Annotated in this window: 45 protein-coding genes and 1 pseudogene (1 of these 46 cut by a window edge); 31 read left to right on the top strand and 15 right to left on the bottom strand. The window is 72.6% G+C overall.

The genetic code is table 11. The features are described from left to right. Both FHS22_RS07635 and FHS22_RS07630 read left to right on the top strand, forming a co-directional pair. Positions 1-186 (top strand): annotated as a pseudogene (locus FHS22_RS07635) (succinate--CoA ligase subunit alpha); the annotation flags it as partial. A 247-nt stretch (positions 187-433) separates the two neighbouring features. Then, the gene (locus FHS22_RS07630; protein ID WP_184939608.1) at positions 434-2095 is read left to right on the top strand and encodes a cell division protein PerM; all 1662 of its coding nucleotides are present in this window, start codon (positions 434-436) and stop codon (positions 2093-2095) included. A 64-nt stretch (positions 2096-2159) separates the two neighbouring features. Here FHS22_RS07630 and pip read toward each other — a convergent pair whose 3' ends face one another. After that, positions 2160-3119 carry a prolyl aminopeptidase gene (gene pip, locus FHS22_RS07625; RefSeq protein WP_184939607.1) on the bottom strand — a complete coding sequence of 320 codons (960 nt, stop codon included), beginning with the start codon at positions 3117-3119 and terminating at the stop codon, positions 2160-2162. 62 nt (positions 3120-3181) lie between these two features. Here pip and FHS22_RS07620 point away from each other — a divergent pair, with 62 nt between their 5' ends. Then, entirely contained in the window at positions 3182-3721 is a 540-nt protein-coding gene (locus FHS22_RS07620) for a MarR family winged helix-turn-helix transcriptional regulator (protein WP_221473318.1), read from the top strand. On the opposite strand, the gene FHS22_RS07615 is transcribed toward FHS22_RS07620, so the two are convergent. Further along, positions 3694-4110: a hypothetical protein gene (locus FHS22_RS07615; protein ID WP_221473317.1), complete on the bottom strand. Its 417-nt coding sequence runs from the start codon at positions 4108-4110 to the stop codon at positions 3694-3696. The two genes, FHS22_RS07620 and FHS22_RS07615, sit on opposite strands and share 28 nt — an antisense overlap. A 79-nt stretch (positions 4111-4189) precedes the next feature. Between FHS22_RS07615 and purN the strand changes: the two genes are divergently transcribed. The 4 genes from purN (at position 4190) to FHS22_RS07595 (ending at position 7950) form a co-directional block, all read left to right on the top strand. Beyond that, positions 4190-4837 carry a phosphoribosylglycinamide formyltransferase gene (gene purN / locus FHS22_RS07610; RefSeq protein WP_184939603.1) on the top strand — a complete coding sequence of 216 codons (648 nt, stop codon included), beginning with the start codon at positions 4190-4192 and terminating at the stop codon, positions 4835-4837. A gap of 68 nt (positions 4838-4905) precedes the next feature. Beyond that, a complete protein-coding gene (gene purH / locus FHS22_RS07605) occupies positions 4906-6450 on the top strand; it encodes a bifunctional phosphoribosylaminoimidazolecarboxamide formyltransferase/IMP cyclohydrolase (RefSeq protein ID WP_184939602.1) in 1545 nt (514 codons plus the stop codon). 375 nt (positions 6451-6825) lie between these two features. Continuing rightward, positions 6826-6999, top strand: coding sequence for a hypothetical protein (locus FHS22_RS07600; RefSeq protein ID WP_184939600.1), 174 nt, complete (start codon positions 6826-6828; stop codon positions 6997-6999). Between the two features lie 105 nt (positions 7000-7104). Further along, positions 7105-7950, top strand: a complete 846-nt coding sequence (locus FHS22_RS07595; RefSeq protein WP_184939599.1) for a bifunctional methylenetetrahydrofolate dehydrogenase/methenyltetrahydrofolate cyclohydrolase — start codon at positions 7105-7107, stop codon at positions 7948-7950. A gap of 106 nt (positions 7951-8056) precedes the next feature. On the opposite strand, the gene FHS22_RS07590 is transcribed toward FHS22_RS07595, so the two are convergent. After that, positions 8057-8707: an FHA domain-containing protein gene (locus FHS22_RS07590; RefSeq protein WP_184939597.1), complete on the bottom strand. Its 651-nt coding sequence runs from the start codon at positions 8705-8707 to the stop codon at positions 8057-8059. Between the two features lie 181 nt (positions 8708-8888). Here FHS22_RS07590 and FHS22_RS07585 point away from each other — a divergent pair, with 181 nt between their 5' ends. From FHS22_RS07585 to FHS22_RS07575, 3 genes are all read left to right on the top strand, one after another. Next, on the top strand, positions 8889-10010 hold the full coding sequence (locus tag FHS22_RS07585) for a citrate/2-methylcitrate synthase (RefSeq protein WP_184939596.1): 1122 nt from the start codon (positions 8889-8891) through the stop codon (positions 10008-10010). A 2-nt stretch (positions 10011-10012) separates the two neighbouring features. Further along, a complete protein-coding gene (locus tag FHS22_RS07580) occupies positions 10013-10282 on the top strand; it encodes a DUF3017 domain-containing protein (RefSeq protein WP_184939594.1) in 270 nt (89 codons plus the stop codon). Positions 10283-10396: 114 nt separating this feature from the next. Beyond that, entirely contained in the window at positions 10397-11611 is a 1215-nt protein-coding gene (locus FHS22_RS07575) for an NADP-dependent isocitrate dehydrogenase (RefSeq protein WP_184939593.1), read from the top strand. Between the two features lie 78 nt (positions 11612-11689). Here FHS22_RS07575 and FHS22_RS07570 read toward each other — a convergent pair whose 3' ends face one another. Then, on the bottom strand, positions 11690-13213 hold the full coding sequence (locus FHS22_RS07570) for a sigma factor-like helix-turn-helix DNA-binding protein (protein ID WP_184939592.1): 1524 nt from the start codon (positions 13211-13213) through the stop codon (positions 11690-11692). Between the two features lie 231 nt (positions 13214-13444). Between FHS22_RS07570 and FHS22_RS07565 the strand changes: the two genes are divergently transcribed. After that, positions 13445-15598 carry a protein kinase domain-containing protein gene (locus FHS22_RS07565; RefSeq protein ID WP_184939590.1) on the top strand — a complete coding sequence of 718 codons (2154 nt, stop codon included), beginning with the start codon at positions 13445-13447 and terminating at the stop codon, positions 15596-15598. On the opposite strand, the gene FHS22_RS07560 is transcribed toward FHS22_RS07565, so the two are convergent. Next, positions 15585-16100, bottom strand: a complete 516-nt coding sequence (locus FHS22_RS07560; RefSeq protein ID WP_184939589.1) for a PadR family transcriptional regulator — start codon at positions 16098-16100, stop codon at positions 15585-15587. The two genes, FHS22_RS07565 and FHS22_RS07560, sit on opposite strands and share 14 nt — an antisense overlap. A gap of 67 nt (positions 16101-16167) precedes the next feature. On the opposite strand from FHS22_RS07560, the gene FHS22_RS07555 reads away from it, so the two are divergent. The 3 genes from FHS22_RS07555 (at position 16168) to FHS22_RS07545 (ending at position 19675) form a co-directional block, all read left to right on the top strand. Further along, positions 16168-17616 (top strand): MDR family MFS transporter, encoded by a 1449-nt coding sequence (locus tag FHS22_RS07555; protein WP_184939587.1) that lies wholly within the window; start codon positions 16168-16170, stop codon positions 17614-17616. A 41-nt stretch (positions 17617-17657) separates the two neighbouring features. Continuing rightward, positions 17658-18635, top strand: a complete 978-nt coding sequence (locus FHS22_RS07550) for a malate dehydrogenase (RefSeq protein WP_184939586.1) — start codon at positions 17658-17660, stop codon at positions 18633-18635. A gap of 221 nt (positions 18636-18856) precedes the next feature. Beyond that, entirely contained in the window at positions 18857-19675 is an 819-nt protein-coding gene (locus FHS22_RS07545; RefSeq protein ID WP_184939585.1) for a DUF11 domain-containing protein, read from the top strand. A gap of 105 nt (positions 19676-19780) precedes the next feature. Here FHS22_RS07545 and galE read toward each other — a convergent pair whose 3' ends face one another. Then, positions 19781-20740 carry a UDP-glucose 4-epimerase GalE gene (gene galE / locus FHS22_RS07540; protein ID WP_184939583.1) on the bottom strand — a complete coding sequence of 320 codons (960 nt, stop codon included), beginning with the start codon at positions 20738-20740 and terminating at the stop codon, positions 19781-19783. Between the two features lie 122 nt (positions 20741-20862). Between galE and FHS22_RS07535 the strand changes: the two genes are divergently transcribed. The 3 genes from FHS22_RS07535 to FHS22_RS07525 all read left to right on the top strand — a co-directional run bounded on the left by FHS22_RS07535 (position 20863) and on the right by FHS22_RS07525 (position 24548). Beyond that, positions 20863-22248, top strand: a complete 1386-nt coding sequence (locus FHS22_RS07535; protein ID WP_338047645.1) for a hemolysin family protein — start codon at positions 20863-20865, stop codon at positions 22246-22248. Between the two features lie 12 nt (positions 22249-22260). After that, positions 22261-23265 (top strand): tryptophan--tRNA ligase, encoded by a 1005-nt coding sequence (gene trpS, locus FHS22_RS07530; RefSeq protein WP_184939580.1) that lies wholly within the window; start codon positions 22261-22263, stop codon positions 23263-23265. 317 nt (positions 23266-23582) lie between these two features. Continuing rightward, positions 23583-24548 (top strand): YihY/virulence factor BrkB family protein, encoded by a 966-nt coding sequence (locus FHS22_RS07525; protein ID WP_184939578.1) that lies wholly within the window; start codon positions 23583-23585, stop codon positions 24546-24548. Between the two features lie 190 nt (positions 24549-24738). On the opposite strand, the gene FHS22_RS07520 is transcribed toward FHS22_RS07525, so the two are convergent. Further along, positions 24739-25917: a D-alanyl-D-alanine carboxypeptidase family protein gene (locus FHS22_RS07520; protein WP_184939577.1), complete on the bottom strand. Its 1179-nt coding sequence runs from the start codon at positions 25915-25917 to the stop codon at positions 24739-24741. An 87-nt stretch (positions 25918-26004) separates the two neighbouring features. Here FHS22_RS07520 and FHS22_RS07515 point away from each other — a divergent pair, with 87 nt between their 5' ends. Beyond that, on the top strand, positions 26005-26250 hold the full coding sequence (locus FHS22_RS07515; protein ID WP_184939575.1) for an SCO4848 family membrane protein: 246 nt from the start codon (positions 26005-26007) through the stop codon (positions 26248-26250). On the opposite strand, the gene FHS22_RS07510 is transcribed toward FHS22_RS07515, so the two are convergent. Beyond that, the gene (locus tag FHS22_RS07510; protein ID WP_260407731.1) at positions 26209-27582 is read right to left on the bottom strand and encodes a peptide ligase PGM1-related protein; all 1374 of its coding nucleotides are present in this window, start codon (positions 27580-27582) and stop codon (positions 26209-26211) included. The genes FHS22_RS07515 and FHS22_RS07510 overlap by 42 nt on opposite strands. A 523-nt stretch (positions 27583-28105) precedes the next feature. Between FHS22_RS07510 and FHS22_RS07505 the strand changes: the two genes are divergently transcribed. The 7 genes from FHS22_RS07505 (at position 28106) to FHS22_RS07475 (ending at position 36629) form a co-directional block, all read left to right on the top strand. Continuing rightward, positions 28106-29347: an amidohydrolase gene (locus FHS22_RS07505; RefSeq protein ID WP_184939573.1), complete on the top strand. Its 1242-nt coding sequence runs from the start codon at positions 28106-28108 to the stop codon at positions 29345-29347. A gap of 333 nt (positions 29348-29680) precedes the next feature. Then, positions 29681-30760 carry a BMP family lipoprotein gene (locus FHS22_RS07500; RefSeq protein WP_221473315.1) on the top strand — a complete coding sequence of 360 codons (1080 nt, stop codon included), beginning with the start codon at positions 29681-29683 and terminating at the stop codon, positions 30758-30760. A gap of 75 nt (positions 30761-30835) precedes the next feature. Then, a complete protein-coding gene (locus FHS22_RS07495) occupies positions 30836-32386 on the top strand; it encodes an ABC transporter ATP-binding protein (RefSeq protein WP_338047644.1) in 1551 nt (516 codons plus the stop codon). A gap of 79 nt (positions 32387-32465) precedes the next feature. After that, positions 32466-33617 (top strand): ABC transporter permease, encoded by a 1152-nt coding sequence (locus FHS22_RS07490; protein WP_184939572.1) that lies wholly within the window; start codon positions 32466-32468, stop codon positions 33615-33617. Next, a complete protein-coding gene (locus tag FHS22_RS07485) occupies positions 33614-34888 on the top strand; it encodes an ABC transporter permease (protein ID WP_184939570.1) in 1275 nt (424 codons plus the stop codon). Before FHS22_RS07490 ends, FHS22_RS07485 begins: the two co-directional genes overlap by 4 nt. 32 nt (positions 34889-34920) lie before the next feature. Then, a complete protein-coding gene (locus tag FHS22_RS07480; RefSeq protein ID WP_184939676.1) occupies positions 34921-35346 on the top strand; it encodes a cytidine deaminase in 426 nt (141 codons plus the stop codon). Positions 35347-35348: 2 nt separating this feature from the next. Continuing rightward, positions 35349-36629: a thymidine phosphorylase gene (locus tag FHS22_RS07475; RefSeq protein WP_184939568.1), complete on the top strand. Its 1281-nt coding sequence runs from the start codon at positions 35349-35351 to the stop codon at positions 36627-36629. Positions 36630-36764: 135 nt separating this feature from the next. Here FHS22_RS07475 and FHS22_RS07470 read toward each other — a convergent pair whose 3' ends face one another. Continuing rightward, positions 36765-37220, bottom strand: a complete 456-nt coding sequence (locus tag FHS22_RS07470; protein WP_184939567.1) for a MarR family winged helix-turn-helix transcriptional regulator — start codon at positions 37218-37220, stop codon at positions 36765-36767. An 87-nt stretch (positions 37221-37307) separates the two neighbouring features. Here FHS22_RS07470 and FHS22_RS07465 point away from each other — a divergent pair, with 87 nt between their 5' ends. From FHS22_RS07465 to FHS22_RS07445, 5 genes are all read left to right on the top strand, one after another. After that, positions 37308-38732, top strand: coding sequence for an MFS transporter (locus FHS22_RS07465; protein WP_260407730.1), 1425 nt, complete (start codon positions 37308-37310; stop codon positions 38730-38732). A 183-nt stretch (positions 38733-38915) separates the two neighbouring features. After that, positions 38916-39557 (top strand): AMIN-like domain-containing (lipo)protein, encoded by a 642-nt coding sequence (locus FHS22_RS07460; protein ID WP_184939564.1) that lies wholly within the window; start codon positions 38916-38918, stop codon positions 39555-39557. Positions 39558-39592: 35 nt separating this feature from the next. Continuing rightward, on the top strand, positions 39593-39946 hold the full coding sequence (locus FHS22_RS07455; protein WP_184939562.1) for a cupin domain-containing protein: 354 nt from the start codon (positions 39593-39595) through the stop codon (positions 39944-39946). A gap of 64 nt (positions 39947-40010) precedes the next feature. Further along, the gene (locus FHS22_RS07450; RefSeq protein WP_184939560.1) at positions 40011-41090 is read left to right on the top strand and encodes an adenosine deaminase; all 1080 of its coding nucleotides are present in this window, start codon (positions 40011-40013) and stop codon (positions 41088-41090) included. Positions 41091-41148: 58 nt separating this feature from the next. Further along, on the top strand, positions 41149-41820 hold the full coding sequence (locus tag FHS22_RS07445; protein WP_184939558.1) for a PH domain-containing protein: 672 nt from the start codon (positions 41149-41151) through the stop codon (positions 41818-41820). 51 nt (positions 41821-41871) lie between these two features. On the opposite strand, the gene FHS22_RS07440 is transcribed toward FHS22_RS07445, so the two are convergent. The 4 genes from FHS22_RS07440 to FHS22_RS07425 all read right to left on the bottom strand — a co-directional run bounded on the left by FHS22_RS07440 (position 41872) and on the right by FHS22_RS07425 (position 46557). Further along, positions 41872-43332 (bottom strand): ATP-binding protein, encoded by a 1461-nt coding sequence (locus FHS22_RS07440; protein WP_184939556.1) that lies wholly within the window; start codon positions 43330-43332, stop codon positions 41872-41874. Between the two features lie 134 nt (positions 43333-43466). After that, complete coding sequence (locus tag FHS22_RS07435) at positions 43467-45134, bottom strand: phospho-sugar mutase (RefSeq protein WP_184939555.1); 1668 nt, start codon at positions 45132-45134, stop codon at positions 43467-43469. A 106-nt stretch (positions 45135-45240) separates the two neighbouring features. Further along, complete coding sequence (locus FHS22_RS07430) at positions 45241-46056, bottom strand: purine-nucleoside phosphorylase (protein WP_184939553.1); 816 nt, start codon at positions 46054-46056, stop codon at positions 45241-45243. A 48-nt stretch (positions 46057-46104) separates the two neighbouring features. Beyond that, the gene (locus tag FHS22_RS07425; protein ID WP_184939552.1) at positions 46105-46557 is read right to left on the bottom strand and encodes a gamma-glutamylcyclotransferase; all 453 of its coding nucleotides are present in this window, start codon (positions 46555-46557) and stop codon (positions 46105-46107) included. 161 nt (positions 46558-46718) lie between these two features. Between FHS22_RS07425 and FHS22_RS07420 the strand changes: the two genes are divergently transcribed. Next, complete coding sequence (locus tag FHS22_RS07420; RefSeq protein ID WP_184939551.1) at positions 46719-48113, top strand: NAD(P)H-quinone dehydrogenase; 1395 nt, start codon at positions 46719-46721, stop codon at positions 48111-48113. 25 nt (positions 48114-48138) lie between these two features. Here FHS22_RS07420 and FHS22_RS07415 read toward each other — a convergent pair whose 3' ends face one another. Together FHS22_RS07415 and FHS22_RS07410 are read right to left on the bottom strand one after the other, a co-directional pair. Next, positions 48139-49812: a CocE/NonD family hydrolase gene (locus FHS22_RS07415; protein WP_184939549.1), complete on the bottom strand. Its 1674-nt coding sequence runs from the start codon at positions 49810-49812 to the stop codon at positions 48139-48141. Between the two features lie 159 nt (positions 49813-49971). Further along, on the bottom strand, positions 49972-50513 hold the 3' end of the coding sequence (locus FHS22_RS07410; RefSeq protein WP_184939548.1) for a pentapeptide repeat-containing protein. 706 nt of this gene lie beyond the right edge of the window; the window shows 542 of its 1248 coding nt (coding positions 707-1248); its start codon lies beyond the right edge, outside the window — the gene reads right to left on this strand; the stop codon is at positions 49972-49974.

Here is a 50513-nt window from a genome sequence, read left to right as displayed (position 1 = left end):
GTGGCCTATGTGGCGGGGTTCACCGCGCCGGAGGGCAAGACCATGGGGCACGCGGGCGCGATCGTGTCGGGATCGGCCGGGACCGCGCAGGCCAAGAAGGAGGCGCTGGAGAAGGTCGGGGTGCGGGTCGGCAAGACCCCCAGCGAGACCGCCCGCCTCATGCGCGAGGTCATGAAGTCCCGCTAGGACGCCGGCGCTCCTGCTCGTCCGAGGCTCCGCCCGTCTCTCCGGAGGCGGGCGGAGCCTTCTCCCGTGGATCGCACCCGGGACGGAGAGGCGGTGCCGGCGCTCTCCTGACGCGGTGGTCCCGGCGCTCTCGACCGCCGGCGCACCCACCGGGAGCGCGGGCCGGCCCGCGCCCGCGGCCGTACGGCGCGACACGCGGGCGGATGAAGGCCCGTCCACACCCAAGATCCTGAGACCATCAGGTAGTGTGACGGCCCTTCTCGACCAGTTCCGGACGGCTCCGCGCAGCGTCCTGCGCCGCATCCCCCTGCCCGGCGTCACGGGTGACGACGACGACGCCCGCCGCCCGCTCCCGGTCTCCGGGATGCTCGCCGCGGTCTGGACGCTCGGCGCGGGCCTGGCGGTGCTCACCACGCTCACCCTGATCGGCTGGATCGCCGCGCCCCGGGACGCGCTCGGCCCCGGTCTGCCCGGGGTCTTCCGCACCGCGGCGCAGCTCTGGCTGGCGGCGCACCACGCGGGGTTCGCGATCCCCGGCGGCTCCGTCGGCCTGATCCCGCTGGGGCTCATGGTCCTGCCCGCCTTCCTGCTCTACCGTGCCGGGATCTGGATGGCCCGCGACGCGGACCTGCGGCTCCGGCTGCCCGCCCGGCTGCCCAAGAACAGCCCCAAGGACGAGGCCAACGCCCGCCGCCGCGCCCAGCTGTTCCTGATCGGGCAGGCGGGCGTCTCGCTGGCGGCGCCGTACGCGCTGCTGGCCGGGGGGATCGCGCTCGTCGCCCGCAACGAGATCACCCAGCCGTTCATCGGTGACGTGCTGGTCAGCCACCTGGCGCTGGCCTTCGTCGCCGGAGCGCTGGCCACCGTCCGGGCGATCGGGCCGTGGCGGGCGATGCTGCGCCTGCTGCCCGAGCGGGTGCGGTCGGTCGTGGTCGGTACGGCCGCCGCGACGGGGATCATGCTGGCGGCCGGGGCCGTCCTGGTGCTCGGCGCGCTCGTGGCGGGCTTCGGGCAGATCCGGGAGCTGACCGACGTCCTGTCGCCGGGCTTCGTCGGGGGCCTGCTGCTCCTGCTGGGGCAGGGGCTCTACCTGTTCAACGCGTTCATCTGGGGGATGTCCTACATCGCGGGTCCGGGATTCGCCGTCGGGACCGGCACGCTGATCGCCCCGACGGGCGTGCAACTGGGCGCCGTGCCCACCCTGCCGATCCTGGGCGCGCTGCCGGAGGCGGGGCCGACCCCGTCCTGGATCATGGCGGTGATCGCGGTGCCGTTCGTGGCCGGGGCGGTGGGGGGCGCGCTGCTGGTGAAGGTCGCCCCCTCTCCCTCCTACGAGGGCGCGCCGCTGTGGGGGTTCGTCTGCGGCGCCGCGACCGGCTGCGCGGCCGGACTGCTCGCGGCGCTGTCCGGAGGCGCGCTCGGCGGGGCCAGGCTCTCGGTGATGGGCCCGGCGGCGTGGGAGGTCATGCTCTCGGTGACGCTGGAGGTGGGCGTCGCGGCGGGGATCTCGGCGGGGCTGACCAACTGGTGGCTGATCTTCCGGGGTCAGAACACCGCCGTCACCCGGGCCGCCGCGAAGGTCGGCACGGCCACGGCTCCCGTCCGCAAGGCCGGCGCCAAGCTGGTCAGGGCCGCCGGATCGGTGGCGGGGAAGGCGGGACTCGCCGAGCAGGACCAGCCCCGCGCGCTGCCCGGCCACTGGCTGGACGCCGCCGAGTGCGACACCCAGCCGATCCCGGTCATCCGGGACGACTGGGAGGACGAGCACGCCGCGGCCCCGGCGGAGGGCCCGGCGAAGCTCCGGCGCCGCGAGCCGCCCCGCCCGCCCCGGCGCGACATCGTCGACGAGACCGACGACCGGGGCGGCCACGTGATCTACGTGGACCCCTACGCCTGGGACCGCGACTGACCCGCGCGCCGTACGGCGGGCACACCCCGCGCCGCCGTACGGCGGGCACGCCGGGAGCGGCGGCTCAGTTCCGGGCGAACCGGTCGAGCGCGCCGAGGATCTCCACGCGCATGGCGTCGCTGCCCGTGTGCCCGGAGTCCTCGACGATGACCAGTTCCGCGTCGGGCCAGGCGCGGGCCAGCTCCCAGGCGGTGCCGGCCGGCCCGCTCAGGTCGAGGCGGCCGTGGATCAGGACGGCCGGGATCCCGGCCAGCCGCCCCGCGTCGCGGAGCAGCGCGCCCTCCTCCAGCCAGACGCCGTGCGAGAAGTAGTGCGCGCAGATCCGGACGAGCGCCAGGAGGTCGTCCGGCGGGTTGTCGCTGTAGATGTTCTTCTTGCCGTTCGGCTCCATGGAGATCACCGCGTCCTCCCAGGCCGTCCAGTCGGCCGCGGCCCTGGCCCGCACCTCGGGATCGGGGTCCTCCATGAGCCGGGCGTAGGCCGCGAGCAGGTCGCCGTCGCGGTCGGTCTCGGGCACGCCGTCCCGGAACCGCTCCCACTCCTCCGGGAAGAACCGGCCGACGCCCCGGTAGAGCCAGTCGATCTCCGAGCGCCGGCTCATGGTGACGCTGGGGATGACGATCTCCGAGACCCGCTCGGGATGGCGCTCGGCGTAGGCGAGGATCAGCGTGGAGCCCCACGAGCCGCCGAACAGCAGCCAGCGGTCGATGCCGAGGTGCTCGCGCAGGCGCTCCATGTCGGCGATCAGGTGACCGGTGGTGTTGAGGCCCATGTCCGCCGCGGGGTCGCTCGCGTGCGGCGTGCTCCGCCCGCAGTTGCGCTGGTCGAACAGGACGACCCGGTAGCGCCCGGGGTCGAAGTAGCGCCGGTGGCCGGGGGAGCAGCTCCCTCCCGGCCCGCCGTGGACGACGAGGGCGGGCTTGCCGTCCGGGTCGCCGCAGACCTCCCAGTAGACGAGGTTGCCGTCGTCGGTGTCGAGCATGCCGTGGTCGTAGGGCTCGATCGGGGGATAGAGGTCGGGCACGGGACGGCTCCTTCCGGAAAAATGTAACAGGGCTATTATATTAGCCCTGTTACATTGTGGGCATGGATCACCTCATGTCCGGCCCCGGAATCCTCGGAACACGCCTGCGCCACCTGCTCGACCTGCTGGACGCGGATATCGCGGCCGTCTACGCCGACCTCGGCCTGGAGGGGTTCCGCCCCCGGTTCACCGTCGTCGTCCGGGCGCTGGCCGCCTGCGGGCCGAGCTCCATCCGGGACCTGGCGCGGGCGATCGGGGTGACCCACTCCGCGGCCAGCCAGACGGTGGCGCAGATGGGCAGGGCGGGCCTGGTCGCCGTCGCGCCGGGCGAGGACGCGCGCCGCAGGATCGTCCGCCTCACCCCGGAGGCCGAGGCGCTCGTGCCGGTGCTGGAGGCGGAGTGGGCGGCCACCGCCGCCGCGGCGGCCGAACTGGAGGCGGAGCTGTCGTTCCCCCTGAGCCGGCTGGTCGACGAGGTGCTCGACGCCCTGGCCAGGCGTCCGATGCGGGAGCGGATCACCGCGGCGGCGCCGGACCTCGGCGCCGGGACCCGGCCGCCGGGGCGGGGAGGGCGTCAGGGCGGGAAGGGGAACTGCAGCTGACCGGGCTCGACGGCGGGGAACCGCTTCTCCACGGCCCGCTCCAGCCGGTCCACGCACTCGTCCTGCGCGGCGACGGTGCCGGCGCCGATCTTGCATTCGGCGTAGGCGGCGAGCTCCTCGCTGAGGTAGAGCTGGAGCGCGAGCACCGCGATCGAGATCAGGAGCGCCACCGAGGAGATGACGATGCCCGCGACGGCCGTGCCCACGGGTCTGGACACGGACCGGAGCGCGGGGATCGCGCGGACCGAGACGACGAGTGCGAAGACCGCCACGAACAGTCCCGCCAGCGGGAGCATGAACGTCAGCACGATCGCCGCGAACGCCAGCCAGAGCGCCCGTCGTCCCGCCTTCTCGGTGGGCTTCAGCTGGACGGGTGTCGTCACCTGCATGACCTCCTTGCGTCACGTGAACCGGTAGGCCGATACCCTTGCAGCGGCGTTGAAGTCCTCGTCGGAATGGAGTGCGTCGGTGTCATCCCAGGCCGCTCGGCTTGTGGTTCTCGTTTCCGGCTCTGGAACAAACCTACAGGCCCTGCTCGACGCGGTGGCAGACGAGGGCTACGGCGCCCGGATCGTGGCGGTGGGCGCGGACCGCGACGGCATCGAAGGGCTGGACCGCGCGGAGCGCGCCGGAGTGCCGACCTTCGTCGAGCGGATCCCCGACCACCCGACGCGCGAGGCGTGGGACCTGGCGCTCGCGGCCAGGATCGCCGAGTACAAGCCGGACCTGGTCGTCTGCGCGGGGTTCATGAAGATCCTCGGCGCGCCGACGCTGTCCGCCTTCCCCGTGCTCAACACCCACCCCGCGCTGCTGCCCTCCTTCCCCGGGGCGCACGGGGTCCGCGACGCCCTCGCGTACGGCGTGCGCGTCACCGGCTGCACCGTGATGCTCGCCGACGCCGGGGTCGACACCGGGCCGATCGTCGCCCAGGAGACCGTCCGCGTCTACGACGGCGACGACGAGCACGCCCTGCACGAGCGCATCAAGAGCGTCGAGCGCGGGCTGCTCGTGGAGACCGTCGGCCGGATGGCCCGCGAGGGCTGGGCGGTGACCGGCCGGACCGTCCGCGTCGGGCGCTCCTCCGGGCCGGGCGCCCCGCGATCCCGAACGATCTGAACCGCTGGAACGACCCGGCAGACGAGCCGGGCGGCCCGGACAACCGGAAGCAACAGGAGGACCTGGAAGTGACCCGCATCGCCATCCGGCGCGCGTTGATCGCGGTGTACGACAAGAGCGGGCTGGAGGAGCTGGCACGCGGGCTCGACGCCGCGGGCGTGGAGATCGTCTCCACCGGCGGCACGGCTGCGAGGATCGCCTCCTTCGGCGTCCCGGTGACCCCGGTCGAGGCGCTGACGGGCTTCCCCGAGTGCCTCGACGGCCGGGTGAAGACCCTGCACCCGCGCGTGCACGCCGGTCTGCTGGCCGACAGCGGCAACCCCGCCCACGTGGCGCAGCTCGAGGAGCTGGAGATCGACCCGTTCCAGCTGGTCGTGGTCAACCTCTACCCGTTCCAGGAGACGGTCGCCTCCGGCGCGTCCGACGCCGAGTGCGTGGAGCAGATCGACATCGGCGGCCCGGCGATGATCCGCGCCGCGGCCAAGAACCACGGCACCGCCGCGGTCGTGGTGAACCCCGAGGCCTACGGGGACGTGCTGGCCGCGGTCGCCGCGGGCGGCTTCACCTTCACCGAGCGCCGCCGCCTGGCCGCCGCCGCCTACGCCCACACCGCCGCCTACGACACCGCCGTGGCCTCCTGGTTCGCGAACGTGTACGCGGCCGAGGGCGACGCCTGGCCGTCGTTCATGGGCGCCTCCTGGGAGCTGGCCTCGCCGCTGCGCTACGGCGAGAACCCGCACCAGCGCGCCGCCCTCTACAGCGCGGGCGCCGGCGGGCTGGCCGGGGCCGAGCAGCTGCACGGCAAGGAGATGTCCTACAACAACTACCTCGACGCCGACGCCGCCTGGCGGGCCGCGTGGGACTTCGCCGAGCCCGCCGTCGCGATCATCAAGCACCAGAACCCGTGCGGCATCGCGGTCGGCGCCGACGTCGCCGAGGCCCACCGCAAGGCCCACGCGTGCGACCCGGTCTCCGCCTACGGCGGGGTCATCGCGGTCAACGGCGAGGTCACCGGGGAGCTGGCCCGGCAGATCGCCGAGGTGTTCACCGAGGTCGTGGTGGCCACCGGTTTCAGCGACGAGGCGCTGGCCGTACTGACCGGGAAGAAGAACATCCGGCTGCTGTCCTGCCCGCAGGGCCCGGCCAACCCGGCCGAGTTCCGCCGGATCGACGGCGGCCTGCTGGTGCAGACGGCCGACCGGGTGGACGCCCCCGGCGACGCCCCCGCGACCTGGGAGCTCAAGGCGGGCCCCGCGGCGTCGGAGGAGGTCCTCGCGGACCTGGCCTTCGCCTGGAAGGCGTGCCGCTCGGTGAAGTCCAACGCGATCCTGCTGGCCTCCGGCGGGGCGAGCGTCGGCGTCGGCATGGGGCAGGTCAACCGGGTCGACTCGGCCCAGCTCGCGGTCTCCCGGGCGGGTGAGCGCGCGGCCGGGTCGGTGGCGGCCTCCGACGCGTTCTTCCCGTTCGCCGACGGCCTCAAGATCCTCGTCGACGCGGGTGTGAAGGCGGTCGTGGAGCCCGGCGGCTCGATCAGGGACGACGAGGTGATCGCCGCGGCCGAGGCGGCCGGGATCACCCTGTACTTCACCGGCACCCGGCACTTCTTCCACTGAGGCGCGTCCCGCGGATCCTCCGCCGGTGACCGCCCGGCCCGCAGCCCCGGTCCGGAGACCGGGGCTGCGGGCTTTCCCGCCGCGGTGCCCCTGAGGGGTGGTGCTGCGGCCGGGGGAGGTGGCGCCGCGGGGGATGCGCGGTCCGGCGCTCGGCGGCGCCGCATGCGGCGGCTTGATTTCCTCCGGGTGTTTTCCCGGAAGCCCTACGGTGGGCGGCCGGGCCGCCGATACTGCTGGTGTCGCTCCCGCAGTCACCGGCGGTCGCCGAGGCGGGTGACAAGAGAGTGGCTAAATGAGCAGGTTGTTCCGGCTTGTGTGGGTTTTGCCCATGGTTAGCCTGGAGCGTTCTTTCCCACGGCCCGCTGGAGACCTCCCATGCCCATGCTTGACTTCGTCCTGCCCGCCCTTCTGATGATCGGCGGCCTCTGGCAGAGCCCGATCGCCCTGGTGATCCTCGCGCTCGGCTCCGCCTACATGGGCGCGAAGGTCGTGGAGTTCATCCCCTTCACCCGCAGGATCATCGAGCAGCGGGAGGCCGAGCGCGGCTGACCCGTGCGAGGCGGTCTCCGGCGGCCCCGGGCGGGCGGCGGGCGGCCGCCTCGTGCCGGGTGGCGGGCGACGGGGCGCGGATGATCTCGTGAGAAAGTTGGGTCCATGAGCGCGCAGATTCTGGACGGCAAGGCCACCGCGGCGAAGATCAAGGCAGACCTCGCGGCGCGGGTGACCGCGTTGAAGGAGCGGGGGATCACCCCCGGGCTCGGCACGGTCCTCGTGGGCGACGACCCGGGCAGCCAGATCTACGTCGCGGGCAAGCACCGCGACTGCGCCGAGGTCGGCATCGCCTCCATCCGCAGGGACCTGCCCGCCAACGCCACCCAGGCCGAGCTTGAAGAGGTCATCGACGAGCTCAACGCCTCCGACGAGTGCACCGGCTACATCGTGCAGCTCCCGCTCCCGCGGCATCTCGACACCCAGGCGGTCCTGGAGCGCATCGACCCGGCCAAGGACGCCGACGGCCTGCACCCGGTCAACCTCGGGCGGCTGGTCCACATGGTCGACGCGCCGCTGCCCTGCACCCCGCACGGGATCGTCCTGCTCCTGCAGGAGTACGGCGTGCCGACCAAGGGCGCGGAGGTCGCCGTGGTCGGCCGCGGCATCACCGTGGGCCGCTCGCTCGGCCTGCTGCTCACCCGGCGTTCGGAGAACGCCACCGTGACCCTCTGCCACACCGGCACCCAGGACCTGGCGGCCCACACCCGACGCGCCGACATCGTCGTCGCCGCCGCGGGGGTGCCGCACCTGATCACCGCGGACATGGTGAAGCCCGGCGCGGCCGTGCTCGACGTCGGCGTCTCCCGGGTCGACGGGAAGATCGCCGGTGACGTCGCCCCGGACGTCAGGGACGTCGCCGGTTTCGTCGCGCCCAACCCCGGCGGGGTCGGGCCGATGACCCGCGCCCTGCTGCTCGCCAACGTGGTCGAGGCCGCCGAGAAGGCGTGAGCCGCCGCACGGGCACGTTCCGGGCGGTCCGGCGCGCACGCCGGACCCGTCCGGCGTGCGCGGCACGGTGCGGATCCGGGACGCCCGGCGGCCCCTGCGACGCGGGTCAGGACGCCCGGCGGCCCGCGGTGGTCGTCGGCTGCGACTCCGGGGCGCCGGTCGCGCGCTGCGGCGGCACCACCGGGGTGGGCCTGACCAGCCCCAGGGCGACGACCTCGTTGGCCAGCCTGGTGCGCCGGTTGGTGCCCTCCGGGATCCGGAACTTCTGGTAGAGGCGGAGCAGGTGCTGCTTGACCGCCGCCTCCGTCACCACCAGGTCGTCGGCGATCTCCCGCGCGGTGGCCGGGGCGACGAACGCCTCGTCCGACAGCGCCGGCCGGCACAGCGAGGTCAGCACGTCGACCTCGCGCCTGGTCAGCTCCGGGGCCGCGGCGCGTCGGAGCTCGACCTCCGGGGCGAAGTCCTCGCGGGGGACCCCGCCGATCCTGCCTCGCGCGGCTCCGAAGGAGACGACGTCGCCGTCGTCGAGCACCCTCCGGGCGATCGGCCTGCCGTTCACCCGCGTGCCGTTGCGGGACAGGCCCAGGTCAACGACGTACAGGTAGGGTCCGCGCCGGACGAATTCCGCGTGCAGCCGGGACACACTCGGGTCGGTGAGCCGGATGTCGACTCCCCGGCCCCGCCCGATGGTTGTGATCTCGGGGCGCAGCGGGACCACCTCGCCGGTGTCCTCGATGCGTATGAACGGCCCCTCCACGGCAGTTCCTCCCCAGGTAGCCCGCCGTAACTATTACTACAGCTCCGGCTTACCCAAACGAGGGGATGGGGAATCGCCTTTGCCAGAAGCAGAATCCTTCGTGAAATTGGTCTGGACCTCTCGCCAGGGTTTCCCCTGCTCACGGGTAGACTTCGAGCGAAGATAAGCGGAGGAAATACTCATGGCGGACAAACCCACCAAGGGCCTCGCCGATGTCGTAGCCGCGTCGACAGCGCTCAGTGACATCGACGGCAAGGCCGGTCGCCTCTTCTACCGTGGATACGACATCCACGACCTGGCCGGCCGCACCACCTTCGAAGAGACCGCCCACCTGCTGCAGTGCGGCCGTCTCCCGAACCGGGACCAGCTCGCCGCCTACGGGGCGGAACTGGTCGGCGGGCGCGCCCTCGGCGCCCTGGTCGAGGCCAACATCCCCGAGATCGCAGAGAAGCAGGCCCCCATGGAGGCGCTGCGCACGCTGGTCTCCCTGGCCGGGGCCGACGACCCGGACAAGGACGCAGGCAGCCCCGAGGCCAACCTGCGCAAGGCCGCCCGGCTCACCGCGCAGCAGCCCATCCTCGTGGCCCGCTACCACGCGGCCAGGACCGGCGCCGCGATCCCCGAACCCGATCCGGGACTGAGCATCGCGGCCAACTTCCTGCTGCAGATCACCGGCCGCGCCGCGGACCCCCGCGCGGTGGAGATCTTCGACGCCTGCCTGGTCCTGCACGCCGACCACACGATGAACGCCTCGACGTTCGCCGCCCGCGTCTGCGCCGCGACCCTGTCGGACATGCACTCGGCCGTCGTCGCCGCGATCGGCACCCTCAAGGGCCCGCTGCACGGCGGCGCCAACGAGCAGGTCATGCGGACCCTGGAGTCGCTCGACCCGGGCTCGGTCGCGCAGGCCGTACGCGACAGGCTCGCCGCAGGTGAGAAGATCATGGGCTTCGGGCACCGCGTCTACAAGACCGAGGACCCGCGCGCCACGCACCTGCGCCGGATGTCGCAGGAGCTCGCGGAGGCCTCCGGAGACGACACCTACTACCGGATGTCTAAGGAGATGGAGGAGGTCGTCTTCGAGACGAAGGGCCTCTACCCCAACGTGGACTTCTACGCCGCAACGGTCTACCACTACCTCGGCGTCCCGACCGACCTGTTCACTCCGGTCTTCTCGGTCAGCCGCATGTCAGGATGGACCGCACACGTCATCGAGCAGCACGCCGACAACCGGCTGATCCGCCCGGACAGCGAGTACATCGGCGAGCGCGACCAGAAGTGGAAGCCGATCGACGAGCGGTGAACATGAGCAGAACCGACGATCGCTGGGGACCGTACCCGCTGGTGCTTGCGGGTGCGGTCCTCGCCGTGGCCTACGCCGCCCTGGCCGATCCCGAGTGGGGCGGGTTCGCGCTCGGCGCGGTCATCGCGCTGGGCGCCGCGCTGCGGCTGGCCGGGGGCGGGCGGCTGGCCGTGCGGAAGAAGGCGACCGACGCCGCCACCCTCGCAGTCCTCGGCATCGCGCTGATGGGAGGCTCCCTCGTGCTGGAGTACCCGTCGCTCATGCCGTTATAAGTCGGATGACCGGGTGGCCCGCAGGGTGCGGGCGCCCGTCCGATAGCCTCGACGGCCAGTGAGCCTCAAAAGGACTGTCTGGCCAGTTGTTCGTTCAGAAGGGGAACCACACGCATGCCCAAGATCAAGGTAGAGGGTCCCGTCGTCGAGCTCGACGGCGACGAGATGACCCGGATCATCTGGCAGTTCATCAAGGACCAGCTGATCCTTCCCTACCTCGACGTCGACCTGAAGTACTACGACCTCGGGATGGAGCACCGCGACGCCACCGACGACCAGGTGACGATCGACGCCGCCAACGCCATCAAGCAGTACGGCGTCGGCGTCAAGTGCGCCACCATCACCCCGGACGAGGCGCGGGTCGAGGAGTTCGGCCTCAAGAAGATGTGGAAGTCCCCGAACGGGACCATCCGCAACATCCTCGGCGGCGTCATCTTCCGCGAGCCGATCATCATGTCCAACGTGCCGCGGCTCGTGCCCGGCTGGACCCAGCCGATCGTCGTCGGCCGCCACGCCTTCGGCGACCAGTACCGCGCCACCGACCTGAAGGTCCCGGGCGAGGGCACGCTGACCCTGACCTTCACGCCGAAGGACGGCTCCGAGCCGATCGAGCTCGACGTCTACGACTTCCCGGGCTCCGGCGTCGCCCTGGCGATGTACAACCTGGACGAGTCCATCCGCGACTTCGCCCGCGCCTCCATGCGGTACGGCCTGGCCCGCAACTACCCGGTCTACCTGTCGACGAAGAACACGATCCTGAAGGCCTACGACGGCCGCTTCAAGGACATCTTCGCCGAGGTCTACGAGACCGAGTTCAAGAAGGACTTCGAGGCCGCCGGCATCTCCTACGAGCACCGCCTGATCGACGACATGGTCGCCGCGGCGCTCAAGTGGGAGGGCGGCTACGTCTGGGCCTGCAAGAACTACGACGGCGACGTGCAGTCCGACACCGTCGCGCAGGGCTTCGGCTCGCTCGGCCTGATGACCTCGGTCCTGATGACCCCCGACGGCCGCACCGTCGAGGCCGAGGCCGCGCACGGCACCGTGACCCGCCACTACCGCCAGCACCAGCAGGGCAAGCCCACCTCCACCAACCCGATCGCCTCGATCTTCGCGTGGACCCGGGGCCTGCAGCACCGCGGCAAGCTCGACAACACCCCCGCGGTGATCGACTTCGCCGAGAAGCTGGAGCAGGTCTGCGTCGAGACCGTCGAGGGCGGCCAGATGACCAAGGACCTCGCCCTGCTCGTCGGCGGCGACGCCGAGTGGCTGACCACCCAGGACTTCCTGGCGGCCCTGGACGAGAACCTCAAGAAGAAGATGGCCTGACCCGCCTGACTCCCCGCCGCGCCCGGAGGCCGCCCCACGAGGGCGGCCTCCGTCGTTTCCCCGGCCCCGGCGCGGGGACTACGGGGCCGTGCCGATGACGGCGCGGTCCTCGGCGGGGATGCCGGGCAGGCGGCGGGCCCGGCCGGTGGTCGCGTCGACCCGGTAGAAGCCCAGGATGTCCTTGCTGGCCCGGCCGGTCAGCTCGACGACGACCTCGCGGGCGTTCAGCCAGCCGACGGCCTCGCCCGTGACGGGCTCTCCCAGCGGAGGCAGGGGCACGCGCTTGACGACCCGCCGCGACGCGGCGTCCACGATGTGGAGGGTGTCGCCGTGGGGCGCTCCCGGTACGGCGGCGGCGTGCCTGCCGGTGGGGGAGCCCACCCAGACGGGGTACTCCTCGTCGAGCCGGGGAGCGGCCTTCTCGGCGGGGGTCAGCTCCCCGGAGGGCACCGGGGCCGCCGACCCGGTGGCGAAGTCGGTCCGCAGCCGTCCGGAGGCCAGGTTCACGGTGAAGTGGCGTCCGTCCGCGGAGACGGCGACGGAGGGGCCGTGCGCGATGTCGGCGGGGGTGAGCGCGGGGGACAGGTACCGCTTCGTCCCGGTGGGCAGGTCGTGGGCGACGTACCGGCGCTCCGCCGCGCTGAGGTAGGCGATGCGCCGGCCGTCGCGGCTGACGGCGGGGCTGAGCTCCCGGTACCCGTCCATCTCGTGGCCCAGGTTCTGGACGGCGTCGGGGAGGCTCACCGCGGCCTCGCAGAGGCCCGGCTCGCAGTCGACCTTGAGCAGGTCGGGATGCTGCCCCGGGTTGTGGTCGGACATCAGCCCCAGCGTCCAGCCCGAGCAGAGGATCTTGCCGGTCAGGGGCGGTTCGGGGTCGTCGCCGGGGCACTTGGCGGGAACCGCGTAGCGGATCACGAAGGGCGTGGGGGGCATCTTCCACGGCCCGGGGGCCGCGGCGGGCTGCGGGGAGGGGGAGGCGGAGCCCGTGGCCGCGGGGGTCCGGGGGGCCTTCTCCCCGGCGGCGAGGGCGGAGGTCCACACCTGGCCCTGCGGGGTCAGGGCGACGATGAAGCCGGCCGCCAGGACGAGGGCGGCCGCCGTCAGCAGGAACCTGCGCCGGGTACGGCGGCGCAGCGCCTTCAGCGAGCGGGCGGACAGGTCGGGCACGGAGGCCTCGCCCGCCTGGGTGGCGAACCTGTTGGTCAGCCGTCTGCGGTCGCCCTTGGTGAGCGTGTCCAGCGCCTCGGCGACCTCCGCCTCCACGGTCTCCTCGGAGAGGCCGAGGATGTCGGCGAGCTCGGCGGGGGTCCTGCCGTTGTGGAGGCAGGCGACGACGATGAGGCGGCGGCGGGGCGGGAGCCGTACCAGGGCGGTGGGCCCGGCGGCGGTGGGCCGGCGCAGGAAGCCGTGGTAGAGCGCGATCCGGGCGTGCTCGCCGGGGCTCTCCCAGGCGGCGGGGGGCCAGGTCAGGCCGACGGTGCGGACGGCCTGCAGCACGAGGCGGATGGCCTGCTCGTGGCTGCCGGTCAGGAGCAGGGCGGTGCCCACGAGGGAACGCTGGTCGCGCTGGACGAACTCGCGAAAACCGACATATCGCCGCATGGGGGCCTTGCTCCGCTTGGTAGGGGATCCCAACGGTAGCGATCCAAGCAGGTGTAGCGCCAAATTGGGGTGATTGTCAGCAATTGGAGCCATTGGTGTGCCGTGTGTGACTCCTGAGGCTCACGGTGCCCGGGAGGTCCCGGAGGGAGCAACAGGGTCACGTCGAGGTAACACGTGAGGATGGGGGACCGGCTGGCCGTAAAGTTTGGCTCATCGGGGATTGACGAGAGCGTGGGGACGAAGATGCCGCAGATCGAGCCGCTGGGAGCGGGAGAGCCGCGCCGGCTGGGGCCGTTCCGCGTTGTCGGGCGGATCGGCGAGGGTGGGCAGGGCATCGTCTACCTCGGCACGGACGAGGCCGGGGAGCGGGTGGCGATCAAGCTCCTGCACGTGAAGTTCTCCGGCGACGCGACCGCCAGGTCCCGGTTCGCCCGGGAGGCGCGCGCGGCCCAGCGGGTCGCCTCGTTCTGCACGGCGGGCGTCGTGCACGTCGACCTCGAAGGCGACACCCCCTACATCGCCAGCGAGTACATCGAGGGGAAGTCCCTGAGGGAGACCGTCGACACCGGCGGCCCGCTCCGGGGCGGCGCGCTGCAGCGGCTGGCGGTCGGCACGGCCACCGCGCTCACCGCGATCCACCACGCCTCGATCGTGCACCGCGACCTCAAACCGGACAACGTGCTCATGGCCGCCGACGGGCCCCGGGTGGTCGACTTCGGCATCGCGCGCATCATCGACTCCACCGGAACGATCACCAGCCGGGCCATCGGCACCCCCGCCTACATGGCGCCGGAGCAGATCTCCGGCGACGACGTGGGGCCGTACACCGACGTGTTCGCCTGGGGCGCGACCATCGCGTTCGCCGCGACCGGGCAGATGTCCTTCGCCGGCGACTCGATCGCGGTGGTGCTCAACCGCATCCTCAACCACGAGGTCGACGTCAGCTCCCTGCCGGAGCCGCTGCGGAGCGTGGTCCGCTCGGCGCTGGCCAAGTCCCCCGCCGCGCGGCCCTCCGCCGACCAGATCCTGCTCCGGCTGCTCGGCCACCCGGAGACCGCGGGAGCCTCGCCCGCGGTGCTCACCCAGGGAGCGCAGGTCGCCAGCCCCGAGCCGGGCGAGGAGACCAGCGTCATGCGGTTCCCCCAGCACACCGGCACCTCCCTCCCGCTTCCCGGTCCCCGCGACCCGCACCCGGGCTCCCGCGACCCCCGCGGCGCCTCCGTCCCCGCCGCGGGCCCCTTCGCCGGGGTCTCGGGCCCGCCGCTCCCCTCCACGGGCGTCCAGGCGCAGCACCCCCTCCACCAGGACGGGCCCCCGGGGCCCGCGCAGGGCGACTCCCGCCGGGAGCGCACCGCACCGCTCCCGCACGACCGGCCCGCCGCCTCGCACGAGTTCCCCGCCTACGGCGCCGCGCCCGCGGAGGTCCGGCCGCCGAGCTGGCAGGAGACCCGCCCCGCCCCGTTCGACGCCCCCGCCGGACCGCCGGGGCGCGCGCGCCGGGGCCGCTGGATCGCCGCGGCCGTGGCCGTGCTCCTGCTCGGGGGCGCCGGGGCCGTCTACGCCACCGGCTGGCGGCCGTCGTTCCTCGGCGGCCCCGGCACGACCTCCGGGCCGACCGGCGGGCCCACGTCGGCGCTGTCCGTCTCGGTCGTGGACAGGGCGGCCGAGACGAAGAAGCTCACCGTCGGGATGCGCGACTTCCTGCCGGGCATCGCGCTGCGGAGCAACGGCGAGTGGAGCGGGTTCGAGGTGGACCTCGTCAAGGAGATCGCCAAGGCGCTGGGGGTGCCCGAGAGCGGTGTCACCATCCGGGCCACCAGCAGGGAGGAGCGGCCCAGGCTGCTGGCCGCCGGCGACCTCGACCTGGTCGTCTCGACCTACTCGATCAACGACGAGGACGACGTCACCTTCGCCGGGCCGTACTACCTCGCCCACGTCGACGTGCTCGTCAAGGACGGCTCACCGATCACGACCGCGGCCGGCCTGGAGGGCGGGCGGCTCTGCCAGCCGGCCGGGAGCGCCTCGGTCGCCGCGGTGCAGAAGGCGGTGGAGGAGCTCACGCTCGTCCCCGTGCAGACCTACACCGAGTGCATGAACCTGCTGACGGCCGGGGAGGTGGACGCGGTTCCCGGTGACGACCTGCTGCTGGCCGGGTTCGCCGACCGGGAGAGCATCCGCTACAAGGTGGTCGGGCTGAAGCTCACCGACGAGCGCTACGCGGTGGCGATGAAGAAGGGCGACGAGCGCGGCTGCAAGGCGATCCAGGCCGCGATCGTGGACCTCTACCGGCGGGGTGTGATCGAGGACCTGCTCGACGAGCACTTCTCCGACGTCGACTTCGCCACCCGCGAGAACGAGCTCCCCGCCATGGCTAGCTGCGGATAGACCGCTCGATCTCCTCGGCGGTCTCCTCGGCCCAGTCGCGGAACATCCGCGTCTGGCGCATGCCCAGCTCCAGGGCGTACCTGCCGAAGCCCTTCCCGTCCTGGGCCCTCCGGATCGCCTCCATGCCGTCGAGCTTGGCGTCGCAGCTCAGCACCGCCTCGCGGAGCACGGCCACGGCGTCCTCCGGCTCCAGGGTGGGCAGCAGGAAGGCGCGCAGCGCCAGCTCGTCGCGGATCGACCGGGACGACTCCCCGGCCAGCAGCCACTCGCGCAGCAGCCGGGAGCCCTCCTCGGTGATGGCGTAGGTCTTCCGCCCGCGCGGGCCCTCCTCCTCGATGACCACCAGGCCGCCGTCGGCCATCTTGGCGAGCTCCGGATAGATCTGGCTGTGCCGGGCCTGCCAGGCGTGGTTGATGGACCGCTCGAAGAGCTTCGTGAGGTCGTAGCCGCTCGACGGGCCGGACACGGTCAGCAGCCCGAGGAGCGCCATGCGAAGGGACATGCCCCCATCCTAGTTATCGATTGACATGTAAAAGTCGACACGTCAACATCAACATGTGCATACCGACATGTTGAAACCTCCTGTTGCGGAGACCCGCCCGAAGAACGGGCTGCTCCTGCTCGCCGTGCTCGGCGGGATGTTCCTGGCCATGCTCGACCAGACGATCGTCGGCACCGCCCTGCCCCGGATCGTCGCCGAGCTCGGCGGCGCCGACCTCTACACCTGGGTCGTCACCGCCTACCTGCTGACCTCCACGATCACCGTCCCCCTGTACGGCAGGCTCTCCGACACCTACGGCCGCAAGCCGCTGCTCCTCGTCGGCATCGCCCTGTTCCTGGCCGGCTCCGCGCTCTGCGGCATCGCGCAGGACATGACCCAGCTCATCGCCTTCCGCGGCGTCCAGGGCCTCGGGGCGGGCGCCCTGCTCCCGCTCTCGCTGGCCCTGGTCGTCGACCTGTTCCCGCCGGAGCGCAGCGGCCGGGTGCAGGGCGCGTTCGGCGCGGTGATGGCGCTGAGCTACATCGCCGGGCCGTTCCTCGGCGGAGTGTTCACCGACACCGCGAGCTGGCGCTGGGCCTTCCTGGTCAACCTCCCCGTCGGCCTGGTCGTCGTCGCGGTCGTCGTGGCGCGGCTGCCGTACGCCCCCGGGCAGGGCCGCGGCACCCGGCCCGACTACCTCGGCATCGCCGTGTTCACCGCGGCGATCAGCGCACTGCTGGTCGGGCTCACCGAGAAGGGGCTGGACGGCCACTCGTGGACCAGCGGCCCGGTGCTGTGGCCCATCGCGGGCGCCGCCGTGCTGCTGGTGGCGTTCGTCCTGGTCGAACGGCGCGCGGCGGAGCCGATCGTCCCGCTGGAGCTGTTCCGCAACCGGACCTACGCCCTGGCCAGTGCGGCCTCGTTCCTCACCGCGGCCTGCCTCTACGCCGGGGTGGTCTTCCTGCCCCGCTACTTCCAGGAGGCCATGGGCCTCAGCGCCACCGACTCCGGTCTGCGCATCTACCCGCTCATGCTCGGCATGGTCGCCGGCAGCATGGTCACCGGGGCGCTCATCGGCAAGACCGGGCGCTACAAGCCGTGGCTGGTCGCGGGGGCCTTCCTGATCATGGTGGGCGCGTTCCTCTGCTCCGGGATCACCACGCAGACCCCGGGCGTCGCCCTGGCGGGATGGATGGCGCTGCTCGGCCTGGGCATGGGCCCGATGCTCTCCGGTCTCACCGTGGCCATCCAGTACTCGGTGCCGCCCCGGTTCATCGGTACGGCCAGCGCGAACCTGACCTTCTTCCGGCAGATCGGCGGCTCGGTCACCCTGGCCTTGGCGGGGACCCTCTACGCCTCGGTCGTCGCCGAGCGGGCCCCGCTGCACGGCCCGGAGTCCGCGCACGCCGCCGCGACGGCCACCGTCGTGCCCTGGCTCGCCGTCACCGGCGCCGTCCTCGCCCTGGGCGCGCTGCTCGCCATGCCCGGGAGGCGGATCGGGGCACTCGGCGCAGGGCCGGGGGGGAACGGGGAGTAACATCCGACCGTCAGAATTCATCCTTCGAGTGGGGGAAGGTCATGGCCCAGACTCCCGTAAAGGTCACCGTCACCGGCGCCGCCGGTCAGATCGGCTACGCGCTGCTGTTCCGCATCGCGTCGGGCCAGTTGCTGGGCGCAGACGTCCCGGTCAAGCTGAGCCTGCTGGAGATCCCGCAGGCGGTCAAGGCAGCCGAGGGCACCGCGATGGAGCTCGACGACTGCGCGTTCCCGCTGCTGAGCGGCATCGAGATCACCGACGACCCGAACACGGCGTTCGACGGCGCCAGCGTCGCGCTGCTGGTGGGCGCCATGCCGCGCAAGGCGGGCATGGAGCGCGGTGACCTGCTGGAGGCCAACGGCGGCATCTTCGGCCCGCAGGGCAAGGCCATCAACGACAACGCGGCCGACGACATCCGCGTGCTCGTCGTGGGCAACCCGGCCAACACCAACGCGCTCATCGCCCAGCAGCACGCCCCGGACGTCCCGGCCGAGCGCTTCACCGCGATGACCCGCCTGGACCACAACCGCGCGCTCTCCCAGCTCGCCGCCAAGCTCCAGGTCCCGGTCACCGAGATCAAGAAGATGACCATCTGGGGCAACCACTCCGCCACGCAGTACCCCGACCTGTTCCACGCGGAGGTCGGCGGCAAGATCGCCGCCGAGCAGGTGGACGAGGCCTGGCTGCGCGACACCTTCATCCCGACCGTGGCCAAGCGCGGCGCCGCGATCATCGAGGCCCGGGGCGCGTCCTCGGCCGCCTCCGCCGCCAACGCCGCGATCGACCACGTCTACGACTGGGTCAACGGCACCGAGTGGACCTCGGCCGCCATCCCGTCCGACGGCTCGTACGGCGTGCCCGAGGGCATCATCTCCTCCTTCCCCGTGGCCTCGCGCGACGGAAAGTGGGAGATCATCCAGGGCCTGGAGATCGACGCCTTCTCCCGTGAGCGCATCGACGCCTCGGTGCGCGAGCTGACGGAGGAGCGCGACGCCGTCCGCCAGCTCGGCCTGATCTGAGCCCGGCCTGATCTGAGCCCGGCCTGATCCGGGCCGGGTCCGGCCTGCGCGCACCGGCCTGGCAGGCAGGAGGAGGAGGGCCCCGGGAGTCCCGGGGCCCTCCTCCCGTGTCCGGCGGGCTCCGCGCGCCCGCACGGCGGCCGGCGCGCGGCGTGTCGGTCGGCCGGGAGGAACCGGTCTCCGCGTTCAATTGACCACTGATGGTCGGGGGATCGGTGGTCATGAGGCATGGTGCGGCGCGGGCCGCCGCGGTGGTGGTCGCTCTCGCTCTCGCCGTGGGGCCGGGAGCGGCGCGGGCGCAGACCCGCGGGCCGGACCCGGGCGGAGCGGACCTGTCCGTGCTGATGGGGGTCTCGCCGGCCCGCGCGCAGCCGGGGCAGCCGCTGGTCTACCGGGTGAGGGTGCGCAACGCCGGTCCCGGCGAGGCGGTGCTCCCGGTGCTCACGGTCCGGCTGCCGGCGGGGGTGGACGTCCTCCACGCCGACGTGGCCGAGTGCCTGCCGGGCCGGGACGCGCGCGAGGTGGTCTGCTCCGCGGGCGCCGACATCCCGGCGGGGAGCAGCGGCGAGGTGCGGATCACCGGTCTGGTCCGCCCCGGCGCGCGGGGGCCGCTCCAGGCGAGTGCCACGATCTTCTCCGAGGTGGTGGACGGGAGACCGGCGAACGACTCGGCGCGGGTGCTGACCCCGGTGGACGAGGGCGCCGACCTGGCGATCCGGCTGACCGGCCGCTCCCGGCCGGACCGCACCGTCAGGGTGGGCGCGGTGGTCCGCAACCGGGGCCCGCGGGCCGTCCGCGACGCGCTGGTCGTCTTCCGGGCGGCCGGGGCGCGCTTCCTGTCGGCCCGTGGCGCGCGCTGCCGCCCCCGCTCCGGCTACGTCGGCTGCGCGCTGCCCGCCGTCGGCTCCGGCGGGCGGGCCCGGATCGGCCTCGTCTTCCGCCCGCGCGGCCGTACGGTGAACGCCGAGGTCAGCGTCTTCTCCGCGGGCGTGGGCGACCGCCGCCCGCGCAACAACACGGCCCGGACGACGGTGCGCTGACCTCTCCCGCGCGGAGGAGGACGCGGCCCGCGGGGACCGGGGGCCGCCGGGCGTCCGCGCGGCCGTGCCCCGGGTTCAGGGGTCCCCGGATTCCGGGACCCGGGTTCAGCGGGGCAGCGCCGCCCAGGCGCCGGCGACGATGTCCCGGACGGCCGGGTGCTCGGGCTTCCAGCCGAGCTCGCGCCGGATCTTCTCGGAGGAGGCGACCAGCACCGCGGGGTCTCCCGCACGGCGCCCGGCGACGGCCGCGGGGATCGCGTGGCCGGTGACCTCGCGGCAGACCGAGAGCACCTCCTGGACGGAGAAACCGGTGCCGCTGCCCAGGTTGTAGATCTTGTGCTCGCCCGGGGCGCAGGCCTCCAGCGCCAGCAGGTGGGCGCGGGCCAGGTCGGACAGGTGGATGTAGTCGCGCACGCAGGTCCCGTCGGGGGTCGGGTAGTCGGTGCCGAACACGCTGACCGACTCGCGCTGCCCGAGCGCCACGGCCAGGACGTTGGGGATCAGGTGGGTCTCCACGGCGTGGCGCTCGCGGTAGACGCGGCCGTCGGCGGCGGTGTAGGCGCCGCCGACGTTGAAGTAGCGCAGGCTCACCGCGGCCAGGCCGTGCAGGCCGGCGAAGGCGGACAGCGCGGTGTCGACCGCGAGCTTGGAGGCGCCGTAGGGGTTGGTCGGACGCGTCGGGTCGGTCTCCAGGATCGGGGAGCGCTCCGGCTCGCCGTACGTGGCGGCGGTGGAGGAGAACACGATCCGGCCGACGCCGGCGGCGCGCATGGCGTCCAGCAGGGCGAGGGTGCCGCCCAGGTTGTGCGCCCAGTAGAGGTCCGGCCGCTGGACCGACTCGCCGACCAGGGACTTCGCCGCGAAGTGCAGCACGCCGTCCATCCCGTCCAGCACGGCGGCGGCCCCGGTGATGGAGCCCTCGACGAAGCGCGCACCCGGCGGGACCGCGTCCGCGTGGCCGGTGGAGAGGTCGTCGAGCACGGTGACCTGGTGGCCCGCCTCGACGAGCTGCGCCGCGACGGCGCTTCCGATGTAGCCGGCGCCTCCGGTGACCAGCAGCTTCACGGAGCCTCCTGTTCGATCCTGTTTAGAGGTGTTTATTTATGTAAGACTACTGCCAGCATATGCTGTCAGACCACATAACAGGTCCAGCCGGAACGGGCGACGGCCGCGACGGAGACATTCACGTGAACAGTGTCCTGGCTAACATCGCTCTGGTCCTGCTCTTCGTGCTGATCGGAGGGTTCTTCGCGGGGGCGGAGATGGCCATGGTCTCCCTCCGGGAGAGCCAGGTCCGCAGACTCAGCGCCCGGGGGCGCAGGGGCGCCCGGGCGGCCAGGCTCGCCCGCGACCCCAACCGCTTCCTGTCGGCCGTGCAGATCGGCGTCACCGTGGCGACCATGCTCTCGGCCGCGTTCGGCGCGGACACCCTCGCCCAGGACCTCGTCCCCGTGGTGGCCGGCTGGGGCCTGCCGGAGCGGGCGGCCGCCCCGATCGCCCTGGTCCTGGTCACCCTGGCGATCTCCTACGTCTCCCTGGTCCTGGGCGAGCTGGCCCCCAAGCGGCTGGCCCGGCAGCGGGCGGAGGGGCTCTCGCTGCTGGTCGCGCCGTTCCTGGACCGGATGGCCGCGCTCTCCCGCCCCGTCATCTGGGCGCTGTCCCGGTCCACCGACGGCGTGGTCAAGCTGCTCGGCGGGAACCCCGAGGCCGACCGGGAGGAGATCTCCACCGAGGAGCTCCGGGACATGGTCGTCGGCCACCAGGAGCTCACGGAGGACGAGCGCAGCCTGATCGCGGAGGTCTTCGCGGCCGGCAAGCGGCAGCTCCGGGAGGTGATGCTGCCCCGCACGGAGGTGGAGTTCATGGCCGCCGACACCCGGCTGGCCGAGGCCGCCGTGCTGGCCGCGGCCATGCCGCACTCCCGCTTCCCGGTCTACCGCGACACCTACGACGACGTCATCGGCTTCGTGCACATCCGCGACCTGCTCGACCCGGTGCTGACCGGGTCGATCGAGCCGATCAGCGAGGTGGTGCCGATCCGGCCGGTCAAGCTCGTGCCCACCAGCAAGCAGGTGCTGACCACGCTCTCGGAGATGCGCGACGAGGGGCACCACCTGGCGATCGTGGTCGACGAGTACGGCGGCACGGCCGGGATCGTCACCCTGGAGGACCTCGTCGAGGAGCTCATCGGCGACATCCGGGACGAGCACGACATCGCCGACGAGCAGGTCGTGCTGCCCGCCGGGGAGGTCGAGCTGGACGGGCTGAGCAACCTCGGGGAGGTGGCCGACGAGACGGGGATCAGGCTGCCCGACGGTCCCTACGAGACCCTCGGCGGGTTCGTGATGGCGGCCCTGGGGCACCTGCCGGTCCTGGGGGAGCGGGTGGAGATCCCCGGATTCGAGATGTCGGTCACGGAGATGGACGGGCGCAGGGTGGCGCGGGTCCGCATCAAGCGCCGCCCGCCGGGCCCGGCGGAGGAGGGGGCGCGGGCCGCCGCGGAGCCGGGCGCGCCCGGTTCCGACGCCGGTACGGCTTCCGCCGAAGACGGACCGACCACTCCCGGCACCTGACAGAATTACGCCATGGCGAGTCCTCGTGTCCTGTCCGGCATCCAGCCCACCGCCGACTCCTTCCACCTGGGCAACTATCTGGGCGCAGTGCGGCAGTACGTCGCGATGCAGGAGGGCTACGACGCCTTCTACTGCGTCGTCGACCTGCACGCCATCACGGTGGAGTACCAGGCCGAGGTCCTGCGCCGGCGCTCCAGGGTCGCCGCGGCCCAGCTCTTCGCCGCCGGCCTGGACCCCGACCGCTCCACGGTCTTCGTCCAGAGCCACGTGCGCGAGCACACCGAGCTGGCCTGGGTCCTGATCTGCCTGACCGGCATGGGCGAGGCCGGCCGGATGACCCAGTTCAAGGACAAGTCCGCGCGCTACGGCGAGGGCTCCACCGGCGTCGGGCTGTTCACCTACCCGATCCTGCAGGCCGCCGACATCCTGCTCTACCAGGCGAACAAGGTGCCGGTCGGGGCCGACCAGAAGCAGCACCTGGAGCTCACCCGCGACCTGGCGCAGCGCTTCAACCACCGCTTCGGCGAGACCTTCACGCTGCCCGAGCCGTACATCGTCAAGGGCGTCGAGAAGATCACCGACCTGCAGGACCCGCTGGCCAAGATGTCGAAGTCGTCCTCCTCGCCCGCGGGCATCCTGGACCTGCTGGAGCAGCCCGGCCCGCTGCGCAAGAAGATCATGCGCGCGGTCACCGACACCGGCTCCGAGATCGTCTTCGACGAGGAGAACAAGCCCGGCATCGCCAACCTGCTGCGCATCCAGTCCGCGCTGACCGGCACGCCGATCCCCGAGCTGGAGGCGCGCTACGCGGGCCAGGGCTACGGCACCTTCAAGAAGGACGTGGCCGAGGCCGTCGAGGAGACGTTCGCGCCGATCCGGGAGCGCACGGAGAAGCTCCTCGCCGACGAGGCGGCCCTGGACAGGATGCTCGCCGCCGGGGCCGTCAAGGCGCGCGCCGTGGCCGCCGAGACCATGGAGAAGGTCCGCGACCGGGCCGGCTTCCTGCCCGTCGCCTGAGGCCTCCTGCGGACCCGGCCGCCGTACGCGGCCGGGGCCTTCCCCGTACGGCCGGCCGCCATCCGCGGCCGGCCGGGGGATCCTCCCGCCGGGTGTCCCCTCCCCGGTGGGACCCGGGCCGCCGCCGGAGGCGGGGCTCTCCTCCGGGACGGCCCGATCCGCTCCCGGCGGCCGGATGACGCCCGTTTGCCGGTGATGGCCCCGGGTACCGGAACCGTCACGTGCGGTGGTGATCGGCGACCTCTCTCCGTCCCGGTCTCTCCGGACGGCGCGTGAGAACTCCGCATTCGTGGGCGGCGGCCGGGGAGGAGACGCGGATGGCGGGGCTGGGAGAGCGGATCCGGGCGTTCCGCGACTGGGGCCGGGGCCGGATCGAGACCGACCGGGTCAGGTGGCACTGGTTCGACCACCTGCTCAGGACCGTCCAGCGCTACCAGCTCCAGTTCGGCGACCGGCTGGCCGGGGCGGTGAGCTACTTCGCGTTCCTGTCCTTCTTCCCGATCATCGTGCTGGCCTTCGCGGTCTTCGGTTTCTTCCTCTCCTCGCAGGCGAACGCCGACGACACCCTGCGCGAGGCCATCAACGACTACCTTCCCGGTCTCGCGGCCAAGCTCCCGATCGACGAGATCGCCAAGGCCAGGACCGCCGCCGGGGTCATCGGCCTGGTCGGCCTGCTCTACTCCGGCCTCGGCGCGATCGACGCCCTGCGCGGCGCCCTGCGGCAGATGTCCATGACCACCGAGCCGCCGCTCAACCTCGTCCTCGGCAAGCTCCGCGACCTGTCCGCGCTGATCCTGGTCGGCGTCACGATGATCGTCTCGGTCGTGGTCGGCGGCTTCGCCACCCAGGCCAGCACGACCGTGGCCGGATGGCTGGGTCTGTCGACGTCGTTCCTCGGCGCCGGCACGATCTGGCTCGCCGGCATGGCGGTCAGCGTGGCCGCCGACACCGTGGTCTTCGTGATCCTGCTGGGCTGGCTGGGCCGCTCCACGCAGCCCTTCCGCGTGGTGGTCCGCGGCGCGCTGCTGGGCGCGGTCGTCTTCACGCTGCTCAAGCAGCTCGCCGCGTTCCTCCTCTCGTTCACCCTGGGCAACCCCATCTACGGGGCGTTCGCGGTGATGGTCGGCCTGCTGGTCTGGATCAACCTCTCCGCCCGGGTGATCATGTACGCCGCCGCCTGGACCGCCACCGCCTCCTTCGGCCCGCCCCCCGAGCCCACCCCCGTCCCCGGCGCCGGGAACGCCCTCGGCGAGTCGCCGCCCGGTGCGCCGGAGGGCGCCTGATCGGGGGCGCCGGTCACGGCACCGGGGTGCCCGGGCCGGCCCCTCCACCAGCGCGATACGCCCGGTCTGCCGGATGCGCTGCGCGTAGAACCTGGCAGACGTCGCATCGTGTGCGGCATCCTCCGGAGACGACCGTCCGCGGCGGTCCGCCGTCCCGGCCGGGGCGGGCGGCGCACCGGCCGGGAGCTCTCTATCGGAAGCGGCGGCGGCGGAGGGCGTGGCCCAGCCAGGCGAAGGCGGCCAGGGCGAGCGCGCCGAACAGGTAGGGGGCCAGGGAGACGGATTCCTCCCGGGTCTGCGCGGCCCGCGCCGCGTCGGCGTCCGCGGCGACGGCGGGGGCCGGGCTCTGGGCCGCGGCGTCGCCGGTCGGCAGCGGGGCCGCCTCGGGGACCGGGTCCACCAGGCGGCCGACCGGGGCGACCTTGCCCCGGGCGGCGAAGCCCCAGTCGAGCAGGTCGGCGACGTCCCCCCAGAAGTAGCCGTCGTGCCGCATGATCGCCACGATGACCGTGTGGTCGCCCCGCCGGGCCGCGCCGACGAAGCTGCCCAGGGCCTTGGAGGTCCAGCCGTTCTTGACGCCGATCATGCCCTTGTAGCGCCAGAGCAGCTTGTTGTGGTTGCCGATCTCGTAGTGGCCCTTGGGGGCCGGGAACTTGTCGGTCTTCAAGCTGATATATCGCCGGAAATCAGGGTTGGCGAGACCGGCGCGCGCGATCAGCGCCAGATCGTAGGCCGAACTGCTCTGGCCGGGCTTGTCCAGGCCGCTCGGCGTCTTGGCCACGGTGTCGAGCGCCTGGAGCCGCCTGGCCTCGGCGTTCATGTCCGCGAGCGTCTTGTGCAGGCCGCCGTTGGCCTCGGCCAGCGCCATCGCCGAGTCGTTGCCCGAGACCAGCAGCAGCGCCTTGAACAGGTCCTCCACGGTGTAGAGCGGCTTGGGCACCAGCCCGACCGCGCTGCCCTCCTGGTTGACGGCGTTCCGGCTCGGCTTGACCTTCGCGGTCTTGTCGAGCTTCGGGATGAGCGTCAGGGCGGTCAGCGCCTTGAGCGTGCTCGCCGGGAGATAGCGTCCGTGCGGGTTCTTGGCGGCGAGCACCTCGCCGGTGCCCGCATCCGCGATCACGTAGGACTTGGCCGCCGTCCTGGGTGGCGCCTTGACTCCGGCGGGGAGGACGAGGCCCCGGCCGCCGAGCCGTAAGCCTCCGACGGGCTCGGCCCCGCCGGGCTCGGCCGCGGCGACCGGGGTCGTGGCGGCGGGCTGGGGCCGTACGGGAGACCCGGTGGGCGTGGGAGGCTCCGCGTAGGCGGGAGCGCAGAGGAAGGTGGTCGCCACGAGCAGGGCCCCGACGGGCGCGATGTGTTTCGTCCCCATAGTGGCCTCAGGCTAGCTTCGTACCGATTCGCATGGATTTGCACCTCCCCTGGCCTGGGGCGGAGCACGCGAGAGGATGCCGACATAATGCAAATATCACGAAAGATCGCCGGATTTCTGCTGGCCCTTGCCGCCTTCATGATCTTCGAGTGGGTTAACCTTGGCTTCAACCTCGCCGACGGCCACGCCACGTCCTTCTACGTCGTCCACGGCATCCTGGTCGCCGTCAACATCGCCCTCGCGATCGTGCTCGCGGTGATCGGCCTGCGCGGCCTGCGCGGTTCGGGCGGTCTACGGGGTCGGGCACAGGGCGCGAAGCGTCCGCCGGTGTAGCTCGGCGGCCTCCTCGGCGGAGTCCCCGATGCTGGTGAAGCCGAGCTTGCCGTACTCCGGGATCGCGCCGAGCAGATGCAGCACGTTCCCGGTGCGGGTCCCGCGGTCGAAGTCCAGGCCCGCCGCGCGGACCGCCCCGACGACCTCGCCCGGAGTGCGGCCCCGCAGGCAGGCGGCGGCGCAGTTGTCGGTGGCGACGTAGTACTTGGACTGCTCCCCGCACCTGAGCGTGCCCGTGCCGGGGTCGTAGACGGCGCCGGTGGTCAGCAGCGCGGCGCCGAACGGGTGGGTGGTGCCGCCGATGCGCAGGTTGATCTCGCACAGCAGCGCCCGGTAGCCGCCGTCGGTCTTGATGGCGAAGAAGTCCATCCCGAACAGGCCCACCACGCCCCGGCCGGCGAGGACCCCGGCGATCCGCCCAGCGCACTCGCCCACCTCCGCGCGGTACTCGGGCCGCGCGGGGAAGGTGCATCCCTGGTACACGTCCCCGTTGGGGCCGCCGAGGATCTGCTCGTGCGTGGCCACCACGTCGTAGGCGCCGCCGGGGGTGATCCTGGCCAGGGCGCTGGGGGAGTACAGCGGCCGCTCCTCGATGAACTCCTCGATCACCGCGCCCCGCTCGGCGATCTTCTCGGCGAAGGTCGTCCAGTCCTCGTCGGCGGCGGAGAAGCTCGTGTGGCAGGCGGTGAGCGGGCGGTCGTCCTTGACCACGACGGCGTTGCCCAGGCCGGAGTAGCTGTTGTTGAGCTTGACCATCAGCCTGCCGTCGCCCAGTGCGCGGGCCGCGTGCTCCACCTCGGTCAGCGAGCGCAGGTCGGCGAAGCCCCGGGCCAGCGGCACCTTGGCCTCCTCCCCGACGAGCCGGCCGCCGCTCTTGGAGCCCAGGTGGGCCAGCGCGGTGGCGGGGCCGTAGACCGGCAGCCCGAGCAGGGCGGAGAGGCGCTCCTCGGCCTCGCTGACGACGAAGGGCACCAGCCAGGCGTCCTCCTCCCCGTCCAGCGCCTCCCTGATCCGGGCGGGCACGCCGGGGGTGCGGAGGATCTTCTCGGTGAGGGGGCGGGGGCGGGGATCACCCAAACTGATCATTCTCAGGCGCCCGCGCGCCTCCCGGGGGTCGTCCAGGAAGCCCAGGTAGTAGTCCACGATCGCCGGATCCACCGGCGCGGAGGTGAGGTAGACGACTCTCACGCCCGGCCGCCTCAGGGTGAGGATGAGGAAGAGCAGCCGCTCCTCGTAGCAGCGTGCCCCGGTTATCCTGCGCAGTTCGTCCTGGGGAAGCGACAACGAGGGGATGACCACCAGGGTTCCCTCGTTCGGTTCGAAGATGCTCAACCTAGAGTGCTTCTCCCCAAATGGGATATTAGTGATCATATGCGGAGTGAACCACGCATTCTTCGCTCTGACATCCATCCCACGGGTTCGATGAGTGGCACCTGAGGTCACGTAAGTTGCCAGTTCAGCGAGGTTTCAACCGCCGCGGAAACGGTCAGTGCGTGATCAGGACCCTCCGGTACGGCTACCGCCCCTGAGCAATTCGGATCATGCGTCCTGGTCCTTCCGGGTCAGGAGGTGCAGAAGAAGGGCGTGGGGCGACGAAACATTTGGCGGAGATGTCGGCGAGCCACTCCGGAAGAGGGATAAAGTCGATGTCATACGTCGGCGCGCCGGCGGCCGCACACCGGCCTGCCGCCTCCACGCCGGCGCGTTGTCGTCCGCACTGCCGTGGCCCGTGACACCCACTCCGGCCCCTCCGTGCGGTGATCGCTTTTCGGGCTGCCTCATGGATCGGGCGATTCTGGGCAGTGGCATATGCGTCGAGGACTCCAACGAACTGGCGCGGATGGGACGGTGGCCGATGCGGGGGCGTAATCTGCGAGGGGAACTCGACGCGTTCCTCGCCGGCGTCGAGGGCGAGCTGATCGGCTTCCGCCGCGACCTGCACATGAATCCCGAGCTCGCGTTCGCCGAGTACCGCACGACCCAGCGCGTCGCCGCGCGCCTGGGCGCGGCCGGTCTCGTCCCCTCGGTGCTTCCGCGCGGCACCGGCCTCATCTGCGAGGTGGGCAGCGGCGACGGGCCGACCGTGGCGCTGCGGGCCGACATCGACGCGCTGCCCGTGCCCGACGAGAAGGACGTGCCCTACAGCTCGACGGTCCCCGGCGTCTGCCACGCCTGCGGTCACGACGTGCACACCACGATCCTGCTCGGCGCCGGGCTCTTCCTCGCCCGCCAGGCGGAGGCCGGACTGCTGCCCGGCCGGGTCCGGCTGCTCTTCCAGCCCGCGGAGGAGCTCCCCGGCGGGGCGCTGGAGGTGATGGCCGCGGGCGGCCTCAGCGGGGTGGACCGCATCTTCGGCCTGCACTGCGACCCCCGGGTGGACGTCGGCAAGGTCGGCCTCAAGACCGGCCCGATCACCTCCGCCTGCGACCGGGTCACCGTCCGGGTCAGCGGCCCCGGCGGGCACACCGCCCGGCCGCACCTCACCGCCGACCTGGTCTTCGCGCTGGCCAAGATCCTTACCGAGCTGCCCGCCGCCCTCTCCCGCCGGGTCGACCCCCGCTCCTCGCTCAGCCTGGTCTGGGGCCGGGTCGAGGCGGGTTCCGCGGCCAACGCCATCCCGGACGACGGCGTCGCGGAGGGCACCGTGCGCTGCCTGGACGAGGAGGCCTGGCACGCCGCTCCCGACATGATCAAGGCGCTGCTGGAGTCGGTCGCCGGAGCCTACGGCGTCGAGGCGCACATGGACTACGTGCGCGGCGTGCCGCCGGTGGTCAACGAGGAGATCAGCGTGCAGATGCTGATCGAGGCGGCGGAAGGCGCGCTCGGCGAGGGCGCCTCCGTGCCGACCCAGCAGAGCCTGGGCGGCGAGGACTTCGGCTGGTACCTCGAGTCCGTCCCCGGCGCCTTCGCCCGGCTCGGCACCCGCACGCCGGGCGAGGCGCACGCCGGCGACATCCACCAGGGCACCTTCGACGTCGACGAGAACTGCATCGGCGCCGGCGTGCGCTTCATGGTGGCGACCGCGCTGACCGCCCTCTGGGAGGGGCAGCGGCCCGCCGCCGGCGAGCCGCCCGTCCTGCTGAATTTGGACAACTAACACCGCAGGGTGGATTTCCCCTTACGCCCTCCCGGTCACGTTAACCAGTAAAAAGTGCATCGCGTAACGAGATAGTCGCCTTCCGTCGGGGCAAGGGTGCGGGCGGTCCGGGAGCGGGCCGGCGGACTCCCTGGTGATCTCTGGCGGCGGCGGTCGATCCTACCGGCTGGTAGCGTCGGCCGCTTCGCGTGTCACAGGGTGGCGTGAGCTGAGTAACGGACCTATTGCGGAGCTGTGTGCCGGTTTGGTCCGTGCTCATCGAACAACTATCTTCCGTGCAGGGTTGCCGTGCGTCTCTTCGCGCGTGCACTGAGAACGCGAAGGGAGTCCATCTTGCTTCAGAACCGATTCGGCAGGCTGGCCGCGACCGCACTGGCGGGCAGCATGCTCATGGGCGCCGCCGCGTGTGGTGGGGGCGAGGAGCCGGCCACGTCCGCCAGCCCGACCGGCGGTGCGACCAGCGCGGCCCCGGCCGGCGGCACCACGAAGGTCGGCCTCGCCTACGACATCGGCGGCCGCGGCGACCAGTCGTTCAACGACGCCGCCGCCGCGGGCCTGGACAAGGCCAAGACCGAGCTCGGCCTGGCCGAGACCAAGGAGCTGGAGGCCGGCAGCGGCGAGACCGAGGCGGCCAAGGAGGAGCGGCTCCGCCTGCTCGCCCAGGGCGGCTTCAATCCGATCATCGCCGTGGGCTTCGCCTACTCCGGCCCGATGAAGAAGGTCGCCACCGAGTTCCCCGAGGTCAAGTTCGCCATCGTCGACGACGAGGCCGCGGCCGGGCCCAACATCTCCAACCTGGTCTTCGCCGAGCACGAGGGCTCCTTCCTGGTCGGCGCCGCCGCGGCGCTGAAGTCGAAGAAGAACCACGTGGGCTTCGTCGGCGGCGTCGAGGTCCCGCTGATCAAGAAGTTCGAGGCGGGCTTCGTCGCGGGCGCCAAGGCCGTCAAGTCCGACATCAAGGTCGACGTCAAGTACCTCACCCAGCCGCCGGACTTCGCGGGCTTCAACGACCCGGCCAAGGGCAAGACGGCGGCCGAGGGCATGTTCGACGCGGGCGCCGACGTGGTCTACCACGCCGCGGGCGGTTCCGGTGGCGGCGTGTTCGAGGCGGCCAAGGCCGCCCAGGGCTGGGGCATCGGCGTCGACTCCGACCAGGCCAAGACGGCCGCCGAGGGCGTGCGGGACGTTATCCTGACCTCCATGATCAAGAAGGTCGACGTCGCGGTCTTCGACTTCCTGAAGAGCGCCTCGACCGGCGCGCCCAAGGCGGGCACGACGGTCTACGACCTCAAGGCCGGCGGTGTCGACTACTCCACCACCGGTGGCCACGTCGACGACATCAAGACCCAGCTCGACGAGTACAAGCAGAAGGTCATCTCGGGCGAGATCTCGGTCCCGAAGGAAGTCTCCTGACCTGATATCCCCGAAGGGCCCGGTGGACGTTTCGCCGGGCCCTTTGATCTACTTTCTCCATCACGTTACGTAATCGTGGCCATCCGCACGGAGGAGGCCGTCATCAGCACCTCGACACCGGCCGTCGAACTCAAGGGGATCACCAAGCGGTTCCCCGGCGTCGTGGCCAACCGCGACATAGCCCTGGCCGTCCAGCAGGGGCACGTGCACGCCATCGTCGGCGAGAACGGCGCGGGCAAGTCCACCCTCATGAAGATCCTGTACGGCATGCAGCGCCCCGACGAGGGAGAGATCCGCGTCAACGGGGCGGCCGTCTCCTTCCGCTCCCCCTCGGACGCCATCACCGCGGGCATCGGCATGGTCCACCAGCACTTCATGCTGGCCGACAACCTGACCGTGCTGGAGAACGTGGTCCTCGGCAGCGAGCCCCGCAAGGGCGGCATCGCCATCGACTTCGGCTCCGCGCGCAAGAGGATCAGGCAGATCTCCGACACCTACGGCCTGGGAGTCGATCCCGACGCCATGGTGGAGGACCTCGGCGTCGGCGCCCGGCAGCGCGTGGAGATCCTCAAGGTCCTCTACCGGGGCGCACGCATCCTGATCCTCGACGAGCCGACCGCGGTGCTCGTGCCGCAGGAGGTCGACGAGCTCTTCGGCAACCTGCGCGAGCTGGTCCGCGAGGGCCTGACGATCATCTTCATCTCGCACAAGCTGGACGAGGTGCTCTCGGTCGCCGACGCCATCACCGTCATCCGGCGCGGCACCACCGTGGCGAGCGTGAACCCCAAGGACGTCACCGCCCGCCAGCTGGCCGAGCTCATGGTCGGCAGCGAGCTGCCCAGCCCGGAGACGCGCGAGTCCACCGTCACCGACGTGGTGGCGCTCTCGGTGCGGAACCTCTCGGTGCACTCGCCGGACGAGCGCTGCATCGTGGACGGCGTCACCTTCGGCATCCGCAAGGGCGAGGTGCTGGGCATCGCGGGCGTCGAGGGCAACGGCCAGGCCGAGCTCGTCGAGGCCATCATGGGCATGCGCCCCGCCGAGGGGGAGATCCGCCTCGGCGAGGAGGACATCTCCGCCTGGTCCACCCTGCGCCGGCGCGAGGCCGGCATCGGCTACATCCCCGAGGACCGGCACCGGCACGGCCTGCTGCTGGAGGCTCCGCTCTGGGAGAACCGCATCCTCGGCCACCAGACCCGCAGGCCCAACGTCAAGGGCCCGTGGATCGACCGCGCCGGGGCGCGCAAGGACACCCAGCGGATCGTCGAGCAGTACGACGTGCGCACCCCCGGCATCGACGTGGACGCCGCCGCCCTGTCCGGCGGCAACCAGCAGAAGCTGATCGTCGGCCGGGAGATGAGCGGCGACCCGGTGTTCCTCATCGCCTCGCACCCCACCCGCGGTGTGGACGTCGGCGCCCAGGCCGCGATCTGGGACCACCTGCGCGCGGCCCGCGCCGCGGGCCTGGCCGTCCTGCTGATCTCCGCTGACCTGGACGAGCTCATCGGCCTGTCGGACACCCTGAAGGTGATCCTGCGCGGCCGCATCGTGGCCGACGTCGACCCGCAGAACGTGACACCCGAGCAGCTCGGCTCGGCCATGACGGGTGCCGGAGAGGCGGCGTGAACACCCATGGAACGGACCTCCGCAGGGTGCACGCCGTACCCGGAGCCGCCGAAATCTCCGGAGTCCCAGGAGCCATCGCATGAAACCCGCTGAGTCGAGCTTCGCCGACCGCCTGCTCGGGCGGGTACGGCCGAGCGGCCTGCTCTCGCTCTCCGCGCCGCTGCTGGCCATCGTGTTCGCCGGAGTGATCACCTCGATCATCCTGCTGGTCAGCGGCGACCCGCCGCTGGAGACGCTGGGCGTCATGGCCGACTACGGCACGCAGCCGCGCTCCATGGTGCTCATACTGAACTCCGCGACGACCTACTACCTGGCCGCGATCGCGGTGGCGATCGGGTTCCGGATGAACCTGTTCAACATCGGCGTCGACGGCCAGTACCGCCTCGCGGCCCTCATCGCCGCGGCGGTGGGCGGCGCGGTCGCCCTGCCCGCCCCGCTGCACATCGCCCTGATCATCTTCGTGGCGATGCTGGTCGGCGCGGGCTGGGCCTCGATCGCCGGTCTGCTCAAGGTCAAGCGCGGCGTCAGCGAGGTCATCTCCACGATCATGCTGAACGCCATCGCCACCGCGCTCGGTGCGTGGCTGCTGCACAAGGACCGGCTGGCCGTCGAGGTCGCGGGCAGCAACAACATCGGCACCAGGCCGATCCCGGAGTCCGGCCAGGTGCCCGGCATGGCGATCATCCCCGGGACCGAGACCAAGGTATTCGGCCTGATCGTCCTGGCGGTCGTCGTGGGCGTCGTCTACCACGTGCTGCTCAACCGGACCCGGTTCGGCTTCGACCTGAGGGCCACCGGGCGCTCGGAGAGCGCCGCGGTGGCGAGCGGCGTGAACGTCAAGAAGATGGTCCTGATCGCGATGGTCCTGTCCGGCGCGGCGGCGGGCCTGATCGGCATGCCGCAGCTGCTCGGCGCGTCCCACTCCTACGGTCTGGACTTCCCCACGGGGCTCGGCTTCACCGGCATCGCGATCGCGCTGCTGGGCCGGAACCACCCGGTCGGCATCGCGTTCGGCGCGCTGCTGTGGGCCTTCCTCGACACCTCGTCGAGCATCCTCCAGATCGAGGAGATCGCCCCCGAGATCGTCCAGATCATGCAGGGCACCATCGTGCTCTCGGTGATCATCGCCTACGAGCTGGTCCACCGCTACCAGATCGCGGCCGGGCAGCGCCGGGTGAGCAAGGAACTGGCGGGCGGGACCCCGCCGCGGGTCGAAGGAGCGTCGGCATGAGCGCAAGCGGCCTGAAGACAGGTCAGCCCCCGGTGAAGCGAGCCGGGGCCGGGACGTTCAAACTCACCTGGCAGCTGCTGCTGATCGGCATCGGCGCGCTGGTCGTCCTGCTCTCGATCACCCGGTTCTTCACCGGCGCCGACGACCTCACCTCGGCGGGCGCGATCAACGCGGCCGTCGCGCTCGCCGTCCCGATCGGGCTGGCGGGCCTGGGCGGTCTCTGGTCGGAGCGGGCCGGCGTGGTCAACATCGGCCTGGAAGGCATGATGATCCTGGGCACCTGGGCCGGAGCCTGGGGCTCGATCCAGTTCGACAACCCCTGGGCGGGCGTGCTGGCCGGGGCGATCGGCGGCCTGGTCGGCGGCCTGCTGCACGCGGTGGCCACCGTGAGCTTCGGCGTCGACCACATCATCTCCGGTGTCGCGATCAACATCCTGGGACTGGGCATCACCCAGTTCCTGTCCAAGGTGACCTTCGCCGAGATGGCCGGCGGCGGGGACACCCAGTCGCCGCCCGTGCCCAAGCCCGGGCTGGTGAGCGTGCCCGGGATCGGCGAGCCGCTGGCGGACCTGGAGGCCAGGCACTGGTTCCTCCTGTCCGACCTGGCCGGGATCCTGCGGGGACTGCTCACCAACGTCTCGCTCTTCACCATCCTGGCGATCGCGCTGGTCCCGCTCACGTTCTACGTGCTCTGGCGGACGGCGTTCGGCCTGCGGCTGCGCTCCTGCGGGGAGCGGCCGGTCGCGGCGGAGTCGCTCGGCGTCAACGTCTACACCTACAAGTACGCGGCGGTCGTCATCTCCGGCGCGCTGGCGGGCCTGGGCGGTGCGTTCCTCTCGCTGGTGGCCGCCAGCGCCTACCGCGAGGGCCAGACCGCCGGGCGCGGCTTCATCGGCCTCGCCGCGATGATCTTCGGCAACTGGCGGCCCGGCGGGCTGGCGGGCGGTGCGATGCTGTTCGGCTACACCGACGCGCTCCAGCTGCGCCGGGGCGGCGAGTCGGTGCACGCGCTCCTGCTGCTGGTGGCCATCCTGATCGCCGCCGTGGCGGTCTACCAGCTCGTCCAGCAGCAGCGCACCCAGGCGGCGGTGATCACCGGCGCCGCGGCGGTCATCGTGTTCGCGATCTTCGCGCTGACCGACAGCGTCCCCGAGCAGTTCACCTCCGTCACCCCGCACATCACCACGCTGCTGGTGCTCTCGCTGGCGGCCCAGCGCCTGCGCATGCCCGCCGCCGACGGGCTGCCGTACCGGAAGGGCCAGGCGAAGTGAGCACAGGGGAAGTGGGCGTGGAAGAGGCGGGCGTGGAAGGAGCGGGCGCGGGGAAGGCGGGCGCCGCCGTCGACTGGGCCGCGCTCAGGGCGGAGGCCGTACGGGCGATGGCCAACGCCTACGCGCCCTACTCGAAGTTCCCGGTGGGCGCCGCCGCGCTGGTGGACGACGGGCGGATCGTGTCCGGCTGCAACGTGGAGAACGCCTCCTACGGCGTCGGGCTCTGCGCGGAGTGCGGGCTGGTCTCCGCGCTCCAGGCGGGCGGGGGCGGCCGGCTGGTCGCCTTCACCTGCGTGGACGGGCACGAGGAGCTGCTCATGCCGTGCGGGCGCTGCCGCCAGCTGCTGTTCGAGTTCGGCGGGAACGAGTTGCTCGTGGAGACCGTGGACGGGCCGAAGCCGATGGCGGAGATCCTGCCGTACGCCTTCGGGCCCGAAGATCTGAGCCGGGGGGCATGATCATGGACGCCATCGACGTCATCGTCACCAAGCGGGACGGCCGCGAGCTGTCCCGGGAGCAGATCGACTGGGTGATCGACGCCTACACCCGGGGGGTGGTCGCCGACGAGCAGATGTCCGCGCTCGCCATGGCGATCCTGCTCAACGGCATGAACCGGCGGGAGATCGCCGAGTGGACCCAGGCGATGATCCGGTCCGGGTCGCGGATGGACTGGTCCGCGCTGCCGGGCCGCACCACCGACAAGCACTCCACCGGCGGCGTCGGCGACAAGATCACTCTTCCGCTGGCCCCGCTGGTCGCCGCGTGCGGCGGCTACGTCCCACAGCTGTCGGGGCGCGGGCTGGGCCACACCGGCGGCACGCTGGACAAGCTGGAGTCCATCCCGGGCTGGCGGGCCCTGCTCTCCAACGAGGAGATGCTCGGCGTGCTGAACACGGCGGGCGCGGTCATCTGCGCGGCGGGCGACGGGCTCGCTCCGGCGGACAAGAAGCTCTACGCGCTGCGCGACGTGACCGGCACCGTCGAGTCGATCCCGCTGATCGCCTCCTCGATCATGTCCAAGAAGATCGCGGAGGGCACCGGAGCGCTGGTGCTGGACGTGAAGGTCGGCTCCGGCGCGTTCATGAAGACCGTGGACCGGGCCCGTGAGCTGGCCACCACCATGGTCGAGCTGGGCACCGACGCCGGGGTGAACACCGTCGCCCTGCTCACCGCGATGGACCGGCCGCTGGGCTGCGCGGTGGGCAACGCGCTGGAGGTCGCCGAGTCCGTCGAGGTGCTCGCCGGCGGCGGCCCCGCGGACGTGGTCGAGCTGACCGTGCGGCTGGCGCGCGAGATGCTCCAGGCCGCGGGCCTGTCCGGGGGCAAGGACCCGGAGGAGGCGCTGAAGGACGGTTCGGCGATGGACGCCTGGCGCCGGATGATCACCGCTCAGGGCGGCGACCCGGACGCCCTGCTGCCGAAGGCCGCCGAGACGATGCAGGTCGCCGCGCCCGCCTCGGGCGTGCTGGCCCGGCTCGACGCGTACGGCGTGGGCCTGGCCGCCTGGCGGCTGGGGGCGGGCCGGGAGCGCAAGGAGGACCCGGTCTCCTTCGGTGCCGGCATCATGCTGCACGCCAGGCCGGGCGACCTGGTCCGCGAGGGCCAGCCGCTGATGACCCTGCACGCCGACGAGACCTCCCGCTTCGAGCGGGCGCTGGCCGCGCTGGAGGGCGCCTACACGGTGGCCGAGTCGGGAGACGGGGACCTGCTCCCGCTGGTCATCGACCGCATCACCGCCTGAGGCGTGTCCCGGCGCGCCGTACCGGCGCCCGGGAACACCGACCGCCCTCCTGCGCCTGACCGGTGCGGGAGGGCGGAGTCCTTTTCGCGGAGTCCTTTCTGCCGAGGGCCGTCCCGGGGCGGGCCGGTCCGCGTCTCAGGGCAGACGGACCGGTTCGGGGACCGCGGGCGCCTCGGGGGCGGGGGACGCCCCGGTGCCGCAGGGCGGCAGGGGCGGCGAGCCGGGGTCGAGCGCGCGGACGATCACCGCGCGGTGGGTGGGCCGGGCCGCGGCGTGGCGGGCGCGGCCCTCGTCGGTGATGACCACGAAGACGCCGCGCCGGTCGGCCTCGCAGATCGCGCGGCGCACCAGTCCGGCCTTCTCCAGGCGGGCGATCACCCGGGAGCACGCGCTCTGGCTCAGGTGCACCGCGTCGGCGATCTCCTGGGAGCGGTACTTCTCCCGGTCGCGCTCGACCATGCGCTCCAGGACCTCGAACTCGCTCACGCCGAGGTCGTGCTTGTCGGAGAGCTCGCGTTCCAGCGCGCAGGAGATCACGGCGTGCCTGGCGAGCACCTCGCGCCACTCGTGGACGGCGGCTTCCTCGCTCATGCGGCGGAGCATACCAGGCGCGAACATTAAATGCATACGAATTAAATTCTCTTGCATTAGATGCGCTTGCATGTATTGTTGGGCCCCATGATCCCTTCCTCCACCGAAGGACGCTGGGACGCGCGCCTCTGGGCCGCCCTGGCGGTCCTGTGCGCCGTCGTCTTCCTCGACGCCCTCGACGTCTCGATGGTGGGCGTCGCCCTCCCCTCCATCCAGGCGGACCTGGGCCTGTCCACCTCCGCCCTGCAGTGGGTGGTCAGCGGCTACGTGCTCGGATACGGCGGCCTGCTGCTGCTCGGGGGCCGGACCGCCGACCTGCTCGGGCGGCGCCGGGTCTTCCTGGTCGCGCTGGCGGTCTTCGCCGTGGCCTCCCTCCTCGGCGGCGTGGTCGACGACGGCACCCTGCTGATCGCCGCCCGTTTCGTCAAGGGCATCAGCGCCGCCTTCACCGCCCCCGCGGCCCTGTCCATCATCACCACGACCTTCGCCGAGGGGCCGGCCCGCAACCGGGCCCTCAGCATCTTCACCGCCTCCGGCGCCAGCGGCTTCTCCCTCGGCCTGGTCATCTCCGGCCTGCTGACCGAGCTCGGCTGGCGCTGGACGTTCCTCATGCCCGTCCCCGTGGCGATCATCGCCCTGGTCGCGGCCCTGAAGTTCGTGCCCGATCACCGCGAGGAGCGGGCCGCGGGCGGCTACGACCTCATCGGCGCCGTGACCATCACCGCCTCGATGCTGCTGCTGGTGTACGCCGTGGTGGAGGCTCCCGAGGTCGGCTGGGGCTCGGCGCAGACCGTCCTGTCCCTGCTCGCCGCCGCCGCCCTGCTGGCCGTCTTCGTGGTGGCCGAGCGGAAGGTCAGGCACCCGCTGGTCCGGCTCGGCATCCTGCGCTCCGGCCCCATCGTCCGGGCCAACCTCGGGCTGGTGATCCTGTTCGGCTCCTACGTCGGCTTCCAGTTCGTCGCCATGCAGTACTTCCAGAACTTCCTGCACTGGTCCGCGCTGGAGACCGCGCTCGCCTTCCTGCCCGCCGGGCTGCTGGTCGCCGTGACCTCCACGAAGATGGGCGGCCTGGCCGACCGCTTCGGCACCGCCCGGCTGATCGTGATCGGCTCGGCCGCCCTGGCCGCCGGGTACGCGTTCTTCCTCCGCCTCGACGCCGACCCGAGCCTGGCCGCACTGGTCATCCCGGGCATGGTCCTGCTGGGCATCGCCTTCGCCCTGTCCTTCCCCTCGCTCAACATCCAGGCCACCAACGGCGTCGCCGACGACGAGCAGGGCCTGGCCTCCGGCCTGCTCAACACCTCCGGCCAGGTCGGCGGCGCGGTCGTGCTGGCGATCGTGACGGCGGTGCTGACCTCCAGCACCGGCGCCGACCCGCTCGCCGGCTTCCGCGCCGCGATCGCGGTCTCCGCCGCCCTGGGCCTGCTCGGCCTCGGCATCGCCCTCACCGGGCTGCGCGGAGCCCGTACGGCCGCCGCGGTGGAGGAGGAGAAGGTCCTGGAGGCCGTCTGAGAGCACTCGCCGCCTCCCGCGGACGTCCGGGGCCGGGGGAGGCGGCGGGCACGCCGCCGTGGGGAGCCGGGGCCCCCGCGGCGGCGGTTCCATTCCGGGCGGCGGGGATGTCCACCTCCGGACAGGGGGCATGCGGCTGAACCTTTCCGGGGTATTGGACGTCCTACCAGGTAGGAGGCTTCAATGAACCGTTCCCGCGTCGCACTCGTGCTCGTCCCCCTCACCCTGCTGGCCGGGTGCGGCGGGCGGACCACCGGTGCCACCGCCTCTCCCGCCCCGCCCGCCACGGCCACCGCCTCTCCCGCCGGGACGGAGAGTCCGGCCCCGGACGGCTCCTCCTCCCCGCCGGCGTCGCCGCAGCCGCCGCCGACGCCCGGGCCGGGCGAGCTGAAGCCGCCGACGGGCACCGAGCGGGTCGAGGTCGAGCGGAGCCCCGCCGCCCCGCCGATCGTCACCGGGGCGCGCTTCGCCGAGCACGAGGGGTTCGACCGGGTGGTGGTCGACTTCGAGGGCGAGCTGCCCGGCTACCGGGTGGAGTGGGTGCCCGAGCTCGTCCAGGACGGGTCGGGCGAGCCGATCGACGTCAAGGGCGGCGCCTACCTCCAGGTGACGATCACCCCGGCCAACGCGCACACCGAGGCGGGCGCGCCGACCTGGACCGGCGGACCGGTCTTCCAGGCGGGGCTGGGCAACGTGCAGAACGTCGTCAAGACCGGTGACTTCGAGGCCGTGGTGGGCGTGGGCATCGTCCTGGACCACAAGGCCGGGTTCCGGGTGCTGGCGCAGAAGCAGCCGAACCGCCTGGTCATCGACGTGGCCCACTGAGAGGGGTGGACCGGGGCCGGTGACAGAATGGTCTGATGGTACGGAAAATCGAGAACGCGACACGGATCCCGGTCCCGGGCGGCAAGATCATCGACGAGTACGTCGGCCGGGTCAACAGCGGTGACGACCGGATCTCGATCGCCCACATGACGGCCCCGGCGGGCTGGGACGAGCCCGCCCAGGCGCCGGAGTTCGCCGAGTACACCCTGGTGCTCAGGGGCACCGTCCTCGTCGAGCACGACGGCGGGGTGACCGAGGTCCACGCCGGGCAGGCCTTCGCGTGCGAGCCGGGGGAGAGGGTCCGCTACAGCTGCGGCACCGAGGGCGCGGAGTACGTCGCCGTCTGCCTGCCCGCCTTCTCCCCCGAGACGGCCAACCGCGACGAATAGCCCGCGGGGCTTTCGGCGGATCTTGTAAAACCGCTGACCGGACCCCTGACACTAGGATGGCGAGATGAGCCAGCTACCCACTCTCGAAGAGATCCGCCAGGCTCCGAAAGTCTTGCTCCACGACCACCTCGACGGTGGTCTGCGGCCCGAGACCATCGTCGACCTGGCCCGCGAGACCGGCTACGACCGGCTGCCCACGACCGACCCGGACGCGCTGCGGACCTGGTTCCGCGAGGCGTCCGACTCCGGCTCGCTGGAGCGCTACCTGGAGACGTTCGACCACACGGTCGGGGTCATGCAGACGCGGGAGTCGCTGGTCCGGGTCGCCGCCGAGTGCGCGGAGGACCTCGCGAACGACGGCGTGGTCTACGCCGAGGTGCGTTACGCGCCCGAGCAGCACACCTCCGCCGGGCTGAGCCTGGAGGAGGTCATCGAGGCCGTCCTGGAGGGCTTCAGGACCGGCTCGGAGGGCCGGGGCATCCGAGTGGGCACGCTGCTCACCGCCATGCGCCACCAGGCCAGGTCCATGGAGATCGCCGAGCTCGCGGTCCGCTACCGCGACGTCGGTGTGGCCGGGTTCGACATCGCCGGGGCCGAGGCGGGCTACCCGCCCACCCGCCACCTCGACGCGTTCGAGTACCTCCAGCGGGAGAACGCGCACTTCACCATCCACGCCGGCGAGGCCTTCGGCCTGCCCTCGATCTGGCAGGCGATCCAGTGGTGCGGCGCCGACCGGCTGGGCCACGGCGTGCGGATCATCGACGACATCGCGGTGTCCGGCGACGGCGACGCCAAGCTCGGCCGCCTGGCCGCCTACGTCCGCGACAAGCGCATCCCGCTGGAGATGTGCCCGACGTCGAACCTGCAGACCGGGGCCGCGTCCTCCATCGCCGAGCACCCGATCGGCCTGCTCCGCCGGCTCAACTTCCGGGTGACGGTCAACACCGACAACCGGCTGATGAGCGGGACCACCGTCTCCGAGGAGTTCGCCAAGCTCTCGGAGGCGTTCGGATACGACTGGGACGACATGCAGTGGTTCACGGTCAACGCGATGAAGTCGGCGTTCCTGCCGTTCGACGACCGGCTTGCGCTCATCAACGGGGTCATCAAGCCCGGGTTCGCGCGGCTCAAGTGGCAGGCGTGAGGCAGCGGGCCACGGGCGCGGCGGCGCCGCCGGCGCGGCCTGCGGAGGCGGGCGGGCGATGAGGCAGGTGTTCCGCTCGAAGCTCGCGCTGGTCCTGGGCTGGGTCTGGGTGGCGTTCGCCGCGGCCAATGCCGTCGATCTGGCCGTCCGCTACAGCGGGCCGCCCTCGATGGTCGCGGGGGCGGTGCTGGGGGTGCTGACGGCGCTGGTCTTCGTCACCTGCCTGCGTCCGGCGGTCGTGCTCACCGCGGACGGCGTGCTGGTCCGCAACCCGCTCAGGAACACCTTCGTCCCGTGGGCGGGCGTGGACGACGTCACGGTCTCCCACGCGATCACCATCTCCTCCGGAGACCGCGTCGTGCGCTGCTGGACGCCGCAGACCACGGCCCGGGAGCGGGCCGCGGCCACGAAGCGCGGGCAGTCCGGCGCCCCGGGCAGGGGGCGTTTCACGACCGAGCCGGTGCTCACCAAGGGGGAGCGGGCCGCGGCCGAGGCGTTCGCGGGCAAGACCCACGCCGACTGGGTGGCCGAGCAGATCACCGAGCGGGCCCGGGACGCCCGGCGGGCCGGGGGCGCCGACCGGCCGGAGCGCACGGACGCGGGCGGTCCCGCCGGGACCGGAGCCGCGGCGGCCGGATCCGGAACGATGCGGATCGGCTGGGCGCCGAGCGCGCTGGCCGCCCTCGGCGTCGCGCTCGCCCTGGTGGTGGCGGCCGTCGTCGTCGGCTGACGGGCCGCGGGACCCGCCTCCGGCGGTCTCCCGGCCGGCCCGCGGACCGGGTCATCCGGCGGTGCCGGGCGGTCGCGCGCTCCCCGGGGGAGGGCTCTCCCGTGGGAGCCAGGCCGCCACGAGGTCGCCGGGGGTGACCAGGGTGACCTCCGCCGTCGTCGTCCCGCTCCGGGAGACGGCCAGCAGCGGGACGCCGGCGCCCGCGCCGGGCAGCTTGGACCGGCGGACGATGAGCTCGCTCAGGTCGTGCCGGTCGAACGGCCGGTCCTCCCGCCAGGTGACCGCGCCGACCAGGGTGATCCGCTCGCCGACCGGCCCGCGGTCCGTCCCCACGATGTCGATCTCCGGATCGCCCGTGCGGGTCCAGTAGCCGCCGATCTCGCCCGTCCCCCGGGGCAGCCCCGGCATCCGCCGGAGGGACTCCCGGACCAGCGGCGTCACGGCCGCGCCCCGCCAGGCGTCCCACGACCGGAGCACGCGCGCCAGGGCGAGGTCGCCCCGGCCCCGCTCGATCTCCGGGAGCCGGGGGCCGACGAACGGCAGCCAGAACCCCAGGTGCGTGCCGGCGACGCGGTAGCGGGTCTCGCGGGACGGCCGGGTGCCGAGCGGGAGGTCCGCGGCGACCAGCCGCCTGTCCACGAGGAGCTGCAGGGCGCGGTTGAGGGAGGCCCTGGGGACCTCGGGCACCGCGCGGCCGATGGCGGAGTGGGTGCGCAGCCCCGCGCCGACGGCGTCCAGGACGGCGCGCGCCTGCGCGTCCGGCGCCAGCTCGGCGGCGAGGACGCGCTCTCCGGCCACCACCAGGGCCGAGGCGGGGTCGTCCAGGGCCAGGCGGAGGTACTCCCGGACGGCGAGCCCGTCCGGCCAGCTCGCGCAGATCATCGGCAGGCCGCCGGAGACCAGGTGGGCGTCGACGGCCTCGGTCGCCGGCAGCTCCAGGGCCGTCGCGACCTCGGCCGGTGTGAGGGGGTGGACCACCAGTTCGGCGGCCCGCATGTAGAAGGGCCTGCCCGGCTGGTTGACCGCCTCCATCACCGCCAGGTCCGAGCCGATGAGGACGAGCATCACGGGGCGGCGGGACAGCTCCCGGGCGAACACCACCTGCAGGGTGCCCTCAAGACCGGGGTCGCCCGCGAGCAGGAGGGGGAGCCCGTCCAGGACGACGAGGCTCGGCGAGTCCCGGGGGACGGCGTCGGCCATGGTCTCCAGCGCCTCCTCCCACGACCCGGCGGAGCGCCCGGCCAGCGAGGAGGCGCCGGGCAGGCCCGAGGCCGCCCCCGCGGAGAGGAAGTCCCGGATCTGCCGGTCGGGCGCGCCGCGGGCGGCGGAGTAGAAGACGTACGGCACGCCCGCGCGCCTGGCGAACTCCTCCACCAGCCGGGACTTGCCGACCTGGCGGGCGCCCCGGACCAGGACCGCCCGCCCCGGCCTCCCCGCCCGCCCGCTCTCCACCTTGGCCAGGACGCGCTGGAGTCTTCCCAGCTCAGCGGCTCTTTCGATGAACCGGCCCATCTTCCTCCGATGGTCTCAGGCGTGAGACTCTCGTCTCTGAGACTCTCACCGCCGAGACCATCGCGGGCGATCGGCTCCCCCATGAGAGGGCCAAATGTGGTTTCCCCGGGAGCGGGTCCTTCCCGGGAGGCCGGCTACGCGCTCCCGAGGTCCAGCAGGGCCGCCAGGTCCAGCTTCAGGGCCGACAGGTCCTCGGCGGCCCGCGCCCGCGCCCCGGCGACCTCCCCGGTCACCGGGACGACGACCTCCAGGTAGCACTTGAGCTTGGGTTCGGTGCCCGAGGGGCGGACCACGACGCGGGCGCCGCCGGTGAGCAGGTAGCGCAGGCCGTCGGTGGGCGGGAGGCCTCCGGCGCCCAGGTTCAGGTCCTCGGCCGACTCGACCTTGCGGCCGCCCAGCTCCGCCGGCGGGGTGGCGCGCAGGCGGGCCATGGCGCCGGCGATCAGGGAGAGGTCGCTCACCCGGACCGAGAGCTGGGAGGTGGCGTGCAGGCCGTACCGGCGGGCCTGGTCGTCGAGGAGGTCGAGCAGCGTGCGGCCGTCGCGCCTGGCGCCGGCGGCGAGACCGGCGACGGTCAGGGCCGCGCCGATGCCGTCCTTGTCGTGGACGGGCAGGCCTCCGTCGGAGCCGACGCTGTAGCCCAGCGCCTCCTCGTAGCCGAAGACCAGGCCGCCGCCGTCGCCGCGCTCCGAGCCGGCCTTCATGATCCACTTGAAGCCGGTGAGGGTCTCGGCGTAGCGCACGCCGTAGTCCGCGGCGATCTTCCCGAGCAGGGACGACGAGACGATCGTAGTGGCCACCAGCCGGTCGCCGGAGGTCTGCCGGATCACGTGCTCGCCGAGGAGGGCCCCGACCTCGTCGCCGGTGAGCATCCGGTACCCGCCGCCGGGCAGGGGCACGCCCACCGCGCAGCGGTCGGCGTCCGGGTCGTTGGCCAGCACCAGGTCGGCGCCGATCCGCCCGGCCAGCTCCAGCGCGAGGTCCATCGCGCCGGGCTCCTCCGGGTTGGGGAAGGCGACGGTCGGGAAGTCGGGGTCCGGATCGGCCTGGGCCTCCACGGTCACCGGGCCCTCGAACCCGGCGGCCAGGAAGGCGGAGGTGAGCGTGACGCCGCCGACGCCGTGCAGCGGGGTGTAGGCCACCCGCAGGTCGCGGGCGTCACCGAGCGGGAGCAGGGTCACCGCGTCCAGGTAGGCGGCGACGATCTCCTGGCCCAGGTCGGTCCAGGAGGGGTCCTCCGGCGAGCCGAGGGGCAGTTCGGAGACCGGGCCGGCGGCGTCGATGGCCGCGGAGATCTCCGCGTCGACCGGGGGCACGATCTGGGAGCCGTCGCCCCAGTAGACCTTGTAGCCGTTGTCCCGGGGCGGGTTGTGGCTGGCGGTGACGGTCACGCCCGCGTCGGCGCCGAGGTGGCGTACGGCGAAGGCCAGCACGGGGGTGGGCAGCGGCGCGGGCAGCAGCGACGCCTGCAGCCCCGCTCCGGTGAGCACGGCGGCGGTGTCGCGGGCGAAGACGTCGGAGTTGTGCCGGGCGTCGTAGCCGATGACGACGTGCCGCCCGGGGCCGAGGACGGCGGCCAGGCCGGCGGCGGCGCGCATGACGGTGACCCGGTTCATCCGGTTGGGGCCGGCGCCCAGCTCGCCGCGGAGCCCGGCGGTGCCGAACTCCAGCTTGGCCTGGAACCGGTCGCGCAGCGCCGCCTCGTCGCCGCCGGAAAGGAGTGCCTCCAGCTCGGCCCGGGTCTCCGGGTCGGGGTCCTGGGCCAGCCAGGCCTGCGCGAGCCGTACGAGATCGCTGCTCATGTCACCTCATGCTCTGGGCGGGGGACCCGCGCCCCCGCCGGTTGTCCCTGCGGCCCGCCCGCGGCTCCGCTCCCCACCCCGGGGGCGGGGCCGCGCGAGCGGGCGCCTACAGCTTGCCGACGACCTTGGCGAGGAGGTCGCCCATCCGGGTGGCGGTGGCGCGGCCGACCTCCAGCACCTCCTGGTGGTTCAGCGGCTCGCCGACCAGGCCGGCGCCCGGGTTGGTGACCAGGGAGATGCCGAGCACCTCGGCCCCGCCCTCGCGGGCCGCGATGGCCTCCAGCACGGTGGACATGCCGACCATGTCGCCGCCGAAGCCCCGGCACATCTGGATCTCGGCCGGGGTCTCGTAGGTCGGGCCGCGGAAGGCGATGTAGACGCCCTCGGCCATGCCGGGCTCCACCTCGCGGACCAGGGTGCGCAGGCGCCGGGAGTAGACCTCGGTGAGGTCGATGAAGGTGGCCCCGCTGAGCGGGTTGGCCCCGGTCAGGTTGATGTGGTCGCTGATCAGGATCGCCTCGCCGACCCGCTGGGTCTCCGGGCGCAGGCCGCCCGCGGCGTTGGTCAGCACGACCGTGCGGACCCCCGCCTTGATCGCGGTCCGCACGCCGTGCACGACGGGCTCGACGCCGCGGCCCTCGTACAGGTGGGTGCGGCCGAGGAAGATCAGCGCGTTCGCGCCCGAGGCGGTCCGCACGGCGCGGATCCGCCCCGCGTGGCCGGCCACCGCGGCGGGCGTGAAACCGGGCAGGTCGGTCACCGGGATCTCGGCGACGGTCTCGCCGATCGCGTCGGCGGCCGGGACCCAGCCCGACCCCATCACCAGCGCGACGTCGAAGGAGTCGACTCCGGTGGCGCTCCTCAGCGCGGTCGCGGCGTCCGTGGCGAGTGCGTAAGGGTCTGCGTAAGGGTCATTGCTCACCTCACCGAGCGTACTCGCCGGGGTCGCCGATCACGCCGGGGACGCGGCCTAACCGCCCAGGGAGGTGCAGGGACGGCCGCGCAGCGCCTTGACGTAGTCGTCGGGGGCCCCGGCGTTCTCGGCGGCGTCGGCCAGGACCCCGAGGTAGCGCGCCGTGGGCAGGCCGCCCTCGTAGCCGTCGAGCACGTAGAACCAGGCGACGACCTCGCCGTCCAGGGTCTGCACGCGCAGGCGCACCTTGTGGTACATCCCCCGGATCGCGCCCTCCCACTGGTCGAGGGAGGTCTCGTCCCACTCGGGGACGTCGTAGAGGACGACGAAGACCTCTTCCGCAGCGTCCTCGACGATGGTGGCGAGCGCGCCCTCCCAGCCGTGGTCGCCCCCGCTGAAGGTCAGGCGCCAGCCCTGGAGCCAGCCCGACCCCCGCATGGGGGAGTGGGGGGCCCGCTGGGCCATCTGCTTGGGGTCCATGTTGCTGCCGTAGGCGGCGTAGACAGGCACGGCATGCAAGCCTAATCCACGGGAGCCGGAAGCTCACCCCACCGCGGCATGCCGCGGGTTTTCTCCGGATGTGCACGGTCTCCTGTGGTTTTCGCGGATTCGGAACGCACTGAGGGGGACCGGGAGGTGGCGCGGTCCGCGGATGCGGGACAATGGGGTACGTGACAAGGATCGTGATCATCGGTGGCGGGCCCGGCGGATACGAGGCGGCCCTGGTGGCGGCCCAACTGGGGGCCCAGGTCACCGTGGTTGAGCAGGACGGCCCCGGCGGGGCCTGCGTGCTCACCGACTGCGTGCCGTCCAAGACCCTGATCGCGACCTCCGTGCGCAAGCAGGCGCTGCTCGACGCCGCCGCCCTCGGCGTGCACTACACCGGAGGCCCCGACGGCGACGCCGGCAGCCCGGTCGCGGACATGCCGCTGGTCAACCGGCGGGTCAAGGAGCTGGCCCAGGCGCAGTCCGCCGACATCGCGGCCCGGCTCGCCGCCGAGGGCGTCGAGGTGGTCCGGGCCCCCGGCCGGCTGGTGGACCCGCAGGTGGTCCGGGCCGGCGACCGGACGATCCGGGCCGACGTCGTGATCGTGTCGACCGGCGCGACCCCGCGGATCCTGCCCACCGCCGAGCCCGACGGGGAGCGCATCCTCACCTGGCGGCAGATGTACGACCTGAAGGAGCTGCCCGAGCACCTCATCGTGGTCGGCTCCGGCGTCACCGGCGCGGAGTTCGCCGGCGCCTACCGCTCGCTCGGCTCCGAGGTGACCCTCGTCTCCTCGCGCGACCGGATGATGCCCAACGAGGACGCCGACGCCGCCGAGGTCCTGGAGGAGGTCTACCGGCGCCGCGGGATGAACGTCATGGGCCGCTCCCGCGCCGAGTCGGTCAAGCGCACCGCCGACGGTGTGGTCGTCACGCTGGAGGACGGCAGGACCGCCGAGGGCAGCCACTGCCTGATGACCGTCGGCATGGTCCCCAACACGGCCGGGATCGGCCTGGAGGAGGCCGGGGTCACCCTCGACCGGGGCGGCTTCATCCAGGTGGACAAGGTCTCCCGCACCTCCGCCCCCGGCGTCTACGCGGCCGGCGACTGCACCGGCGTGCTGATGCTCGCCTCGGTCGCCGCGATGCAGGGCCGGATCGCCGTGTGGCACGCGCTGGGCGAGGCCGTGCAGCCGCTCCGCCTGGCCACCGTGGCCTCCAACATCTTCACCGATCCCGAGATCGCCGCGGTCGGGGTGGCGCAGAAGGCGATCGAGGCCGGGGAGATCGAGGCCAACGTGGTCAAGCTCCCGCTGGCCACCAACGCGCGCGCGAAGATGCAGGGCTTCCACGACGGCTTCGTGAAGCTGTTCTGCCGCCCGCACACCGGCATCATCCTCGGCGGCGTGGTGGTCGCCCCGCGCGCCTCCGAGCTGATCCTGGCGGTCTCGGTCGCCGTGCAGCAGCGCCTCACCGTGGACCAGCTCGCCCACACCTTCGCGGTCTACCCGTCGCTGTCGGGCTCCGTCACCGAGGCGGCGCGCCGCCTGATGCAGCCGATGACCCCCACCGGCATCTGACGCGGCGGCCCGGGGCCGCCGCGTGTCAGTCGCGCAGGGGCACCGAGAGGTACGACGGGTCCCCGGCCGGGGAGGAGAAGGCCAGTCTCGCGCCGTCCGGGTTGTGCTCGATGTAGAGCGGGTCGACGGTGTCGGCGACCAGGGCGAGCCGGTGGCCGGCCGGGACGTCGTAGGCGGTGGAGAACAGCTCCAGGTCGATGCCGAACGGCGTGCCGGGGCGCTTGCCGTGGAAGGTGAACGGCGCGTGGGTGACCAGCCTCCCCCTGCCGGACGGGCCGACGTCGTAGAGGTAGGCGATGACGGTGCCGCTCGCCCCGGTGCTCGTCACCGTGGTGTGCAGCCTCACCGTGCCGCGCACGCGCCGCTCGTCCGCGTACCGCCGCGACTGCCAGACGGCGGCGCGGGAGCGCGGCAGCAGCGGGACCGAGACCTCCGGCGGGGCCTTGAAGAACTGGTCGAGGGCGCTGGAGAGGAAGATCAGCCCGCCGTTCGCCCCCGAGTCGGCGTTCGCGGATACCCGGCGGGTGCCGGTGAGCGGGACCTTCACGGCGCCGGACGGCACCGCCTTCCAGGAGGGGTGGCCCTCCTCGCCGCCGCCGGTGCGGGGCGTGAGCCGTACGGGCTCCTCCCGGTCGATGCCGTTGTCGCTGCCCTTGAGGTGGTGGTCGAGCCAGCGCCGGCAGTTCCTCCAGACGTCGTTGGGCAGCCCCAGCAGGCCGGTCGCCTCGGCGGTGGCGTGGTCGCCCGGCCGGAGCTCCAGGCGCTTGGGGACGGTGAGCCGGTCGTAGAAGGCGGCGTACTGGTTGGGCGGGAAGATCGAGTCGCCCCAGGCGTTGCCCAGCATGATCGCGGCGCCGTTCGCGTTGATCCTGGAGAGGTGGGCGGAGGGGGAGCGCTTCCTCCCCCACGCGATCATCTCGGCCTCCCGGTCCAGGTCCGAGGTGAAGAAGGCCTTCATGTACCGCTGGAGATCCGCGCTGGGACGGCCGGTGAGGTAACCGCTGCCGACGAGGAGGGCCGAGGCCTGGGAGTGCTGGGTGCGGCCGCTGTAGATGGAGTCGACGAGGTCCGCCCAGCCGCTCATCGCGACGACGGCCCTGATCCGCCGGTCGGACGCGGCGGCGAGCAGGCTGATGCCCGCGCCGTAGGAGATGCCGGCCATGCCGACCCTGCGGGGGTCGGCGGGGGTGTGCTTCAGCGCCCAGTCGATGACCTTCGAGGCGTCGGCGACGTCCGGCGGGCCGGCGACCTCGACCCTCCCGCCGGACTGCCAGAAGCCGCGCGAGTTGTAGCTGACCACGACGTAGCCGGTGGCGGCCAGCTTCCGCGCCTGGACGAGGTACTCGACCTGCGGCACGGACCAGCTGGTGGGCAGCACGATGACGGGGTAGCGGCGCTTGCCGCCCCCGGCGGGGACGACGACGTTGGCCGCGAGCTTCGTGCCGCGGTGGCCCGAGACGGTGACGAACCGGATGGACGGCTCTGAGGCCTCTGAGACCTCCGAGACCTCTGAGACCTCTGAGACCTCCGAGGACGCCGCCGCGGAGGCTCCCCCGGACGTTCCCGAGGACGCCGCGGGAGCCCCGCCGGACGCCGCGGCGTGGCCGGCGGGAACCGGGCCGAGGGCGGCTCCGGCGAGGATCACGACGGAGGTGAGGGCGGCGGTGGAGCGGTACGGGCGTTTGCGTGAGCGGACCACGGGTCGTCTCCTGACGTCGTCGCCGAGCGGGGCTGCCGGTACGCGTGCGCGGAAAGTGACCTGACGGTATCTCTTACTGTTACCGGTGGTAACCCGGCAATAAGTTACGCATGGGTAACAATTGCCGGGCTCTGCCGCCCGGGACGCCCGCGAGGGCCCCTAGACGCGGCTGCGCAGGCGGCCCAGGGCGTTCCTGCCGTCCTGTACGGCGCGCGCCACGACGTGCAGGTCCTGCTCGCCCCTGGCCATGACCAGGGCGTTCTTCGCGGCCTCGTAGGCGTCGATGGCGTAGCGCCAGTCCTGGTCGGCCGTCATGCCGCCGCGCCCGCTGATCTGGAACTCGTAGTCGAGCCGGTCGATCTCCTCGCCGAGCCGGGTGATGTCCTCCTCCGCCCCCCGGCGCATGAGGGCGAAGCGGGCGTTGCGCCGGGACCGCCGCTGGGCGCTGACGCCCCAGGCCACCACGGTGGCGGCCAGGCCCACGGCGCTGAGCACGACCATGACGAGCCCGGCGGACAGGCCCCCGGCCTCGTCCTCGGCGCCGGCCGGACCGGTGGACCCCTCCTCGGGGGAGCTCTCGGATTCGGGGGCCGACCGGGTGGACGGGTCGACGCCCGTCGCGGTGCCCTTGGCGCCCTCGAGGTTCACGTCGTCGGCCTGGATGAAGGAGGCGTCCTGGACCGTCGCACCGGTGAAGTCGG

The sequence above is a fragment of the Thiemannella venezuelensis genome (assembly GCF_014203605.1).
GTDB lineage: Bacteria > Actinomycetota > Actinomycetes > Streptosporangiales > Streptosporangiaceae > Planomonospora_A > Planomonospora_A venezuelensis.
The sequence above is the reverse complement of the archived record's forward strand: the minus strand, read 5'-3'. Positions and strand labels throughout refer to the sequence as shown.

Bases quoted from the DNA above. Each gene is read 5' to 3' on its own strand.
- FHS22_RS07620 (WP_221473318.1), top strand. From the start codon at position 3,182: ATGGATCACCTCATGTCCGGCCCCGGAATCCTCGGAACACGCCTGCGC.
- FHS22_RS07615 (WP_221473317.1), bottom strand. From the start codon at position 4,110: ATGCAGGTGACGACACCCGTCCAGCTGAAGCCCACCGAGAAGGCGGGA.
- FHS22_RS07600 (WP_184939600.1), top strand. From the start codon at position 6,826: ATGCCCATGCTTGACTTCGTCCTGCCCGCCCTTCTGATGATCGGCGGC.
- FHS22_RS07595 (WP_184939599.1), top strand. From the start codon at position 7,105: ATGAGCGCGCAGATTCTGGACGGCAAGGCCACCGCGGCGAAGATCAAG.
- FHS22_RS07585 (WP_184939596.1), top strand. From the start codon at position 8,889: ATGGCGGACAAACCCACCAAGGGCCTCGCCGATGTCGTAGCCGCGTCG.
- FHS22_RS07580 (WP_184939594.1), top strand. From the start codon at position 10,013: ATGAGCAGAACCGACGATCGCTGGGGACCGTACCCGCTGGTGCTTGCG.
- FHS22_RS07575 (WP_184939593.1), top strand. From the start codon at position 10,397: ATGCCCAAGATCAAGGTAGAGGGTCCCGTCGTCGAGCTCGACGGCGAC.
- FHS22_RS07570 (WP_184939592.1), bottom strand. From the start codon at position 13,213: ATGCGGCGATATGTCGGTTTTCGCGAGTTCGTCCAGCGCGACCAGCGT.
- FHS22_RS07560 (WP_184939589.1), bottom strand. From the start codon at position 16,100: ATGTCCCTTCGCATGGCGCTCCTCGGGCTGCTGACCGTGTCCGGCCCG.
- FHS22_RS07555 (WP_184939587.1), top strand. From the start codon at position 16,168: ATGTTGAAACCTCCTGTTGCGGAGACCCGCCCGAAGAACGGGCTGCTC.
- FHS22_RS07550 (WP_184939586.1), top strand. From the start codon at position 17,658: ATGGCCCAGACTCCCGTAAAGGTCACCGTCACCGGCGCCGCCGGTCAG.
- FHS22_RS07545 (WP_184939585.1), top strand. From the start codon at position 18,857: ATGAGGCATGGTGCGGCGCGGGCCGCCGCGGTGGTGGTCGCTCTCGCT.
- trpS (WP_184939580.1), top strand. From the start codon at position 22,261: ATGGCGAGTCCTCGTGTCCTGTCCGGCATCCAGCCCACCGCCGACTCC.
- FHS22_RS07525 (WP_184939578.1), top strand. From the start codon at position 23,583: ATGGCGGGGCTGGGAGAGCGGATCCGGGCGTTCCGCGACTGGGGCCGG.
- FHS22_RS07520 (WP_184939577.1), bottom strand. From the start codon at position 25,917: ATGGGGACGAAACACATCGCGCCCGTCGGGGCCCTGCTCGTGGCGACC.
- FHS22_RS07515 (WP_184939575.1), top strand. From the start codon at position 26,005: ATGCAAATATCACGAAAGATCGCCGGATTTCTGCTGGCCCTTGCCGCC.
- FHS22_RS07505 (WP_184939573.1), top strand. From the start codon at position 28,106: ATGCGGGGGCGTAATCTGCGAGGGGAACTCGACGCGTTCCTCGCCGGC.
- FHS22_RS07490 (WP_184939572.1), top strand. From the start codon at position 32,466: ATGAAACCCGCTGAGTCGAGCTTCGCCGACCGCCTGCTCGGGCGGGTA.
- FHS22_RS07485 (WP_184939570.1), top strand. From the start codon at position 33,614: ATGAGCGCAAGCGGCCTGAAGACAGGTCAGCCCCCGGTGAAGCGAGCC.
- FHS22_RS07475 (WP_184939568.1), top strand. From the start codon at position 35,349: ATGGACGCCATCGACGTCATCGTCACCAAGCGGGACGGCCGCGAGCTG.
- FHS22_RS07470 (WP_184939567.1), bottom strand. From the start codon at position 37,220: ATGAGCGAGGAAGCCGCCGTCCACGAGTGGCGCGAGGTGCTCGCCAGG.
- FHS22_RS07465 (WP_260407730.1), top strand. From the start codon at position 37,308: ATGATCCCTTCCTCCACCGAAGGACGCTGGGACGCGCGCCTCTGGGCC.
- FHS22_RS07460 (WP_184939564.1), top strand. From the start codon at position 38,916: ATGAACCGTTCCCGCGTCGCACTCGTGCTCGTCCCCCTCACCCTGCTG.
- FHS22_RS07455 (WP_184939562.1), top strand. From the start codon at position 39,593: ATGGTACGGAAAATCGAGAACGCGACACGGATCCCGGTCCCGGGCGGC.
- FHS22_RS07450 (WP_184939560.1), top strand. From the start codon at position 40,011: ATGAGCCAGCTACCCACTCTCGAAGAGATCCGCCAGGCTCCGAAAGTC.
- FHS22_RS07445 (WP_184939558.1), top strand. From the start codon at position 41,149: ATGAGGCAGGTGTTCCGCTCGAAGCTCGCGCTGGTCCTGGGCTGGGTC.
- FHS22_RS07440 (WP_184939556.1), bottom strand. From the start codon at position 43,332: ATGGGCCGGTTCATCGAAAGAGCCGCTGAGCTGGGAAGACTCCAGCGC.
- FHS22_RS07435 (WP_184939555.1), bottom strand. From the start codon at position 45,134: ATGAGCAGCGATCTCGTACGGCTCGCGCAGGCCTGGCTGGCCCAGGAC.